At 54.7% G+C, this 51,174-nt stretch carries 43 protein-coding genes; 25 read left to right on the top strand and 18 right to left on the bottom strand.

Going from position 1 to position 51,174, the window contains the following annotated elements:
* Positions 1-117 precede the first annotated feature (117 nt).
* The 7 genes from Q371_RS15765 (at position 118) to Q371_RS15735 (ending at position 6,284) form a co-directional block, all read left to right on the top strand.
* Positions 118-1,113 carry a FecCD family ABC transporter permease gene (locus Q371_RS15765; protein ID WP_034341994.1) on the top strand — a complete coding sequence of 332 codons (996 nt, stop codon included), beginning with the start codon at positions 118-120 and terminating at the stop codon, positions 1,111-1,113.
* Positions 1,110-2,090 carry a FecCD family ABC transporter permease gene (locus Q371_RS15760; protein ID WP_034341993.1) on the top strand — a complete coding sequence of 327 codons (981 nt, stop codon included), beginning with the start codon at positions 1,110-1,112 and terminating at the stop codon, positions 2,088-2,090. The genes Q371_RS15765 and Q371_RS15760 overlap by 4 nt, the downstream gene beginning before the upstream one ends.
* Positions 2,091-2,102: 12 nt before the next feature.
* Positions 2,103-2,996, top strand: coding sequence for an ABC transporter substrate-binding protein (locus tag Q371_RS15755; protein WP_034341992.1), 894 nt, complete (start codon positions 2,103-2,105; stop codon positions 2,994-2,996).
* A 12-nt stretch (positions 2,997-3,008) separates the two neighbouring features.
* Positions 3,009-3,800, top strand: coding sequence for an ABC transporter ATP-binding protein (locus Q371_RS15750; RefSeq protein ID WP_034341991.1), 792 nt, complete (start codon positions 3,009-3,011; stop codon positions 3,798-3,800).
* A gap of 110 nt (positions 3,801-3,910) precedes the next feature.
* Positions 3,911-4,852 carry a CPBP family intramembrane glutamic endopeptidase gene (locus Q371_RS15745; protein WP_034341990.1) on the top strand — a complete coding sequence of 314 codons (942 nt, stop codon included), beginning with the start codon at positions 3,911-3,913 and terminating at the stop codon, positions 4,850-4,852.
* 87 nt (positions 4,853-4,939) lie between these two features.
* Complete coding sequence (locus Q371_RS15740; protein WP_034341989.1) at positions 4,940-5,710, top strand: carboxypeptidase-like regulatory domain-containing protein; 771 nt, start codon at positions 4,940-4,942, stop codon at positions 5,708-5,710.
* Between the two features lie 55 nt (positions 5,711-5,765).
* The gene (locus Q371_RS15735; protein WP_034341988.1) at positions 5,766-6,284 is read left to right on the top strand and encodes a DinB family protein; all 519 of its coding nucleotides are present in this window, start codon (positions 5,766-5,768) and stop codon (positions 6,282-6,284) included.
* Positions 6,285-6,462: 178 nt separating this feature from the next.
* Here the strand turns inward: Q371_RS15735 and Q371_RS15730 are convergent, their stop codons facing one another.
* The 6 genes from Q371_RS15730 to Q371_RS15705 form a co-directional block, all read right to left on the bottom strand.
* Positions 6,463-7,239, bottom strand: a complete 777-nt coding sequence (locus Q371_RS15730) for a siderophore-interacting protein (RefSeq protein WP_034341987.1) — start codon at positions 7,237-7,239, stop codon at positions 6,463-6,465.
* Positions 7,236-8,210 carry an ABC transporter substrate-binding protein gene (locus Q371_RS15725; RefSeq protein WP_157442748.1) on the bottom strand — a complete coding sequence of 325 codons (975 nt, stop codon included), beginning with the start codon at positions 8,208-8,210 and terminating at the stop codon, positions 7,236-7,238. The genes Q371_RS15730 and Q371_RS15725 overlap by 4 nt, the downstream gene beginning before the upstream one ends.
* A 177-nt stretch (positions 8,211-8,387) precedes the next feature.
* Positions 8,388-9,638, bottom strand: a complete 1,251-nt coding sequence (locus tag Q371_RS15720; protein ID WP_157442747.1) for a glycoside hydrolase family 32 protein — start codon at positions 9,636-9,638, stop codon at positions 8,388-8,390.
* Between the two features lie 112 nt (positions 9,639-9,750).
* On the bottom strand, positions 9,751-10,710 hold the full coding sequence (locus Q371_RS15715; RefSeq protein WP_084571469.1) for a carbohydrate ABC transporter permease: 960 nt from the start codon (positions 10,708-10,710) through the stop codon (positions 9,751-9,753).
* On the bottom strand, positions 10,710-11,843 hold the full coding sequence (locus tag Q371_RS15710; RefSeq protein WP_211253851.1) for a carbohydrate ABC transporter permease: 1,134 nt from the start codon (positions 11,841-11,843) through the stop codon (positions 10,710-10,712). The genes Q371_RS15715 and Q371_RS15710 overlap by 1 nt, the downstream gene beginning before the upstream one ends.
* A 66-nt stretch (positions 11,844-11,909) precedes the next feature.
* Positions 11,910-13,166: an ABC transporter substrate-binding protein gene (locus Q371_RS15705; RefSeq protein WP_034341984.1), complete on the bottom strand. Its 1,257-nt coding sequence runs from the start codon at positions 13,164-13,166 to the stop codon at positions 11,910-11,912.
* A 799-nt stretch (positions 13,167-13,965) separates the two neighbouring features.
* Here Q371_RS15705 and Q371_RS15700 point away from each other — a divergent pair.
* From Q371_RS15700 to Q371_RS15675, 6 genes are all read left to right on the top strand, one after another.
* Positions 13,966-14,853, top strand: coding sequence for an ABC transporter substrate-binding protein (locus Q371_RS15700; protein WP_034341983.1), 888 nt, complete (start codon positions 13,966-13,968; stop codon positions 14,851-14,853).
* An 8-nt stretch (positions 14,854-14,861) separates the two neighbouring features.
* Positions 14,862-16,058 (top strand): ATP-grasp domain-containing protein, encoded by a 1,197-nt coding sequence (locus Q371_RS15695; protein WP_051964567.1) that lies wholly within the window; start codon positions 14,862-14,864, stop codon positions 16,056-16,058.
* Complete coding sequence (locus tag Q371_RS15690) at positions 16,019-17,689, top strand: IucA/IucC family protein (RefSeq protein ID WP_034341982.1); 1,671 nt, start codon at positions 16,019-16,021, stop codon at positions 17,687-17,689. The genes Q371_RS15695 and Q371_RS15690 overlap by 40 nt, the downstream gene beginning before the upstream one ends.
* 282 nt (positions 17,690-17,971) lie before the next feature.
* Positions 17,972-19,102: an MFS transporter gene (locus Q371_RS15685; protein WP_051964565.1), complete on the top strand. Its 1,131-nt coding sequence runs from the start codon at positions 17,972-17,974 to the stop codon at positions 19,100-19,102.
* Positions 19,077-20,672: an IucA/IucC family protein gene (locus tag Q371_RS15680; protein WP_034341981.1), complete on the top strand. Its 1,596-nt coding sequence runs from the start codon at positions 19,077-19,079 to the stop codon at positions 20,670-20,672. Before Q371_RS15685 ends, Q371_RS15680 begins: the two co-directional genes overlap by 26 nt.
* On the top strand, positions 20,669-21,808 hold the full coding sequence (locus tag Q371_RS15675) for an alanine racemase (RefSeq protein ID WP_157442746.1): 1,140 nt from the start codon (positions 20,669-20,671) through the stop codon (positions 21,806-21,808). The genes Q371_RS15680 and Q371_RS15675 overlap by 4 nt, the downstream gene beginning before the upstream one ends.
* 3 nt (positions 21,809-21,811) lie before the next feature.
* Here the strand turns inward: Q371_RS15675 and Q371_RS15670 are convergent, their stop codons facing one another.
* On the bottom strand, positions 21,812-22,243 hold the full coding sequence (locus Q371_RS15670) for a MerR family transcriptional regulator (protein WP_034341980.1): 432 nt from the start codon (positions 22,241-22,243) through the stop codon (positions 21,812-21,814).
* A gap of 88 nt (positions 22,244-22,331) precedes the next feature.
* On the opposite strand from Q371_RS15670, the gene Q371_RS15665 reads away from it, so the two are divergent.
* Positions 22,332-23,192, top strand: a complete 861-nt coding sequence (locus Q371_RS15665; RefSeq protein ID WP_034341979.1) for an SDR family oxidoreductase — start codon at positions 22,332-22,334, stop codon at positions 23,190-23,192.
* Positions 23,193-23,215: 23 nt separating this feature from the next.
* Here Q371_RS15665 and Q371_RS15660 read toward each other — a convergent pair whose 3' ends face one another.
* Positions 23,216-25,444, bottom strand: coding sequence for an ATP-dependent helicase (locus Q371_RS15660; RefSeq protein WP_051964559.1), 2,229 nt, complete (start codon positions 25,442-25,444; stop codon positions 23,216-23,218).
* 181 nt (positions 25,445-25,625) lie between these two features.
* Here Q371_RS15660 and Q371_RS26505 point away from each other — a divergent pair, with 181 nt between their 5' ends.
* Entirely contained in the window at positions 25,626-26,123 is a 498-nt protein-coding gene (locus Q371_RS26505) for a hypothetical protein (protein WP_034341978.1), read from the top strand.
* Between the two features lie 146 nt (positions 26,124-26,269).
* Here Q371_RS26505 and Q371_RS15650 read toward each other — a convergent pair whose 3' ends face one another.
* From Q371_RS15650 to Q371_RS15640, 3 genes are all read right to left on the bottom strand, one after another.
* On the bottom strand, positions 26,270-27,316 hold the full coding sequence (locus Q371_RS15650; protein WP_034341977.1) for an LLM class flavin-dependent oxidoreductase: 1,047 nt from the start codon (positions 27,314-27,316) through the stop codon (positions 26,270-26,272).
* 81 nt (positions 27,317-27,397) lie between these two features.
* Positions 27,398-28,246: an isocitrate lyase/PEP mutase family protein gene (locus Q371_RS15645; protein WP_034341976.1), complete on the bottom strand. Its 849-nt coding sequence runs from the start codon at positions 28,244-28,246 to the stop codon at positions 27,398-27,400.
* Positions 28,247-28,341: 95 nt separating this feature from the next.
* Entirely contained in the window at positions 28,342-30,513 is a 2,172-nt protein-coding gene (locus Q371_RS15640) for a PAS domain-containing sensor histidine kinase (protein ID WP_084571466.1), read from the bottom strand.
* Between the two features lie 171 nt (positions 30,514-30,684).
* Between Q371_RS15640 and Q371_RS15635 the strand changes: the two genes are divergently transcribed.
* The 10 genes from Q371_RS15635 to Q371_RS15590 all read left to right on the top strand — a co-directional run bounded on the left by Q371_RS15635 (position 30,685) and on the right by Q371_RS15590 (position 40,765).
* Entirely contained in the window at positions 30,685-30,939 is a 255-nt protein-coding gene (locus Q371_RS15635; RefSeq protein WP_157442744.1) for a hypothetical protein, read from the top strand.
* Between the two features lie 170 nt (positions 30,940-31,109).
* Entirely contained in the window at positions 31,110-32,219 is a 1,110-nt protein-coding gene (locus Q371_RS15630) for a Gfo/Idh/MocA family protein (RefSeq protein ID WP_034341973.1), read from the top strand.
* Positions 32,220-32,239: 20 nt separating this feature from the next.
* Positions 32,240-32,995 (top strand): sugar phosphate isomerase/epimerase family protein, encoded by a 756-nt coding sequence (locus Q371_RS15625; protein ID WP_034341972.1) that lies wholly within the window; start codon positions 32,240-32,242, stop codon positions 32,993-32,995.
* A gap of 319 nt (positions 32,996-33,314) precedes the next feature.
* A complete protein-coding gene (locus Q371_RS27915) occupies positions 33,315-34,022 on the top strand; it encodes a hypothetical protein (RefSeq protein ID WP_245618360.1) in 708 nt (235 codons plus the stop codon).
* Positions 34,023-34,449: 427 nt separating this feature from the next.
* The gene (locus tag Q371_RS15615) at positions 34,450-35,307 is read left to right on the top strand and encodes an SMP-30/gluconolactonase/LRE family protein (RefSeq protein ID WP_051964558.1); all 858 of its coding nucleotides are present in this window, start codon (positions 34,450-34,452) and stop codon (positions 35,305-35,307) included.
* A gap of 38 nt (positions 35,308-35,345) precedes the next feature.
* Positions 35,346-36,245 (top strand): AraC family transcriptional regulator, encoded by a 900-nt coding sequence (locus Q371_RS15610; RefSeq protein WP_169743870.1) that lies wholly within the window; start codon positions 35,346-35,348, stop codon positions 36,243-36,245.
* A gap of 313 nt (positions 36,246-36,558) precedes the next feature.
* Positions 36,559-36,918 (top strand): transposase, encoded by a 360-nt coding sequence (locus Q371_RS25870; protein ID WP_051964556.1) that lies wholly within the window; start codon positions 36,559-36,561, stop codon positions 36,916-36,918.
* Positions 36,919-37,144: 226 nt separating this feature from the next.
* Positions 37,145-40,081, top strand: a complete 2,937-nt coding sequence (locus Q371_RS15600) for an AfsR/SARP family transcriptional regulator (RefSeq protein ID WP_034341971.1) — start codon at positions 37,145-37,147, stop codon at positions 40,079-40,081.
* A 64-nt stretch (positions 40,082-40,145) separates the two neighbouring features.
* Positions 40,146-40,433 (top strand): hypothetical protein, encoded by a 288-nt coding sequence (locus Q371_RS15595; protein WP_034341970.1) that lies wholly within the window; start codon positions 40,146-40,148, stop codon positions 40,431-40,433.
* Between the two features lie 20 nt (positions 40,434-40,453).
* Positions 40,454-40,765 (top strand): hypothetical protein, encoded by a 312-nt coding sequence (locus Q371_RS15590; RefSeq protein ID WP_034341969.1) that lies wholly within the window; start codon positions 40,454-40,456, stop codon positions 40,763-40,765.
* 46 nt (positions 40,766-40,811) lie between these two features.
* Here the strand turns inward: Q371_RS15590 and Q371_RS15585 are convergent, their stop codons facing one another.
* The 7 genes from Q371_RS15585 to Q371_RS15545 form a co-directional block, all read right to left on the bottom strand.
* Entirely contained in the window at positions 40,812-42,689 is a 1,878-nt protein-coding gene (locus Q371_RS15585; protein WP_051964555.1) for an alpha/beta fold hydrolase, read from the bottom strand.
* 406 nt (positions 42,690-43,095) lie between these two features.
* Positions 43,096-44,448 carry a replication initiator protein A gene (locus Q371_RS15580; protein ID WP_169743869.1) on the bottom strand — a complete coding sequence of 451 codons (1,353 nt, stop codon included), beginning with the start codon at positions 44,446-44,448 and terminating at the stop codon, positions 43,096-43,098.
* Positions 44,449-45,567: 1,119 nt separating this feature from the next.
* Positions 45,568-46,470 carry a ParB/RepB/Spo0J family partition protein gene (locus tag Q371_RS15570; protein WP_034341966.1) on the bottom strand — a complete coding sequence of 301 codons (903 nt, stop codon included), beginning with the start codon at positions 46,468-46,470 and terminating at the stop codon, positions 45,568-45,570.
* The gene (locus tag Q371_RS15565) at positions 46,463-47,464 is read right to left on the bottom strand and encodes an AAA family ATPase (RefSeq protein WP_084571465.1); all 1,002 of its coding nucleotides are present in this window, start codon (positions 47,462-47,464) and stop codon (positions 46,463-46,465) included. Before Q371_RS15565 ends, Q371_RS15570 begins: the two co-directional genes overlap by 8 nt.
* A 117-nt stretch (positions 47,465-47,581) precedes the next feature.
* The gene (locus tag Q371_RS15560) at positions 47,582-48,922 is read right to left on the bottom strand and encodes a replication initiator protein A (RefSeq protein WP_034341964.1); all 1,341 of its coding nucleotides are present in this window, start codon (positions 48,920-48,922) and stop codon (positions 47,582-47,584) included.
* Positions 48,923-49,816: 894 nt separating this feature from the next.
* Complete coding sequence (locus Q371_RS25865) at positions 49,817-50,707, bottom strand: 3'-5' exonuclease (protein WP_051964553.1); 891 nt, start codon at positions 50,705-50,707, stop codon at positions 49,817-49,819.
* Positions 50,708-50,861: 154 nt separating this feature from the next.
* Positions 50,862-51,174: transposase (locus Q371_RS15545; RefSeq protein WP_034341962.1), on the bottom strand; the 313-nt coding region annotated here is incomplete at its 5' end.

Below are 51,174 nucleotides of genomic sequence, written 5' to 3'. Positions count from 1 at the left end.
TTCTGCCTTCTGCCTTCTGCCTTCTGCCTTCTGCCTTCTGCCTTCTCCACCCTTGACACCTGCTCTGGTCGAGCCTTAAACTCTCTAAGTTGACCATTTCGGTCGGAATTGTCAGTTATGCCAGAGACCCCCAGATTCACCCTGATCCTGCTGCTCAGCCTGCTGCTTTTGGCTTTCAGCTTCGCCCTTTCCGTCAGCATTGGGGCTGCGCGCATTCCTTTGATGGAAGTGTGGTCTCTGGTGTTTCAACCCTCAGACGAACAAAACAGCCTGATCGTGCACACCCTGCGCCTGCCCAGAGCACTGGTCGGTGTGCTGGCTGGAATCGCACTGGCCCTGTCTGGAACGATTCTGCAATGCGTGACCCGCAACCCTCTGGCCAGTCCGGGACTGCTGGGCGTGAATGCCGGGGCTGCACTGGCTTTGCTTTTGATGGTGGTTTTCTTCCCTGCCCTGCCCGCCTTCCTGTATGTGCCTTTTGGCTTTCTGGGTGGACTTCTGGCGGCTTTGCTGGTGTTTGGACTGACCAGCAGTGTGGGGTTTTCACCTTTAAAGCTGGCTCTGGCAGGGGTGGCAGCCAGTGCCCTGTTCACTTCTGCCGCCAGCAGCTTGAAAATCCTGTTCGAGCAGCAAGCGCAAGGGGTGATGTTCAATCTGGCGGGCAGCATTGCTGGGCGCAACTGGGAACAATTCCACATGCTCTGGCCGTGGGTGCTGGTGGGTGGCATCCTGACCTTCATTTATGCCAACCGTCTGAATCTGCTGGCTCTTGGCGAAGAACTCGCCACTGGACTGGGCATCAAAACCCGTTTGAACCAGTTGATGCTGACCCTGCTGGCTGTTCTGCTGGCTGCCAGCGCAGTCAGTGTGTGCGGTCCGATCAGCTTTGTGGGACTGATGATTCCCCACATCACCCGCAAACTGGTGGGGGTGAACCACCTGATGGTGGTTCCGGTGGCAGCGGTCCTCGGGGCGACACTTGTGACCCTTGCAGATGTGGCTGCAAGGCTGATTGACTTCCCAGCAGAAACCCCGGTGGGCATCCTGATTTCCGCCATTGGTGCACCGTTTTTCATCTATCTGGCCCGCAGTGTCAAAAGGATGGCTTCATGACCGCCCGCACTTCTTTGTACCTGATTGGACTGACCCTCCTGATGGTGCTGCTCGGAGTGGTGGCCCTCGGACTCGGGACCGTTCCAGTTCCGGTGCTGGAGGTCTTTCACAGTTTCACCGGACAGGCCGAAGAGCTTTACAGCCGCATCGTGCTGGAACTGCGCCTCCCGAGGATCCTCACTGCTGCCCTGACCGGAGCGATGTTTGCGGCTTCTGGAACCCTGCTGCAAGGGGTGATCCGCAACCCTCTGGCTGCCCCGGACGTGATCGGGGTGAATGCAGGTGCAGCTCTGGCTGCTGTGCTGGTGTTGCTGGTGTTGCCTGCCTCACCTTCATGGCTTTTGCCGTGGGGGGCTTTTGCAGGGGCATGGGTCGGGTTTGCCCTCACTTACCTGCTGTCCCGCATGAATGGGCAGGTCAGCCCAAACCGCCTTGCTCTGGTGGGCATTGCGGTGGGTGCAGCTCTGGGCAGTGCAGAGCAACTGATTCTGGTGCGTGCCCCGGACGGGGTGGGGCAGGCCCTCACCTTCCTGAGTGGCACCATTTACGGGGCAGATTACATCCGTTTCTACCGCCTGCTGCCTTGGGCTGCTGTTCTGCTGCCCCTCGCTTTGCTCCTGAGCCGTTACGCCAACCTCCTGAACCTTGGCGATGACAATGCGATCAGTCTGGGTGTGCGTCTGGAACGGATGCGTCTGGTGCTGCTCACGGTGGCTGTGGGTCTCGCTGCTGCTGCCGTAACTGGAGCCGGTCTGCTCGGGTTTGTGGGTCTGGTGGCCCCCCACATGGCCCGCCTGATGGTGGGACCCCAACACCAGAACAGTTTGCCGGTCAGCATGCTGCTGGGTGCCCTGCTGGTGATTGGTGCAGACACCCTCGGGCGCAGCATTTTGCCCCCCATCGAGATTCCAGCAGGTCTGCTCACGACTTTGATCGGTGCCCCTTACTTCCTGTACCTGCTGAAGAAAAACCGCTGAGGAGATCTGAAAATGAAAAAACCCTTTGCCCTTGTCGCCCTGTCCCTGCTTTCCATTGCTCAGGCCCAGACCTGCTCTGGTCGTTTGATCCAGCATGCCATGGGTGAAACCTGCGTGCCCCAGAGTGTCAAACGTCTGGTGGTGCTGGACACCGGAGAACTGGACAGTGCTCTGGCCCTTGGCATCAAACCTGTGGGTGCGGTGCAAGCGGTGGGTGGCTTTCCTTCCTACCTGAAAGACCGCACAGACGGCATCGTTGCTGTGGGCACCATTGCCGAACCCAACCTGGAAAAAATCCTGGCCCTCAAGCCCGACCTGATCCTGAGCAGCAAACTTCGCCATGGGGCCATCTACAACCAGCTTTCCAGAATTGCCCCCACGGTGATGGCCGAAACCGTGGGGGTGGTCTGGAAAGACAACCTCAAACTGAATGCGCAGGCGCTCGGGAAAATGAAACAGTACCAGTTGCTGATGAACAAGTACAACCAGCGCATTTTGCAAATCCAGAGCCAGCTCAAAAAAGCACGGGTGCAAACCACCATCAGCATTGTGCGTTTTGTGCCCGGTCAGACCCGCATCATGCTGAAAGACAACTTCATCGGGACCATCCTGAGTGATGTGAAGTTGCCCCGTCCCAAAAGCCAGAACAAAGCTGGATTCATGGACGTGGCCACCCCGGAAAGCATTCCCCTGATGGACGGACAGTACCTTTTCTACAGTGCTTACGGCCCACAGGAAGCCACCTCCATGAAAGATTACCTGCAAAGCCCCCTCTGGAAAAACCTCTCTGCGGTGAAAAATGGCCGGGTCAGAGAAGTCAACGACGACCACTGGTTCCTGGGCATCGGCATTCTTGCTGCCAACAAGGTGCTTGATGACCTGAACCGCATCTTTGACAGCAAATAAAGGACACCTCCCTTGAGCGACCTCAGCACCAAAAACCTGCACCTGTCTTACGGCAACAAAGCCATCATCGAAGACCTCTCGGTGGACCTCCGTTCTGGGGGGGTCATCAGCCTGATTGGACCCAACGGCAGCGGAAAAAGCACCCTGCTCAAATCGCTGGCCCGCCTGTTGCCTCCGCAAAAAGGCAGTGTGCTGCTGGACGGCAAAGACATCCAGAAACTGCCCACCAAACAGGTCGCCCAGAAACTCGCCATCCTGCCCCAGAGCCCCACCGCGCCTGAAGGTCTGACCGTGGAAGAACTGGTGTGGTTTGGCAGGCACCCCCACCAGAAACTGCTCTCTGGTCGAAGCAAAGAAGATCAGGAACTGGTGCAGTGGGCCATCGCCCAGACCGGCATGACCATTTTTGCCAAGACCCCTCTGGAAAACCTCTCGGGGGGCCAGAGGCAACGGGCATGGATCGCCATGAGTCTGGCTCAAGGCACCCCTTTGCTGTTGCTGGATGAACCGACCACCTATCTGGACCTCAGCCACCAGTTGGAGGTGCTGCAATTGGTGGGTCGCTTGAACCGCGACCAGAGCAAAACCATCCTGATGGTGCTCCATGACCTGAATCAGGCGATCCGTTACAGCACGCAAATTGTGGTGGTCAAAGACGGCAAGGTGCACAGTCAGGGCGACCCTGCACAGATCATGACCCACCAGCTTCTGCACGAGGTGTTCGGCCTGAAAGCCCACATCATCGAGGACCCAGATACAGGGAAACCGCACATCATTCCTTACGGCATTTCACGGATGGTCTGAAGCGGTGGGTTTGAACAGGCAGGGACCCCATCCCAGAGCTGACATTTGTCACCTTTTGCACCTGACGTTCGGCCCTTAAAATGTGACCCAAGTCGCAGTAGGATGCAGGCATGAACACCCTGATCCGGCGCTCCCCTCTGGTGGCCTTCTTTGTGCTGGCCTTGCTGATCACCTGGGTTTTTCAAATTCCAGCCCTGATGCTGGCCCACCAGAGCAACCTGACTCTCGGCAACGAAGCGAACTTTCAGCATTTTGTGTCCCTGTTGCAACCTGCTGCACAGATGGATGGGATGCTGCCCTACCTGCTGTTCAGGCTGGGGGCAGGTCCCCTGATCGCTGCCCTGTGGGTCACTTTTGCCCTTGGTGGAGGGGAAGCCGTGCAAAACCTGATCCAGAGGAGTTTGCTCTGGCGGGTTTCTGCAAAGCATTACGCACTGGTGCTGCTGATTCCTCTGTGCATGGCTGGGCTCAGCTTGCTGTTGGGACTGCTTGGTGGCGTTCAAGGGCTCAAACCGCTTTTGCAATGGAGCAGCTTTCCCTTTTTCCTGCTGTACATGGTGGTGTTCACCGGTTTTGCCGAGGAGGTCGGCTGGAGGGGCTTTGCGCTGCCTTGCCTGCAACGCAGCATGTCTGCGGAAAAAGCCTCGTGGGTGCTGGGGGTCTGGTGGGCGGTGTGGCACTTTCCTTTCATGCTGTACTTCAACCGTGACATGCCCATCATGGCGAACCTGTCGTTGCTGGCCGCTCTGGTGATGACCACCATCGGATGGACCCATGTGAACACCTTCCTGTACAACACCACCCGCAGTGTCTTCTTGATCGCTCTGCTGCACGGTCTGGGAAACACCTTGCAGTCTTATCTGGTGCTGTCCACAGGCAACATGCTGGCCCAGACCGCTTACAGCCTGATCCCATGGGCCATCGCTGTGTTCCTGCTGAAAAAATACGGTTCAGAGAACCTGTCCAGCCGTCCCAGAGCCGTCCTGAACAAATGGGGCATTGAAGAGGATGGGAAGCCTCTGGTGAACACGCCAAAACACGTCCATGCCTGAAGGGCATCAACCATGCTCCAATCATGGGCCACCTTTTAAAGTGCATCCATCAAAGCAGGAACCCTGCTGCATGAAAAGGATGGACCCATGAAAAACACACACCTGTGGATTGGACTTGCCCTGTTTGCCCTGCCCCTGAACGCCCAGAGCACCAAAACCCCCACTGCACAGCAAAAAGCCAGCAAAGGCTTCGTGACCGGAAAAGTGGTGGATGCCTCTGGAAAACCGATCGCAGGCGCACAAATCATTGCCGACAACACCCTGTATTACAACACCAACGCCATCGGTTACACCAACGCCAAAGGGGAATACCGTCTGGATGTGCGGCAACCTCTGGGCACCTGGAACATCACCGCCAAATTGCTGCTCAAATATGAAGGTGAACGCATCGAAATTGACCTGATCCCTCAAAACGATCAGGTGGTGGCCGGAAACGTGGGAGGGGTGCGCAATTTTGTCTTCAAACCTGCCGACACCACCTACGGCAACCTCGGGATGGTGAACGTGCGGATGGCTCTGGGCTTCTACCCCGAGGTGGAGCGACTGAAAGTCACCCTGAAACCTGTCGGCACCCTTGCAAACGGCACCAAAGGCAAAACCATCGAGGCCAAACTGGTCAGCACCGGAGACGGGTACATCGTGAAAAACGTGATGTATGGCACCTACGATGTGACGGTTGCTCTGGACGGCAAGACTTTGTTTGTGAGAAAAGCGGTGAGTGGTGGGCCTTCTCCGGCTTACCAGAAAGCTTTCCGGGGCGGGTTCTGGAAGGATTTCTATTCCCTGAGACCTGTGATGTTTCTGGAGGTCAGCGACGACGACTGCCCGGACATCTTGCAGGAATGTCAGGGGAAATGAACCAGAGTGCTCTGGACTGGATGGACTTTCGAAAAATTGTTCCTTACAATAAACCATGAATCCAGAAATGTTTTACACGTACTTGACCAAAGCCCGCCGTCTGTTGTGGGACAGCCTGCGCAGCCTTTCCGATGAGGAGCTTTCCAGAGCCACCCTTCCAGGCGATGGTCCACGGTGCCTCAAGGATCTGGTGTTCCATGTGGCCATTGTGGAAGACGCTTGGTTCAGGCAGGACATGCTGAAACAAACCCCCGTTTACGATGCTCTGGGACCTGAAATCCGTTCTGCAGACCAGTACTGGCATCACGAACACCAGCCTCTGGAAGAACTTTTGTCTTACTGGGAGGCCGTGGAATCCGACACCTTGCAACGCTGGCCCGAGTTGATGTCCCTTGCAGACACCGAAACCCGCATCAAAACGTTTGACGACAGACCCGAAACCATGAGCGCAGAAGAAGTCCTCTGGCATGTCATGCAACACGAAGTGCGCCACACCGCCCAGATGGTGCAAATGATCCGTTTGCTGGGCCATCAACCTCCATCTCTGGATTATGCGTTCTTGATGGCCCGTTGAATTTTTGCTTCTGAGGCAAGGAGACGAGGAGGGGTTATGCTTTCAGATCCTTGCTCAGAAAAGTAAACCGTTTACAGTTCACAGCAAGCAGATGCTCTGCGTTGCCCGCTGTGAACTGTAAACTTTGAACTGTAAACTGATAAACCAACATGGCCCTGCAATCCTGCTGTCACATGCTTCAAAGGTCGTAACGAAGTTCGGTGCTGTAACGCGTTTCGTTCATGTCCTGCTTCCAGTACCCGAGCACGTAAGCCCGTTCAGGGGTCAGGCCTTTTTGCAGACCATGTTCACGGAGGGCTTTGACCAGCGTGGATTCTCCTGCAACCCAAAAGAAAGTGCCTTCTGGAAAGGAGGCCCTTTTGACCTGTTCGATCACATCTTGCTGGGTCTGGCCTTTGTTTTGCAAAAACCAGTGGATCTGCACATCCGCTCTGGTTTGAACAGGCTGGATTTCCTGCGCGTCTGGCACAAGCATGAAGACTTCGGCGCTGGATCCCTCTGGCAGGCTTTCCAGCGTGACCATCAGGGCAGGCAAGGTGCAGTGGTCTCCGGCCAAGAGGTAGTGGGGAGCAAGCTGAACGTAAGTGCTCCCTTTGCCCGGAGGGATGATGCCCACGGTTTCCCCCACCTTTGCCCCCTCTGCCCACTGTGAAGCGATGCCTTTGCCATGCAAGACCATGTCGATGTCAATTTCTTGCTGCTCTGGACGGTAATGCCTCAGGGTGTAGGTGCGCATGGTGGGACGCACACCTTCTTTCGGCCAGAGGGGTTTGCCCGTTTCATCCTGGGTGGGCCACTCTGGGGTGACCCCGCAGGGAGGAATCAGGAGTTTCAGGTGGGTGCCAGAGTGGAAGTTTTCCAGCTCTGGTCCGTGCAGGGTGATCCTGCGCATTCTGGGGGTGAGGTGCTGCACACCTTTCACTTGCACCACCCGGAGGTCCCACAGGCGCATCATTTCACCGATTTGAGGATGGCGTCACTGAGGTCCTGAACCATCTGGCGGTCGGTGTTGGGGCCAAGCCACGGGCTGTAAGCCGGGTAGATGTAATTCACCAGATGCCCTTTGGACTGCTTGAGCAGGTTCTGGCTCTCTTTGACGCTCTCGATGGTGTCTGAAACCCCGTTGGTGAAGGGCACATGGATGACCAGCGTATCCGCAGGCACTTTCACAAGGGTTTCTTTGGAAAGCGCGTACACGCCCACCAGTCCGCCATCGTCTTTGATGCCCTCTGGGAAGTTGTAGGTGAAGCCCAGAGCCCGCATCACGTTGGCCACGCGGTTTCCGGTGTACAGGTAGTCGGTGCCCGAGGCGAAGCTGCACACCACCATGAATTTGCTGTACTTCTTGAACACCCCGGCTTTTTGCAGTTGGTTTTTGGCGTCTTTGACTTTGCGGTTGTAGTCGTTCAGGAACTGTTTGGCTCGGGCTTCTTTGCCGCCCAGCTTGGAAAGCTCGGTCATCGCGGATTTCCAGCCGTCTGTACGGTCGGTGCTGAAAGACACGGTGGGGGCAATCTGGCTGAGTTTCTGGTAATCCCCGAGGCCCTGCCAGTACAGACGGATGATCAAATCGGGCTTGAGTGCCATCAGGGTTTCCATGTTGGGGGTCATCCAGTTGCCCACGTAGGTCACGTTGTTCATGTTGCCAAAACGGAAAAAGGTCTTGTCGAGGTTCTTGATGTTGACTTTGCCGTTTGCGCCCACATCAGAGGGCTGGATGCGTGGCGAACCCACCCCGATCACATTGAGTTTGAGGGCGAAAGCGATGTCCAGCATTTCTTCGCTGATCACCACCACCCGTTTGGGGTTTTTGGGAACCACGGTGGTGCCTTCGTCGTGTTTGAGGGTGACGGTGCTCTGGGCCAGAGCAGCACCAAAGAGCAGGGGCAGGGTGAGCAGAACGGATTTCAGGCTTTTGTGCAACATGGGGGTCCTCTGGAAAAAAGGGGGCCTTCCAGCATGAAAATGCTGGTTCAGGAGAGCAGGATTGTGGAGAACAAAACCATCCACCCCTCATACCTGAGTGGTGTGGTCGGATTTACGTTGCCACTATAGAAGATCAATCCCGAGCTGTCAACTCGGAATTACGTGTGGCCCTGAACATCACACATTTCGGTATTCGTACAGGGAGAATTGGGCCATTTCTTTGCCAGAGGGTTTTTCCAGCGACACAAAACTGCCTGCACCGACCTGTCCCACATCCACCACCATCACCTGCGTCCCTGAGAACACCTCGATCCAACGGCCATCCACAAAAAACCACACATCCCGACCTGCCAGAGGACCCCGATGCTGGTTGACCCGCACTTCTTGCTGCTGAAGGTCAAACTCCACAAGAACACCCGATTCTGCTGGAGAGGTGCAATGAAGGCGCACCCGAACCATGCCCCCATCTTCAGGAAGTTGCATCCGCAACAAATACGCCTGTTTGAGCAGCAAAAACACAGTGGGTTGATGGTGGATGGGGGCATTTTCATAGGAGGCGTAACGGTCCAGATACCCCGGATACACCGCAGGCAACACCTGCAAGGTCCCCTCCTGCACCTCCAGACGGGCAGGCAAAGAAAGCGTCAGATGCCCCTCCAGAGAGGCCATCCAGCCCTGAAGCATTTGCTGTCCACGCGAGGAAACCACCACAGGTTGCCTGAGGGGCTCCCCCACCTGCAACACCTGCGAGTGCTCCCACAAAAACCGACCCTCACGAAAAGAACCCAGCAAGGCATAGGTGGTGCGTGTCCCCGGCGAATGGTACAAGAGCACATGCACCCCATCCACTTCCAGCAAACAGGGATTGTAATGCAAATCTTGCGTGTCCTGCTCGGGCAAAACGTAGAGTTCTCCTGTGGACACCCAATGGTCCGGGGTGTGCATGCGGTACGCCACAAAAGCCACCCTCCCCGAGGGGAACACTGCCGTCATCAGGCAATAGATCTGGTCCCATTCGGTGTAAATGCAAGGCCCTGTGATCAGTGTGGGAGCAGGTGAGCGGGCCACCCACAAGAAACTGGGAGACGAAAGCAGGTTCCAATGCCCGTCAGGTTGCCGCACATGCAAAGAGACCACCGACCTCTGGTGCTGGATCGACACCCCGAGCACATGCGCCTGCCCCTCATGCTCGAAAGCTGCCCCAGACCAGAGCCTCTGGGGGGTGCGGGCCTCCATCCGGTCTGTTTTTTTGCGCCAACGGATCAGGTCAGGGCTGCCGTAAATCTCCCAGCCCATCTGGTCTGATGTCTGGTGAAAACACAGGTGCTCTCCCTGAATGCGGGCCACCAGAGGACGCGTGTCCAGAGGGTGTGAAAAAACCGCGTGGTATTTGGGTTCCGCCATGGACGCTGACCTCTCAGACTGCATGTTTCCCCTCCTGATGTTCTGTGTGGATTCTGCTCCTCCAGCCAGAATTCCCCTCTTGCCTGGAGGGGAGTTCTGCTTCAAGGAAAGGGAGAGGTCCCTTAAGGGATGCATTTCAACCTTTGACGCTGCCTGCCATCATGCCGCGCACAAAGTACCTCTGGAAGCCCAAAAACACCACCAGAGGAATCAGCATGCTGATGAAAGCTCCAGCCGTCAGCAGGTTCCACTGGGTCTGGTAGGTGCCCAGCATTTGCAAAATGCGCTGGGGCAAAACCATGTATTCCTGCTTTTCGCCCATGAAGACCAGAGGCACCAGCACACCGTTCCAGACCCACAAAAACTGAAAGATTGCAAAGGAAGCCAAGGCAGGCAAGGACAGCGGAAACACAATCTTGTTGAACACCGTGAAGTGCGAAGCCCCATCGATGAACGCCGACTCGAAGATGTCTCTGGGGAGGGTGGAAATGTAGTTGTAGAGCAGGTAAGTGGCCAGTGAAAGGCCGAATCCAGTGTTGGCCAACCACACCCCGAGGAAAGTCCCGTTCAGGCCCAGCACATTGTAATCTTTCAGCACGGGAATCAGGGCAATCTGGAAGGGCACCACCAGCAAAGCCACCACCACTGTGAACAGAAATTGGCTGGCTGGCAATCGCATCCAAGCAAAAGCGTAAGCGGCAATGGCTGCCAGAAAAATTGGAATGACCGTGGAGGGAATGGTCATGATGATGGTGTTCATCACCGACTTCAGAAGCTGAATGTCCCCTTCGTTGCGGTCCAGATTCACTTGCACCTGATCCAGACCCAACCCGAGCACAATGCGGTAATTGTCGAGGGTGAGGCGCACCTTCTCGGGGTTGAACAGCACCGTCCACCAACCCGAGCCGTTCACGTCGTCCGGTGGGCGAATGGAGGTGATGAGAAGCCCCAGTGTGGGCAAAGTCCACAGCAAAGCCAGCACGACCAGCACGGTGTAAATCAGCACAGACCCGAGCAAACGGTACTCTGGGCTTTTCTTGCGGGCCTTGACGCCCTTTTGCTGAATGGTGAATTTGGAAGGTCCAGAGGTGCCCATCAAAAACCTGCTTTCTGGTGGCTGCTGCGGAATTCACGCACGTTGTAATACACCACAGGGAGCACGGTCAGCAGCAGCACAATGGCAATGGCCGAGCCTTTGCCAAAATCTCCCGCTTCGAACATCTGGCGGTACTGCTCGTTGGCAATCACCTGCGTTCCGAAGTTTCCTCCGGTCATGCCCAGCACGATGTCGAAAATTTTCAGGGTGAAAATGATGATGGTGGTGGTCACCGCAATGATGGTTCCCCGAATGTAAGGGATGGTGACCTGAAAGAACGATTGGATTTCGTTTGCTCCATCAATGCGGGCCGCTTCCAGCAACTCTGAAGGCACCCCTTTGATGGCCGCCGAGAAAATCACCATGGCATAACCCGCCTGCATCCAGATCAGGATCACCACCAGAAACAGGGTGTTCCAGGGCTGCAAAATCAGCCACGGTTGCGGAACCTCTCCGACAGAAGTGAGGAGGGCATTCAGCAATCCAATCTGGGTCTCTCCTGGCTGAAAGTGGTACACGAAACGCCAGATCACTGCGCTGCCAATCATGCTGATGGCCATCGGCAAGAAAATCAGGGATTTGATGGTCACCTCAAACCACGGATGGGTGCGGTCTGCCAGAGTGGCAATCACCAGTCCAGCCACCACGCTGAGTCCAGAGCCCACCACCAGCCAGATCAGGTTGTTTTTGAAGCTCTCCAGCATTGGACCACTGGTGAAGGCATACAGGTAATTTTCCAGACCAATAAATGTCCCAGAGCCGTCAAAGAAACTCAGGTACAGGGTTCGGAAAGTGGGAATCAGCAGGTAGTAGGCCAGAATCAACAAAGCCGGGCCAGCAAAAATCCATGGGACGACCAGCCCTCGCCAGCGTTCCTGCAAACTTTCGGTGATCATGTTGGCGAGGTAAAAAAGCACCCAGATGCCCAGCACGCCCCACAGAATGGAGGTGAGGAAAATGGCCCACTCTGGTGCGTCACCCGCTTTGAGGAACACAAAAATCCGTCTGAAAAATTCCAGAGCAAGCACCATCAAGACCCCATACAACAAGAGGTTTTTCAGGTTGGCGGGTTCGCCTTTGCTCTGGGGGAAAGCCTGCTTTGTGGCTTTCCGTTTTTTGGGGGTTTGATGCATTGTGGTTCTCCTGTTGTGCGTCAGAAAAGGAACTGGTGGAGGGGGTACCCCCCACCAGTTCAGAGATCACTTGCCGTAAGCAGCGTCAATGTCTTTGAGGACTTGATCGAGGTTCTTGCCGGTGAAGTAATCGGTGGTGCCTTTCCAGAACGCAAGGTTCACCGCCGAGGGCATGGCGTCAGAGGCGTCGAAGCGGGCCGCTTTTGCAGAGAGGAGGATGCGAACAAAAGACTGCTCAAGCTGGGTTTTGTAAGCCTTGCGATTCTGGTCTTTGTGGGGGAACAGCGCTCCACCGTCTGCGGCCCAAGGGGCAGCGCTGGCTCCGGTGGCGAGGAACTCCATGAATTTCTTCACTTCAGGACGGTCTTTGCCTTTGAAGACCACATACTGGTCTCCGCCGACCTCCAAAGTGGTGGGGAGTTTCTCATCGATCATGGGCAGCATGAACACACCCACTTCTTTGTCGAGGTTGGCCTGCACGTCGTCTTGCAGGAATCCGGTGGCAAAAGAGCCTTGCAAATTCATCCAGCACTTGGCTGGGTTGGCATAAACCCCCTGAGAAGCATCGCGGAAGTTGGTGACCGCCACCGTGGTTTTGCCGCCGTACACGTAGCCGGGCGTGGTGACGATGTCATCGAGCACACCCCAAGCTTTGCGGACCTCTGGAGAATCAAATTTGACTTTGTTGGTGATCCACTTGTCGTACACGCTGGCTGGAGCGGTTCTCAGCAGGATGTTTTCCAACCAGTCGGTGGCCGCCCATCCGGTGGCTCCACCAGACTCGATGCCAATGCACCAAGGGGCGGTTTTGGTGGCAGCCATCTTTTTGGTGAGGGCTTGCAGCTCGGGCCAGGTTTTGGGCACTTTGTAACCTGCATTTTTGAAGGCGGTTTTGTTGTAGAACACCAGCCCTTTGACGTTGACCCGGTGGAAAATGCCGTAGGCTTTGCCGTCTTCTGCGGTGCCAAGGTCCAGCCATGCAGGGGAATAGTTGCGTTTCACGAGGGTCAGGGCACTGTTCCAGAGGGGCACCAGCACCCCTTTTTGTGCGAGGTCGTACATCACACCGGGCTGAGGAATGGCAGCGATGTCCGGGTAATTTCCGGCTTGAACGCGCACGTTGATCAGGGTGACAAAATCGGCGCTGCCGGTGTAGTTGACTTTGATGCCGGGGTTTTTGGCCTCAAACGCGTTGATGACTTTCTGAAAGGACTGCTGGTCCTGTCCGGTGAAGTTGCCGAAGACCGTAACGGTTTTCTGTTGGGCCAAGGCAAGGCTGGAGGTGAGGATCAAACTGATGGCAATGGCGGTCCGTTGAGGCATTTGGGGTGCCCTCCTTCTGATTTTTCGTAAGCGCTTTAGGTAAGGGTAAACCCTTTGCGTAATTCAGTCAAGACAAGAATTGCAAGCTTCTAAAATATCCTTTCTGAGAACAGTTTTTCTGCATTGGTCTTTTCAATCGAAAGTTTTGAAGCGTTTTTTTTGACTCGATTTAAAATTTTTTCAAAAACTTGTTTTGTTCGTTCAAAACGGAATATTTTTCTTGACTCGCCGAAAATTCACTCATCTGTAGCGATACCGAAAGCAAAAATCACTCGGACTGGATCAAGGCAAATCCCCAAAAGATGTGTGATTTCCAGAAAAGCAATCACAGGTTACATTTGGGACGCATGGCATGCACCGTAAATCCGGCTCGACGGCCAGGAAAAACCGCTTTCCATTCATGATTTCATCCAGATCAATCTTTTTGCCAGCAGAAAACCACTACAGAGCTGCCTTTGTCCATTTGACCTTGCACCTCATCACCACGGGAGGTTCTGGGAGTCGACTTCCATTCGCAAGACCCATCCATGCCAAAAAATCAATCATTATCGTAAACGCTTACGGTAACCCTGCTGGCCTGAGGCCCACAATCACTTTCCGGTTCTGCTGCCAGACAGGTCTTTTGGGGCTCTTCACGGGTTGTCATGCCCAAAACTCCACCGAAAAGCACGTTGCTCTCTTGGGGTGCCATTGGACCATTGATTTCAGGGGACTCCCGAGGGGTTGCCAAACTGAATTTGGAATGCTAGGCTCTTCAAAGCCGACTAATCTTGTCGGATTAATCAAGATAGGAGTCTTCATGAAACGCACCCTGATCACTCTGGTGCTTGCTGCTTCCACAGCGCAAGCCGTGACCGTCACGCACCTTGGCGGAACCACCGAACTGAAAAGCACCCCCAAGCGCATTGTCGCGCTGGAATACAACTATCAAGACGCCCTGCTGAAACTGGGCATCAAACCTGTGGGCGTGGCTGACCATGGTTACGGTCCCCTCCCCCACCTTGCCAAGGGCCTCAAAGGGGTCCCGAGCGTGGGATACCTGAGTGAACCCAACCTTGAATCCATCATGGCCCTCAAGCCAGACCTGATTCTCGCCGATGCCGAGCGCCACAAGGCCATTTATGCCCAGCTCTCCAAAATTGCCCCCACCATCCTGTACAACACCTATTACGGCAGCTATCAGGACCAGTTGGAGCAGTTTTCAGAGATTGCCAAAATCGTGGACAAAGAGGCTCTGGCCAAAAACGCCCTGCAGGAACACAAACGCATTTTTGACAAAGCCAAAATTCTGGCCAAACCCACCAGCTTTGTGACCGGAGTGATGACCCCCACCGATTTCTGGGTGCACACCGACAAGAGCTTTGTGGGCTCCTTGCTCAGCACCCTCGGACTGAAAACCCCGGTGCACAACAACCAGGACGGCACCCAGTACAAAATCACCCTTGAAAACCTGATTGCCTACAACCCTGAGACCCTGATCATCATGATCAACCCTGGCGACGAAGCCCTCCTGAACGAGTGGAAGAAAAACCCCCTGTTCCAGAGCTTGAAAGCCGTCAAGTACAAGCGGGTCTACACCTTCAGCCGTGAACTCTGGGCCAAAGGACGTGGCATTCAGGGCCTCAACCTGATTTTGCAGCAAGCCAGCACCAGTGGCCTCCTGACCCACAAACCCCAGCAACCCTGAGGTGACCCATGCCCCTGAAACTTGCCCTGATCGCTTACCTGCCCACCGACTCGGTGACCTTGGGGTTCTTGCCTGCCGCCCAGCAACTCGGGTGGCAGGTGACCCTCTACACCAACCTCCCAGAGCTGCACCACAAGGCCTATGGGCACCTGCCTTTTGAAGTGAACATCGTGCACGCCGAGGTGTTTCAGGTCCAGAGCTTGATTGCCACAGTCAGCCAGAATGGCACGCCTGATGTGGTGTTCACCAACTCCGATCACCTGCAAACCCAGACCGCCCTGCTGGCAGATTACTTTGACCTGCCGAGCAAACCCTGGAAAGCCGCTTACCGCTGCAAAAACAAACGGGAAATGCGGATACAGCTCGGGGAAACCCTGCACCACACCGTGCTGGAACCCCATCATGAGGTGCCCACCGACCATCCCTATCCGGTGGTCCTGAAACCCAGAGAAGGCGTGTCCAGCAAACACGCTTACTTCATTGAGGATGCCGCCACCCTGCTGGAACGCACCCGGCACATCTGGGCCGAAGACCCCATCCCTCTGGTCATCGAAGGGTATTTGCAGGGAGACCTGTACACACTGGAAACCCTCGGGGATGGAGAAAAAACCGTGGTGCTGGGCGGATTTAAAACCACCATCAGCCCACCTCCATATTTCATAGAACAGAGGCTGGACTGGCAACCTGACCTTCCAGAGCAGCTTGTGAAGGACGTGCTCGGGCAACTGGAAAAGCTGGGCGTGGGTTTTGGAAGTTGCCACACCGAATGCGTGTGGGATGGGAAAACTGCAACACTGATCGAGGTGAATTACCGCAACATCGGCGACCAGTGCGATCTGCTCTTGCAAGACCTCCTGAAATTTTCTCTGTTCGAGTGGGTGCTGAAAATCCACGCTGGGGCCAAACTGCCAGAGCTGAACCTGCCCAGAAAACATGCCACCGTGCACTACCTGTTCCCGGATCAGGATGGAACGGTGACATCCGCACCTGAAAACCAGACTTTCGTTTCAGACGGGGTGCAGGCCGAGGTGCAGGTGATCAGCAACGTGGGAGATGAAGTGGATGCCACCTCCAGCAACCCCAGCAGTCTGGGCCTGATCCGCCTGATCGGAGAGAGCCCAGAGCACATCCAGCAAGCCATTGACACCCTTGAAAGGACCCTGACATGGCACATCCAGCCCCTGCAACTGGCTCCGACCTCATGAAAGAGCACCCGCAGATGGGCCAGAGCCTGCTCACGGCCCTGCTGCGGGAAAATGTGGAACACCTTGATGCCTCACGTGAACTGCATCCCAGATGGGGATGGTGCGCCAGACACCAGCAGCACTGGATTCCCCTGCAAAAAGACGGCCTCTGGCACACCGTTCAAGCCACTACATCAGAAGTGTGGGATGAAGAGAAGCAAAAGTGGATTCCTGCTCTGGATTTCATCGAAACCCTGAATTTGCCTTTTTTTGCAGGCCTGCAAGCAGAACTTCAATCTGCCCTCGAATATGAAACTTACCGTGCAAAGCACCAGAAAACCCTGCTCAAACGCTCCAGTCCGAAAACTTTGCTGGATTTTGACCGTCTGGCCTCCCTGCTGAACCACCCAATTTATCCGTTGCCTGCCAGAACAGGCTTTTCCAGTTCAGACCTTGAAGCCTACTGCCCCGAGTCCAGCTCTGGATTTTTGCTGCGCTGGGTGGCTGTTCCCTGTGATCAGGTGACAGTGGTGGGAAAACAACCTGACTTCTTCCCCTCTTTTGCAGAGGTGGGCCTGAAGGACCGGACAGACCATGTGCTGTTTCCAGTGCATCCCCACACCCTGTCCTTTTTGGGTGAGCACCAGAGCATTCAGGTGGCTCCAGAGCCATTTTTAAAGGTCCATCCCACCCTGTCTTTGCGCACCCTGGTGATCGAAGGGCACGAACGGTTTCATTTGAAAGTGCCGCTGATGGTTCGAACCCTCGGGCAGCGCAATGTGCGGACCCTGCACCCAGATTCTTTTCAGGACGGTCACCGCATGCAAGAGGTGCTCGCAGCCCTGCTGGGCAATGACCTCCTGCTGACCGATGAAAGCCATTACGCCCATGCAGGATGTCCAGAGCTGGGTTACCTGCTGCGCACCTACCCTGAATTTCCTGCAAACAGTCCCGAAAAAAGTGTGGCTCTGGGCCTCGCAGGATTGCTGGCACCACATCCAGAGGGAAAAACCGTGCTGGAACACCTGAGCAAGGACCCTCTGAACCTTCTGAAAAACACCGTTCAGAAGCTGCTGGAACTGCACCTGACCTTGGCCTTGCAGCATGGCGTGGTGCTGGAGGCCCACCAGCAAAACACCACCTTGCTGATTCAGGGAGATCAGGTGCAAATCCTCCTGAGGGACAACGATTCCCCGAGAATCCTCTGGTCGTTTTTCAAAGCGCGCCATCCAGTGCTGGCAAGGCACCTGCAACCTCTGGGCGATGAGCGCATCGAAACCGACGATCCACACGTGCTGGCCGACATGTTCATCACCATCATCTTGCACCTGTGCGTGACCTCGGTGTTGCAGCAGGCTGCACAGAAAAACCTGCTGGACCTTTCTGAAGGGTTGAGATTTGTACGCGCCTGCATTCTGGAGGTGCTGCAGAAAAACCGGCTTTCACCTCTGGCAGAGGTCTTTGAGGCACGCATCTTAAATGCAGAAACCTATCCCTCCAAACGCATGCTCAGTGCAGGCACCCTGTATCCCAAAGACATGCTGGGGGCCACAGACATCAACAAGTGTTACCGACATGATGCGCCCAATTACTTGAAAGAGCGTTCAGCGGTCAGCGATCAGCCGTCAGCAAGAACTTCATCTGGCATTTGAATTTTGGTCTGAGCCAACCCTCAAACACCCAGAGTCAATGCAAAGTCGTTGTTCGCACGATGCACACAGGAAGATGTCAGCCAGAAGGAGCGTTTTCCTCCGATCCCGTGAGCCTGCAAAACCTAAATGGGGTTTACCGTTTGATCTTGCTGTCTTCGAAGGCCAAAGCTTCTGGAGCCTTTTCGCTGAAAGCTGAAGGCTGATCGCTGACCGCTTTTTCAGTGGACCTGCCAAACTTCAGGCTTTACACTTCCCCTCCTCACACACCCACGAAAGCACACCATGAACACAACCGTCACTGCGGTGGTGGTGGTCAGCCACTTTCTGGCGGCCTTCACCGCTCTGGGCCTGCCCCCTTACCTGACCGAAGCCCTTCATTCACTGGGAGACCCCGAAGGCCGATGGGCCGGAATCCTGTACATCCTGCCCACCACCTGCATTGCCCTGAGCGCTCCTTTCTGGGGCAGGGTTGCAGACCGCTTTGGACCCCGCAAAATGCTGATCCGTGCGCAACTCGGGCTGGCCCTCAGTTACTTTTTGACCAGCCAATCGAGCAGTGTGGGGATGCTGGCCGTCAGCCTGATTGTGCAGGGCTTGCTGGGAGGTACGTTTTCAGCGTCCAGTGCGTTTTTGGGTGCCCACTTGCAAGGCAAACCGCTCAGTGCAGCCCTCACCCTGATGCAAAGTTCTGCACGCATGGCCCTGCTGGTGGCCCCGGTCACGGTGGGCTTGCTGATCCAGCACCATTCGATTCTGGAACTGTACCGTTTCTTTTGCGTGCTGCCGCTGTTGTCGGCCTTTTTGACCCTCTGGCTTCCAGAGCAAAAGCCAAATCAGCAAACCACCAAACGCACCCGAGGTTCCCTGAGAGGGGCTGGACGGATGTTCTGGATGGAGCTGCTGTTTGTGCTGTCCACCATCCTGAGTTTCCCCTATTTCATTGAACAGGTGAAACCCCTGACCCAACTGGCGTGGGTGCCCGGCCTGCTCTTTGCCTTGCCTCACTTTGCATATCTGCTGGCCGTTCCGGTGCTGAACCGCATCTCTGGCTTGACCCCTCTGGCGGTGGGTTTTGTGCTGGTGGGCTTCACTTTGCTGGGACACATCTGGGCCACCGACTTGATGGTGCTTGGGGTCCTCAGGTTGCTGCTCGGGGTGGGGATGGCCATTTGCATCATGCGGATCAACGATCAGGCCGCCGAACTTGCCCGAGTGCACCCCTCTGGACAACTGTTCGGTGTGCTGGAAGCTTACGGAAAAGCCGGAGCGGTGCTGGCTGGAGTGCTTTCCAGCCTCTTGAGCCCGGACCCTTTGTGGACGTACTGGCTGGCCGGGACGGTGGCTCTGGCCAGCATCACCCTCACCTTGCTGCCCGAAAGGAGACACGATGACCACACACACCCTCAAACCTGAGCGGTTCATCTGGCACAACCTGCTGAACTGCTTCCTGCGCGAACTCCAGCCCAAGACCGAAATTCAGGGGCATCACCTGCTGGTTCCTTTTGAATGCACCCAGAAAACCCTGAAAGTGGGCCTGACCTCCAGAGATCCTTTGCACTTCTCCGATGAGGTGTGGCTGCAAGACGGCAAATTCTGGGTTCCCACGCACTGGGAACAGCTCGGGGAGGTGCTGGAACAGGAGTTGTCGCTGCGCACCGGAACCCCCAATCCAGAGTTCAAAGCCTTGCTTCAGGAAAGTGCCCGTTTCACCCTGCGCTTTCTGGAAGCCAGAACCACCCCTCCAGAGGACGGGTATTTGCGTTCAGAGCAAAGCCTGATGCTGGGACACCGTTTTCATCCGACCCCCAAAAGCCGCTCTGGGAATTTTGCCAGCTGGGAGAGGTACTCTCCAGAGCTGAAAACCCGTTTTGCCTTGCGTTATTTTGCTGTCCGGGAAGACTTTTTCGATTCCAACCGTGAAGACCTCTGCCGTTTTGAGCACGAAGAAATTCAGGCTCCAGAGGGGTACCGTTTGCTGCCTGCCCACCCCTGGCAGGCCAAACTTGCCGTGGCCCAACCTGCCATTGCAAAAGCATCACAAGACGGAATTTTGCTGGACCTCGGAGAAGGAGAAATTCTGTACAGCCCGACCTCCAGCATCCGCACCCTGTACCGTGAAGGGCATCCGTGGTTTTACAAGTTCAGCTTGCACGCCCGCATCACCAACTGCTTGCGCAAGAATGCCGACTACGAATTGACCTCTGCCACCCTACTGACTGAGCACTTTGAAGGGATTGAAAGGGAATTCCTCGGGCTATTCCCCTCTGCCAGAGTCCTGAAAGAGCCTGCCTACTGCACGGTCAAACTGGACACCCACAGCCGGGAGTACCTCGGGATGCTGCTCAGGGAAAATCCCCTCCTGAATCAAAAAGCAGGTGAGGAAACCGTGCTGTGCGCTGTCCTGTGCGATGAGGCCCACGAGCACCCCCAAAACCTTGCCCACCTGAGAAACGACCTCTTGCTGAAATGGTGGGAAAAATACGTGCAAGAAGTGGTTCCACCTGTGCTTTACCTGCTGTTTCAGCAGGGCATGGTGCTGGAGCCTCACCTTCAGAATGTGCTGATTGTGCTGAAAGACGGGATGCCCTCTGGGGTGGTGTTCCGGGATCTGGAAGGCACCAAACTTCTGCCGGGTCACCTCTCAGCAAAGCTGCAAGAGGCCCCAGAGCAAGTGCAAAACGCAGTCACCTACAGCCGTGAGCAGGGTTTCAAGCGGGTGGCTTACTGCCTGCTGGTCAACCACCTGCTGGAAGTCGGAAGGGCCATTTTGCTGAAAGCCCCTTTCCTGAAAAAGCAACTCTGGACTGCCTTGCGTGAAACCCTGCTCCAGCACCAGCAGCGTTTTGGTCCAGAGCCTGAACTGCAAGCCCTGCTGGACGGTGCAGACTGGCCTGCCAAGACCAATTTGCTGAACCGCTGGCAACGCCAGAGGGACCGCGAAGCCGGATATGTGGGCGTGCCCAGCCCCCTGAGGGACCTGTGATTCCAGAACAGGTGTTTAATCAACTGGACCGCCTTCCAGCCCATCCCACCTACCTTTACGATCTGGATGGTCTTGAGAAACATGTCCAGAAAGTGAAAACTGCCCTTGGGAAGGTGGAAGTGCTGTACGCAGCCAAAGCCAACCCGGACCCCAGAATCCTGCAAGCGGTGTTTCCTCATGTGGACGGCTTTGAAGTGGCTTCAGGAGGAGAACTCTCCCATGTGCACCAGCATTTCCCTCAGGCCAGCCTTGCTTTTGGAGGTCCAGCCAAATTGACCTCTGACCTGAAGCTGGCTCTGGAGAAAGGCATCCAGCGCATCCATGTGGAAAGCCCTGCTGAACTGCAAAAACTGGCCCTTCTGGCCCGAGAATTGCAGTGCACTGCCCATGTGCTGCTCAGGGCCAACCTGAACCTCAAAATCGAGGGGGTGCCTCTGGCGATGGGGGGTCGCCCTTCCCCTTTTGGCATGGATGAAACGCTGCTGGAAAGCTGTCTGCCCATCCTGAAACAGCACCCAGAGCTGCACTGTCACGGCATCCATGCCCATCTGGCCTCGGGCCTGAAAGATGCAGAAACCCACCTGCATTTGCTGTCAGGGGTGATGGACTGGTTCAGGGGGTTCATCAGTCAACACAGACTGGACTGGCAGGAACTCAATCTGGGCGGAGGGATGGGCGTGGATTACCAGACCCGTAAGCCTTACGACTGGCACACCCTCGGGGAGGGGCTTCATCAGGTGAAGGACCTGAAATTGCGCATCGAGCCCGGACGCAGCTTGGTGGCTTCATGTGGATATTACGCCACACCCATTCTGGACATCAAATCCAGCCACGGAGAAACTTTTGTGATCGTGCAGGGAGGGACCCACCATTTCCGCACCCCGGCAGCCCAGAACCACAGCCATCCGTTTCAGATCAAACCCATGCATGCTCCAGAAGTCCAGAACTGCACCGTGAATGTGGTGGGTCAACTGTGCACCCCAAAAGACCGGCTGAGCACTGCTGTGCAGGTTCAGGGTGCTGCGGTGGGAGACTGGGTGGTGTTTCCTCTGGCTGGAGGGTACGCATGGAACATCTCGCACACGGCTTTTCTGATGCATCCAGAGCCGAATTTCGTGTATTTGCAGAACCTTTGAGGGTCAGTCCAGGGTGCTGCGTCTGGCCTCCTGCAGCATCCCTGCACTCAGGGCCTTTTCAATCTCCTCGTAGTGGTGCAATTTCAGGTTGATCGCACGCAGGGCCTCTTGCAGCTTTGCCATCTGGGCCTGCACCTGCTCTTGATGTTCTTGCAGAATGGCTTTGCGCTGGGGTGCGCTTGCCTCTCCTTGCAACACCAGTTGCACATAACGCTGGATTTTTTCCAGAGGCATCCCGGTGCTGCGCAGGTGCATCAGGAATTTCAGCCAGCGGATTTGCTGTTCGGAGTACCTGCGGTGGTTGCTGGAGGGGATGCGCTCGGGCATCACCAGCCCCAGTTTTTCGTAGTACCTCAGGGTGTCTTCTGAGAGGCCAGAGGCTTCCACGGCTTCTCGCATGGTCAGCAGCACGGGGTTCAGGCTGGAGGAGGTCATGTTTGATGGTAAACCTGAAACCGCCCTCTTTTCCAGCGTTGGAATGGGGGCTTGACCTGGAGTGAACTCCAGATCCTAACATGGCAGCATGAAGACTGCACTGATCACCGGAACATCCACAGGCATCGGACAGGACACCGCCCTCACCCTCGCACGCGCAGGACTGCAAGTGATTGCCACCATGCGAGACACCTCCAAAGGGCAGGTTTTGCTGGAACAGGCCCAGTCCGAAGGGCTTGCATTAGAAGTGCAGCAACTGGACGTGCAAAACCCCGAGCAAATCGCTGCAGTGGTGGAGGGGATCATCGCCAGATTCGGTCATCTGGATGTGCTGGTCAACAATGCTGGCGCAGGTTATCTGGGCACCACCGAAGAAACCCCTGTGGAAGACCTCTTGCGGGTGATGGATGTCAACTTTGTGGGCGCTTACCGCCTCACCCGTCAGGTATTGCCCCACATGCGCGAGCGGGGTCAGGGGCACATCATCAGTGTCAGCAGCATTGGGGGCCTGATCGGTCAACCGTTCAACGATGCGTACTGTGCAGCCAAATTCGCTCTGGAAGGCATGATGGAAAGCCTCGCTGCCGTGATGCAGCATTACGGGGTGCGCGTGTCCCTGATTGAACCCGGTCCGGTCAACACCGCTTTCGTGACCAATGCAGGAGGCCAGATCACTGGAGGTGCCCTCACCCAACCAGAGCAAGACAGCCCTTACCGTCCTTTGCTGAATGCCTATCTCAGTGGATCTGCAGAGGTGTTCAGAACCCTCGGACAAACCGGAGCAGACGTGGCACAGGTGATTTTAGAGGCCATTCAGGCCGAAAAACCCCATTTGCGTTACCAGACCTCTGGCAACATCCAGCACCTGACTTCCCTGAAATACGTGGATCCCACAGGGGATTCGGTCTTGCAAATCACCTCTGGTCGTCTGGCCCCCAGAGAGTCTTAAACCCAGCACAACGGATGGGAAATTCAAGCCGGATCCTGTCCGTAAGCCAGCCAGCCTTGCAAATTCAATGGAACCCCCTGAAGGTGCTTTGCAGCCCCGAGCACCTTGATGCTGAGCACCATCAGGTGGTCCAGATCAAAATGGCGGTGGGCATGGTGGCGCAAGTACACCCCAAAGTGGTGGTTTTCCATGCCCTGCAAAAGCAAGTGCACCTGCTTTACAGTGAGAGGGGTGTCCTCGGGGGTGTCCAGAGCAGCTTTGATGTCCTGCACCTCCTCAAGCACCTGCATGGCATCTGTGTCTTCTGGATCTGGGCACAGAAACCGGCTGATTGGGGCAGCATCATCACGGTCCAGATGGTAGAGGTGAAGTTGCTCTCTGGCACGGGTGATCGCCACGTACAGCACCCGCCTTTCCTCTTCCAGCAGGTGTGAATGGTCCAGAGAACGCGCTGCTGGGAAGGTGCCTTCATTCAAGCCCGGCACGAAGACCACAGGCCATTCCAGACCTTTGGCCCGGTAAGGGGTGGTGATCAGCACCCGGTCTTCTGTGAGGCGGTTCAAGGTTTCCTCGCGGAAAGCCATGAATTCCATGTGCTGCAAGAATTCTGCAGCAGTGCCTTTGCCTTCGGCGTAACGGGTCAGATTACGCACTCCTAGCATGCGGGCCTCTGCCAGTTCAGGGTCTGCGGTGGTGTTTTGCAGGTGCTGGTCGTAATTGGTGTAGTACAGCAGGTGGTCCAGAATCCGCTGGGCGCTTTCTGCATTTTGCACCATTTTCAAAAGCTCTTCCAGCACAAAATGAAGCTGTTGCAAACCTGCCTGGAACCTCTGAAAATGGCTGCTCTGGCTGTCCTGCTGAAGCTGCGAAAGCAGTTCTTCTTCACGTCCCAGCAACCTGACAAACAGGGACTGCACGTACTGCCGGGTGATGAACCGCCTCGGGTTCATGGCGATGGACAGAAACTGGCTTTTCAGGTCACGGACCTCTGGAGGAGAAAGTTTCTCGCCAGAATGCAAACGGTCCAGAGTTTGCAAAACCTTCAGGTGGTTCAGGAGGACCAGAATTTCATCCCGTTTGTAGAAGTATTTTCCGCCCGGAATGCGGTAAGGGATTTTGCGCTCAATCAGTTCGGTTTCCAAAAAGGGGGTCAGGGCATAACTGCGCACCAGAATGGCATGATCTTGCCACTTCATGCCTTTTTGCAGGTTGTGTTCGATGGTGTCTGCGATGTCTCTGGCGCCTTCAAATTGCGAGTTCACGCCCACAATGCGGGTTTGCCCATCAAACCCCTGTGTGAGGCGCAACGGTTTGACCACCCGGTGCTCGTTCTGGGAAATCACGAAATTCGCCAGAGCAAGCTGTGAGGCTCTGGACCTGAAATTGTGCGTGATGAAATAGGTTTTCGCTTCGTACCGCTCCTGAAAATTCAGGATGAACTCTGGGCTGGAGCCACGCCAACTGTAAATGGTCTGGTCGTCGTCTCCAAAAGCCATGATGTTCTGGTGCCGGTTCAGCAACAGGTGCACCAACTCCGACTGTGCGAGGTTGAGGTCCTGAAACTCATCCACCATCAGGCAGTCGTACCACCCCCCCACCTCCTGCAAAAGCTCGGGGTGACGGGTGCACAATTCCCACGCCAGCACGGTCATGTCATCGAAGGTGATGAAGTGTTCCCGTTCACGAAGCTGCTCGAAAGAGCGGTACAGCTCCAGATAATGGGGCATCCCCTCTGGAGGTTGCGCCTGAGACGCCACTTTCAAACCTTCCTCTGGGAAATCCCAGACCAGAAGCTCTGCATACTGCAAGTGGGCTTTGCAGCGTCCCACGTAATTCCAGAAGTCTTCCGGGTCAAACGGGTCCAGAGGCATCCCTTTCAAACGGGCTTCACGCAGGATTTGCTGCAAAAGTCGAGGACGGGTGTTCTGGCCCTCTGCCTCCGATTTGAAAGCAGACAAAAAACCCATCTCTACAGCCTTTTTCAGGATGGCGAGACCCACACTGTGCAGGGTTTTCACCTGCACCCGTTCCAGCCCTTTCACCCCAGAGAGTTTTTGCTGGATGTCTTTGACACTTTCACGCGAAAAACTGGTGGCCAGAATGCGCTCTGGACGGAAAAAACCTTCTTGCACCAGACGGACCGTGCGGGCTTTCAGGCAGGTGGTTTTGCCTGCCCCTGCCACGGCATAAACCAGAGCAGCCCCCGTGTTGTGCTGGACGATTTTTTGTTGCTCGGGGGTGAGGTGGGTCATGGGGTCACAGTCGGGTCCTTCCAGAGAAGTTTGTAGACAGAATGATTTTGAATCATATGTATATAGCATAACAGATCCGGGGTAAACAGGATGCATCTCATCCTGTTTCCTGCCACAACAAGTTGACCTGTATGCTGAAAAACCTGATGCTTGAATCCAAATGGACATCAGAAGTGGGAAAATGGAAAAAACAACGGGCTCAAACCATCTTGACTCAAACACAGAATCCAGCATTGTTTCTGAGTTGAGCGTGCTCTTGAAGCAAACCCCCGTGGGCTCTGGCTTTCAACTTGAACCCTCTTCAAACCTATGCTTTTTGTTGGAAATCGCCATCCCACAGATCCTTTCTTGTCATCATTCAGAGTGGCAAGGAGAAACCTTGGATGGGATTTTCGTGGCCAGTGCCCAGAAACTGGATTTGGAAAGCGCTCAACTTTCCGGGACGTGCATTCTGATGCGTGATCAATCCTTGACCCCTTTTTCCCTTCGATTGGTTCTGGATTCATCTCACAGCAAACTCGCATCTTGGCAAATTCTTTTGGGCGAATCAGGTAGAGGACACCTTGGCATTTCTGGTCCATCCTGTCACTCCGACAAAGGGCAAATCCTGCAGTACACCCTGATGGCACGCATTTCTCACATTCAATGGGTGTATGCCATCCAATTGGATCAACATTGAGTACAGTGAAACATCACCATTTCCACACTGCGAGATCAAATCAAAATCTGTGGACCAAATTTCTTTCAGCGATCCGTGAATCCCTCTGAACAATATGCAAAAGGGCACGGGTCAACCGTGCTCTTTAAGATGGTTTTGATTTCGGTTCAGACCAGAGTTGCTTCAGTCGCAGGTTTCCAACCAATGGCAGGTGCGATGTGCCGGGCGATGGTTTCCAGCATGCGGGCGTTGTACTCCACCCCGAGTTGGTTGGGCACCGTGATCAGGAGGGTGTCGGCTTCCATCACTGCTGCGTCTTTGCGGAGTTCTTCAGCAATGCGGTCTGGCTCTCCGATGTAGTTGCGCCCAAAACGGGATTGCACACCGTCCAGCAGACCCACCTGATCGTTCCCCATGTTCTTGCCGAACAGCATGCGGTCGTAATCGCTGACCACCGGGAGAATGCTGCGCGACACCGACACCCGAGGGGTGCCTGCATGGCCTGCTCGGGTCCATGCGTCTTTGAAAAGCTGGATCTGTTCGGCTTGCAAATCACCAAAAGGCACGCCAGTGTCCTCAAGCAGCAAGGTAGAGCTCATCAGGTTGAGGCCCTGTTCTCCGGCCCAGCGTGCGGTGTCACGGGAACCTGCCCCCCACCAGATGCGGTCCTGCAAACCCGGAGATTGGGGTTGGATGGGCAGCATGGCAGCAGAGGGGCGACCTCCGGCATCTGCAGGGGCCATGCCTTTGCCCTGAATGGCGGTCAGGAAACGGGCGGTTTTTTCACGGGCATAATCCGAAAGGGATTGGCCTTCTGTGGGACCATATCCAAAGGCCTCGTAGCCACGGTAGGCGTGCTCGGGGGAACCGCGACTCAGCCCGAGTTGCAGCCTGCCTCCGCTGATCAGGTCGGTGATGGCGGCTTCTTCGGCCATGGCAAGGGGGTTTTCGTAGCGCATGTCGATCACGCCCGTGCCCAGTTCAATGCGGCTGGTGCGGGCAGCCATGGCAGCAAGCAAGGGAAATGGGGCTGTGAGTTGTTTGGCAAAGTGATGCACACGCAAGAAAGCGCCATCCAGCCCGATGTCCTCTGCTGCCACAGCCAGTTCAATGGTTTGCTGGAGGGATTCCAGAGCACTGCGGGTCACAGAACCGTTGCCCCTCTGGTGGTGTCCGAAGGTCAGAAAGCCGATTTTTTTGGGATGGACGCTCATGGCATGCTCCTTTTGCAACAGGGAAATGGAGATTGGCATGTGCAATCTCGCTATATAAATTATAGCACTATATTCTCAAAACTACAAACCGTTCTGGTTCGGAGCAAACATCAACTGGGCAAGGTCCAGACTGTTGGCCTCCTCCACAAAATGCACGGTGCCCTGCTCCTGCACCTCCAGAGCCGCCTTCGTGAACGCCACCAGAGCGGCCTTCACCAGACCCCCACCCAGACTGACCCGCCTGACACCCACCCGTTCAAGGTCTGCCAGAGACCATGCAAAACCCTTCATCCCTGCATTCACATTGACCGGCTTGGAAACCGACTGGCACACCAGTGCAATGTCTTCAAGGGCACGCAAACCCGGAGCAAAAAGCACATCTGCACCCGCTTTTTCGTAAGCCTGCAACCTGCGGATGGTGTCGTCCAGATCCTGAATGCCGTGCACAAAATTCTCTGCCCTTGCCACAAAAACAAAAGGGAAAGGCAACGCCCTCGCTGCTTCTGCTGCCGCAGCCACCCGTTCAACACTCAAGGCGAAGTCGTAAATGGGGCTCTCTGGGCACATGGAGGCATCTTCAATGGAGGCACCCACCACACCCCCTTCCAGAGCGGCACGGCGCAAAGTTTCGGCGGCATCCTCTGGGCGGTCTCCGTAACCGTTTTCCAGATCGGCAGAAACCGGAAGGTGGGTGGCTTCAACAATCTGACGGGCATTGAGGATGGCCTCTTCCCTGCCGAAAGCAGCTGTGCCATCCCTGACCCCCAGACTGTAAGCAAGTCCAGCGCTGGTGGTGGCCAGAGCCTTGAATCCCACAGCAGTGAGCAGGCGGGCGGTCCCTGCATCCCACGGATTGGGGGTCACAAAAAGGCCATTTTGTTCATGCAGGGCTTTGAATTGCTGGGCTTTTTTCAGTTGGATTTCGTTCATGCCCCACTGTAGGCACATTCCAAGAGGCTGAACAGCACCAATTTGAGCCAGAACAAGGGGCCACTTTGAGGTGCCCTGTGCTCTAGACCCTGTGCTCAATCTTCTTTGAGGGGCAACTCCACCACAGCCACTGTGCCTTTGCCCGGTTCACTTTCCAGCCACACCCTGCCTCCATGGCCGTCCACAATCCAGCGGGCGATCGGAAGCCCAAGACCCGTTCCGCCGGGATCTTCTCCACGGTGACGGGCTTTGTCCACCCGGTAAAACCGCTCAAAGACCCGTTCCAGATCCTCTTCGTGGATGCCAATTCCAGAGTCTTTCACACGGATCACCGCATGGTCTCCTTGTTGGCCCAGAGACAGTTCGATGTCTCCACCAGCAGGGGTGTACTTCAGGGCATTTTCCAGCAGAATGATTGCCAGTTGTTTCAGGCGGTCCATGTCTCCGACCAGAGCCAGTGGTTGCATTTCCCCCAACCTGAGCGTGTGGTGCACATTCAGGCGTTCGATGTCCCGGAAGGCTTCTTTCAGCACCTCATGCAATTCCAGTTCATCTTCGTGAAGGGCAGCCCCGCTGTCTCCTCGGGCAAGTTGCAGCATGTCGTGAACCAATCGGCCCAGACGGCTGGCTTCTTTTTGCACATCCCGGATGATCTCCTGTTTTTCATCCTCTGGGATGTTGGGGTAGCGCACCAGCAAATCCATGTTGCCCTGGACAGCCGTGAGTGGGTTGCGCAGTTCGTGGGCTGCATCGGCCACAAAGCGTTTCTGGGTTTGCATCAGTTCACGCAGGCGCTGTTCACTTTCTGCCAGAGCCGACTCGGCCATTTTGCGGTCATGGATGTCAATGCACGCCCCGATGAAACCCTGAAACGCTCCATCCGGGGTGTACCGACGGATGCCCCGGTTCACCACCCAGCGGTACTGACCGTCATGGCGCTTCATGCGGAATTCCAGCTCAAAGTCCTGTTGCTGTGCATAAGCCCCTTTGCAAACCACTTCGCAGTGCTGGAGGTCCTCTGGGTGCACCAGTTCAAACCAGCCGTACCCGAGGTCCTGTTCCAGAGAACGTCCGGTGTAATCCTGCCACACCTGATTCACAAAAGTGGTTTCCTGCTGGAGGCCACTCATCCAGATCATCACAGGTGCCCGGTCAGCAATGCGCTGAAAACGGTAGTCGCTCTCCATGAAAGCCTGCTCTGCCAGTTTGCGCTCGGTGATGTCCACTGCGCCTGTCAGCACAGTGAGCGGCTGTCCCTGTTCATCTCGGGTGAACACCGTCTGACGGCTGTACAGCCAGCGCCATGAACCGTCTTTGTGCTTCACCCGGTATTCGCGGTCCAGGGTTTCTCCGTCTTTGAGTTGCAACAACCTTTTCTGATGTTCGGTCAGCATTTGCAGCTCATCCGGGTGGGCCAGATGGCTCTGGGCTGCAAGGTCCATCTCCTGAATTTCCTGTTGATTGTACCCGAGCGTTTCAGTGATGTGGCGGTTGACGAAAAGCACCTGTCGTTCCTTGAGGTGCTGAAGGTACATCACCGTGGGCATGGTGTCCGAGATGCGCTGCAAAAAATGCTGGCTTTCCCGGAATTGCGTCTCTGACCGTTTCATTTCGGTGATGTCCTGCACGGTGCAACCCACCCCGAGCAGTTTGCCGTCCAGATCCCGCACCGGGTAGTAATTGCACAGCCAGATGTATTTGCTGAAGTCGTCCTCAAAAGACCGGCTGTGCACTTCCCGGTTCAGAATGGCTTCTCCGGTTTCCAGCACCCGCCGGAAATACCCTTCCACCCGCTCTGCGCCTTGCGGATACAGATCAGAAATGGTTTTGCCCAGATGGGCTTCCAGAGGTGTGGCATTGATTTCGGCCAGTGCGGGGTTGATGGCCTGAAAACGCAAATCGGTGTCCAGCAAAGCCACCCCAATGGGCACATGCTGCAAAAGACCTTGCAAAGTGGACAGGGCCACCGATGGGGTGGGTTTTTCACTGGGAGCAGCTTGCAACACCAGCAACCTGTGGGACACCCCTTCAAGATCCATATGGGTGACTTTGACGTTGTAACACACCCCATTGGAGGACTGCACCACACTGCCTTCTGAAACCCCCTCTGGGGAATCATGGTCTGGAAACACATCCTGCCAGTGTCCATTGCAGGCTTCCAGCGTTCCGTGTGGCCCCAGAAGCGCACAGGGAGAAGGAAACGCGTCCAGCAAAGCTCTGGCCACCGGGTTCAGGGCGGGTGAAGTCTCAACAGGACGGGACATCATCCGCTCAGTTTAAATCATGAGACAGGTCACAAATTGTAAGCGAAAAGCAAAGTGCTCACTGTGCACAATCCCACACCCCAGCAAGCCAGATTTGATGTCCTAGACATGTAAAAGATCCAGTAACCAATGCAACAGATCTGGTGCTGTCCATTGGGTTAAACCCGGAGGAACATGACCGACCCACCCTCTATGGGCACCAATGAAGTCAATCGATTTGAAAGCATGGTGGCCCGCAAATTGGCCAAACACATTCTGGAAGATGACACACACGGCGTGGAACAGGCCGCCAGAGAAGTCACCCACCTGCTCACCGAACTGTACCGTCGCCTCTCACAGCACTGTCCAGACGCGAATGTGCATCAGGTGTTGCGGGACATGATTGCTGGCTTTGAAGAGCATGCTCCCGGAGGCAACGCCCGGTTTTGATGCTGGAGCATCCCAAGACCAAATCAGGCAAAGGCTTTCAGGGGTTTTTTGTTGTGCAGAAAGGATTTGAAGAAGTGGAAAACTGGGCATGAGCATTTGTCTACTTTCACTGTTGAATCCTTTCGACAAAACCTGCAGACTGTGAAAAACCCCAACCCAAGGAGCCACACATGCACAAAACCCCCGTGGGCGTCATTGGCTGTGGAGCCATCAGCAGCATTTACCTGCAAAACCTGACCTCCATGTTTGGCATCACCGAAGTGGTGGCGGTCAGTGACCTGTCTCTGGAAGCCGCAAAACGCAAAGCCGCAGAACACCACATCCCCAGAGCCTGCACCCCTGAGGCTTTGCTGGCAGATCCTGACATCGAAATGGTGCTGAATCTGACTTCTCCTGCCGTGCATGCAGCCATCAACCTGCAAATCCTGCAAGCTGGAAAACACGTTTACACCGAAAAACCCTTTGCACTCACCCGAAAGGATGCCGATCAGGTGCTTGCTCTGGCCCAGGAAAAGGGACTGCGTGTAGGCTGTGCCCCCGACACCTTTTTTGGTGCCGGGCTGCAAACCTGTCGCAAAATCATTGAGGATGGCTGGATTGGCACCCCTTATGCGGCCCACGGTCAGGTGCTGATGGGCAATGCTTTTGATGGGCTGCACCCGAATTTCAACAGTTTCTTCCAGTGCGGCTGGGATCCCCTTTTTGACATGGCCCCCTACTTTTTCTCTGGATTGGTGCATTTGCTGGGACCCGTGCAGAGGGTCAGTGGAATGGTGGGACAGACCCGGCAAACCCTGAAAGTGGAAAACCCCCATTCTGCCCACTTTCAGCGCACAGTGCCCATCGAAGCCCCACAACATGCCACCGCCACCCTTGAGTTTGAGCAAGGCACCATTGCCAGTGTGCAGGTGGCCAAAGAAAGCTTCGGTTACCGCCCGAGGATGGAAATTTACGGCACCGAGGGGGTGCTGGTGGTTCCTGATCCGAACATGTTTTCTGGTCCCATCCAGCTTCTTCAACCCGATGGTCGGACACATGACCTCCCTTTCTCGCATGGTTTCACTGAAAACAGTCGAGGGGTGGGCCTTGCAGACATGGCCGTTGCCCTGCGCTCTGGACGACAGCATCGGGCCAGTGGGGAATTTGCCCGGCATGTGCTGGACATCACCCTCGGCATCTTCGAATCGGCCAGAGAGGGAAAACAGGTCCGCCTCTCCCCTTTTCACCTGCGTCCCTCTCCGCTTTCTCTGGGTCTGAAACATGGCCGCTTGGACGATTGAAACCACACAAAGGAGTCCCCATGAAACGTTTTCCTGTTGCTTTGCAGCCCTACACCATCCGCGACCACCTCAGCAAAGACTTTCTGGGCTCCCTGACCCGTGTGGCTGAAATCGGCTACCAGAGCCTTGAACTGGGTCCTCCACCAGAGGGCATTTCACTGGCAGAGATGAAAGCCCATCTGGACCACCTCGGGCTGAAAACCATGGGGGCACATGCTGGACTGGAACAACTCCAGCACGATCTGGACAGCATCACCGATTACCTGCAAGAGATGCATGCCCGGTATGTGACCCTGTCTTGCCGTTTCGAGAGCAAAGCACATGTGCTGGAGATGGCAGAGGTTTTCAACCAGATTGGGCAGCGGTGCCATGAGCGCGGGGTGCAATTCCTGTACCACAACCACGACTGGGAATTCGTGAAATTTGATGGGGTGTATGCTCTGGACCTGTTGCTGGAACACACCGACCCTGCACTGGTGCAAATGGAACTGGATGTGTACTGGGTGGCCAGAGGGGGTGAAAACCCACAGGCTTTTCTGGCCAAACTGCAAGACCGCTGTCCGGTGCTTCACCTCAAAGACATGGAAGCTGGTGACGAGCAGTTCTTTGCTGAAGTCGGAGAAGGCATTCTGGACATCCCGGCCATCTTGCAGGTCGCAGAACAGGTGGGCGTCAAGCATCTGGTGGTGGAGCAGGATTTGAGCCGACGCGATCCCATGGATTCCATTGCGATCAGCCTGCAGAACCTGCAACAGCTCGGGGTGGTTGAAGGGTAGTTTGGAGCCTTTTGGGTCTACCACTGGGCCTACCCTAGAGCCCTCTGTTGAACCCAGCAAGCGATGGTGGTTCTTTCAGCATGGATCATGGTGTCAATAAAGGTTTTCCCTTAGAAAAGCCAAGTACGTTTGACCATCGATTCCAAACCACCAATGGTTATAATTGTTACAGTTCCATCCCAATCCATCTCCACGTTTTGTTGTGCCCTTCAAAACATGCAAGGATCCTCACGACAGACGTCTGCTCCTGATGCAAGCTTTTCTGTTTGCGTGTCTTCTGACGGTTTGTTGTTCCAGCTTTCCCGAAAGGAGGAGAAACATGCTGTTTTTCAAACGCACCAAACCCAAAGATGAGTCCAGTGCTTCCCAGGACGACCCTGTGGCCCCCCAAATGGAGCGGCCTCATCGCAACGATTCCTTGCGCACCCTCATGCATATTTCTGAACCGGCGGGCATTCCCTTGACCACTCCGCTGCCTCCACCTGCACCCTCAGAGCCTGCATCCGCAGGACTCAAACGCACTGTGCTGGACACTTCAAACCACCAAATTTCTGCCGCACCCACACCTCTAGAGCCAGTGCAACCCACAAGCACATTGACACCTCCTCCAGCTTTGAGCACCACTCCTGAAACCAATCCCACACATTCAGAAAGAGAGGTCTCCAGCATGTCCAACATCCGAGAAACCATCCAGACCGCCCTCAGTGACATTGATGGTGCCAGTGCCGCAGCACTCGTGGATTACAACAGCGGCATGATGCTCGGCTCAGGGGGGAGTGGCGTCAACCTCGAACTCGCTGCAGCAGGCAACACCGACGTGGTCAAAGCCAAAATGCGCACCATGAAGTCCCTTGGCATCTCAGGTGGCATCGAAGACATCCTGATCACCCTGGACAGCCAGTACCACATCATCTATCTGGTGCCCGGACAGACCCTCTTTTTGTACCTCGTGCTGCAAAAAGACCGTGCCAACCTTGCTCTGGCCCGCTACAAGCTCAAAGCCCTCGGCACAGAACTCAAAGTCTGATCCCCAAAATCTGATCTCCATCTGGGACCACAAGCCCAAGCAAACACCTGCAAAATTTCCCTGAGCACGATCCTGAATGGTTCACCAAACCCCTCCTGTTGAATGCCTGCCTTTCCATTTAAGGCAGGCATTTTGGGGTTGACTGCTGGACATGCTGCAGGCACCTGAGACGTTCTGCAAAGAAAACAGGCGTTTGAAGCATGGACAGTCCAGAGTCAGCCTTTTAGAATGGCAGTCATGAAAGACCTGTGCTGAAGAAAGCATTGACAGGCTTTCATCGGCTTTCCTTTGATTTGCATCACAAACCCTGCTGATTCAGCAACCTCTGGCTTCCAGAGGAGGGTTTGTGCAGCAAAAATCCTTCTCTGGCAGACCCTGTGCATTTCACAGGTTTGGCTGTCGTGTTTCGGTGTTTTCAGGAGTGAACATGAAAAAATGGATGTGGTGTGTGTCTGCGGTGCTGTCGTTCTCGGGTCTGTCTCAGGCTGCCAGTTTGAGCATTGCGGGTTTTCAGAATCCCGAATCGGTGCTGTACGACGCCCAGCAGGACGTGTATCTGGTTTCCAACATCAACGGTGATTCTTTTGCCCGTGACAACAATGGTTTTGTGGCTGTGGTGTCTCCAGAGGGCAAAATCCTGAACGACCACTGGATTGCAGGCAACACCAACGGCGTGATTTTGCATGCCCCCAAAGGCATGGCTTTTGCTGGCAATGTGCTTTACGTTGCCGATCTGGACGCAGTGCGTCTTTTTGACCGCAAAACCGGAGCGCACCTGCGCGATGTGAACATCAAGAGCACTTTCCTCAATGATGTGGCCACAGATGCAAAAGGCAACGTGTACGTGTCAGACACAGGCATCCTGCCAGATTTCAGTCCCTCTGGAACCGCCGCCATTTACCAGATCTCAGGCAAAGATCAGGTCAAGGTTTTGGCTCAGGGTCCAGAGTTGGGTTTGCCCAATGGGCTTCTGGTTCAACCCGATGGGCGTTTGCTGGTGGCCCCCATGGGCGCAGTCTCCCTGTACGAACTGAAAAACGGGGTTCCTGTTCCATGGGTCAACCTGACCGCTGCAGGCATGGATGGACTGGTTCAGGTGGGCAAAGATGTGCTGGTGTCGGTGTGGAACACCCAGTCTGTCTTCAAAGTGAACCCCAAAGGTGAGGCTTCTGTGGTGGCCAGCAACATCTCATCGCCAGCAGACCTCGGTTGGGACAGCAAAAGAAACCGGCTTCTGGTCCCGGTGCTGATGGAAAACCGCATCCTGTTTCAAGATCTGGATTGATCTGGCGGCTTTGCCAGAGGGTGGTTAAAATGAACCCCATGACCCATGTGGATGTGTTGACCGACTGGGTGCGCACCCTCGAAAACCACGGCATGTTGCTGTCCCGCAGCAGCATGAATGCCCCTTGGGGAATGCAGATTCCAGCCAGTCCCACACTGGTGTTGCACCTGATCCAGCAAGGCGAATGCTGGGTCAGGATGCACGGTCTCCCAGACCTGCACCTTCAGGAAGGTGACCTTCTGCTGGTCACAAGGGGCAGCACGCACCAGTTGTCTGATCTGCCAGACCGTCCAGTGGTGTCTCTGGAAGAATTTGCTTTGCGTCCTCCTCCAGAGCCTGATCTGCCCGTTTGCACACTGGTGTGCAGCCAGTTTCAGCCCGACGTGCAATTGGGCAGGCATCTGGTGAAAGGCCTCCCTGAAGTGGTATTTCTGTCTGCTTCTGAAAGAAAGGATCATCCTTCTCTGGATCTGGCTGTACAACTGTTTCTGCTGGAAAGTGCCCAAGGGGGCTCTGGAAGCGACGTGTTGATCCGTCACTTGCTGGACGCTGTTTTGATTTACCTGCTTCGTCACCTGATGCAGCAGGCCCAGCAACCCGGATGGTGGATGGGGGCCAGCGATCCACAGATGTCCAGAGCCCTCCTCAGCATGCATGGTCAGCCCAATCACGCCTGGACGGTGGAAGGGCTTGCAGAGGTGGCAGGTCTGTCCAGAGCGGCTTTTGCACGCCGTTTTGCAGAGACGGTGGGAGAACCGCCACTGGCCTACCTGACCCTCTGGCGCATGCATCTGGCTGCCCGGTTGCTGCACCGCAAAGACATCACGGTGTATCAGGTGGCCCATCAGGTGGGTTACACCTCTGAAGCGTCTTTCAGTCGGGCATTCAAAAGACAACATGGGGTGGCCCCGCAGCAGTACCGCAACCAGCAGGCCTGAAGTGATCCTTTGAACCCCTTGTTTTGTGAGCCGGTCCATGGAATAAGCGCAAAATCGCTGTCGGGCAATGCAAACACAGAGAGCCGTCAGCCAGAAGGAAAGTTTTCTTGCTGCCTTTTGAACGGAAAGTCTGAGTGGTTTTCCGTTTGTGTCTTTTTGTTTTGCTGTTTGCAGAAGCTTCAAGGTGGGTTTTTTGCTGAAAGCTGAACGCTTTTTCAAGTGACCTGCCAACAGTCAGACTTTGCGTTGACCCTACCCTGCGTCAGACTTTTGTTGGAAAAACAGGGGTAAACTGGTGCAAGCTGGAGGTTGGATGTCTGCACCTGAAATTTACTGGCTGACCGATGATCAATGGGACACCATTTTGCTGGCCGTACCCAGAGTGGCCGTCCGGGACCGCCGGGTGTTTGAAGCCATCTTGCATGTGCTGAGCACCGCCATGCCGTGGCATGACCTTCCCGAAGACTTTGGGATCACCTACCGCACCGCATGGAACAGGTACCAGAAATGGCAGCAAGAAGGCCTGTTGGACCCAGTCTTACAGGTGTTCCTCAGGAGTTGTACCCCTACGGAACAGCGGCTCTGGACCCTGCGTTTGCAGGAAGGGGCACGCCAGAGGGCCATCAAACACGGCACACGCAAACGTCCCCTGTTGATGTCCGCAGAAAACTGAACAACAAAACCACATCTGAGACATTGAATTCCCGAGGAATAACGTTATTCCTCGGGTTCGTTTTGGGTTTCCGTCCTGTTGAAACCATCCAGAAATGCAGGTTGTCATGGAGGCTAAAGGATTTCCCTGATGCCTTTCTGCAAACCGAATGATCATGCTGATGGGATAAAATCGCCACACTTTGCTTGAACCCTCAAGACACCCCATTGATGTGAAAGGGACCCCCATGACCGGTAGACCGTCCGATCACCTGATTCCGCGCCCCCTGCGCTTTGAACTGGCCCGACCCCACCTGATTCACCGGCTCAGCGAAACCCTGCACATGACGGTGGTGGCCCTGCTTGCCCCCTCGGGTTACGGGAAATCCACCTTGCTGGCCCAGTATGCCCGGTCCACCTCCAGACCGGTGATCTGGATCAGTTGCAAAGAAGACCAGTTGGACCCCACCTCACTCAGCCAGAGCTTGCTGGAGATGGCATGCAGCCATGCTGGAGCAGAACCTTCTGTGCGGTTTGAGGTCCATCAACCCGCCACCCCCACTGCACGAAGACTGGCCTCGACGCTTTCCGAACTCAACCTCAACTGCGACTTCGTGTTCGACGAAGTGGACCTGATGGGCGAAGAAACCCTGTCGTGGTTGCATGCTTTCATCAACCACCTTGGAGAGGGCCACCGGGTTTTGCTCTGTGCTTACGGCCCCGAGAAGCTGCGTCTGGCAAGGCAACTTGCCGACGGAACAGCTCTGGTGCTGGACACCCGCGATCTGGCTTTTCATCCAGAGGAAACCGCTTCTTTTTTGCTTTTGAGGGGTCTCAAAGGCACCCAGCAGCAGGTGCACCACTCTCTGGAGGGATGGCCTGCAGGGATCGCTCTGTATGCAGCAGGAGCCACCCGCCATTATCACCCGAGCGATCTGGTGAAAGAAGCCGTAGGCAAATTGCCTGCACCCATCCGACAGCACCTTTGCGAAATGGCAGTGGTGCGCCTCTGGAGCGAAGATCTGGTCTGGCAACTGAACATTTCCTTGCCCCCCGACTGGCTGGAACAGGTTCTGCATGCTGGCTTGCCCCTCACCCCCATGGGCAACCAGCAGTACAAGCCCCACCAGTTGCTGCTGGAACACCTGACCCGTGAATTGCAACGCCGTCCAGAGCGCTTGCAACACCTCAGTGAGCAGGCAGCTGTTTTGCTGGAAAAGCAAGGGGAAACCCAGCAGGCTTACCACGCTTACCTGCAAGCCCAGCAGTTCTCCGAAGCCCTGCGCTTGCTGGGCACCCTCCTGCCTCAACTGGTTCAGCAACGGGACTTCCGCAGGTTGCGTGAATTGCTGGAAAAACTGCCTGACCCTGAACGCACCCCCTCCCTGACCACCTTGCTGGCCCACAGCCTGATCCAGACCGGAGCGATCAAACAGGGGGGTCAGATGCTGGAAACCCAGAGGCAGACGGGAACCCTCAGTCCTGAAGGATACGCCCACCTCGCTTCTGCCACAGGCAGACAAGGGGACCCTGAGCAGCAACTTCTGCTGGCCCTTGAAGGCAAAGAACACCTGCAAGAAGGAACCATGTGCCCTCCCCTGTCTTGGCAAGTGGCCTCTGCCCTGCTGGCCCTTGGTCGTTATCAGGATGCCGAACCTGAAGTGCAGGCCCTGCTGGAACATGCAGAGAAACTGGGCAACCCGCAAGAACTCGGGCAGGCCCTGACCATGCAGCAATACCTGCTGTTTGCCCAGCAACGTTACAGCGAACAACAAAAAGTCTTGGTCCGGGCTGTGCATCTGTTCGATGGTCTGGGTCTGCCCAACCAGACCATTCCCTTACGCCTGATGCTCGCAGAGATGGAAGGCCTCTCCGGGCATTTTGATGCTGCACACGCCCACCTGCAAACCATCCGCAGGCTTGCCCTTGAAGAAGACAGTGTGTATTTGCCGCAAATCACCGAATGTCAGGCCACCCTCGCAGACTGGGCCGGCCAGCCCGAGACCGCCCTCAATTTGCTGGAAGAAGCCCTGAAGCAAGCCGAGAGCATCGATCTGCGGTTGTTCTGTGCGCAGATCCAGTACCGCATGTGTGATGTTCTGCTGCGCCAGAAAGACTTTCCCAGATTCCAGAGAACCCTGCAAGAGGTACATCAGCTCGGGGCAGCAGTGCCCCTGTACACCCATTACCAGACCTTCTTTGATGCAGTGCTCGCCCTGCAAAACCAGCAAGACCAGCAGGCCCACACCTTGCTGCAGCAGGTTCTGGAACAACCCCCAGAGCGGCAGTACCACACCCGCGCTCTGGCTTTGCTGCTGGAAACCGAAAGGCGTCTCAAACTGGACAGCACCCACACCCAACACCTGTTGGACCGGGCTGTGCAGGAACAGGGTTCTGCTCAGGTGCTGCAACTGGACGCCCACCTGCTGCAAACCACCAAACCTGCCACCCCTGCAGTTCCCACTGCCCAGACCCTGCCCACCCTGAATCTGTGCACCCTTGGGGGATTCTCGGCCCAGAGGTCCGGTCAGGGTGTACGGATCTCCCTTTCACGCAGCATCGAGGTGTTGCTGTGGTTGACCATCCATGGCCCCTCCACCCGAGACAGCATTGTGGATGCCCTGTGGGAAGGCTCTGGTGAAGAAAAAAACTACGATTACTTCCGGGTGGCGGTGCGCCGTTTGCGCTCCGATTTGCAGCAGGCTTTCCCCGAGGTGGACAACCCCGTACCATTTGAGGGCAACGTTTACCGGCTCTCCAGTCAGTTTGCAGTGCACATCGACCTTCAGGTGCTCCAGCAAGCCACCCTCCACCCCACCCCAGAGCACCTTCAGGAAGCCCTTGACCTGTACCGTGGAGACTTCATGCCGGATCTGGAGGCAGAGTGGATCAACGTCCTGAGGGAAGAACAACGGGAGAAAACCATCCACATTGCCTTGCAACTGGCCTCCCTCAAGCAACAACAACCTCTGGAAGCGATGTCTGTGTACAAACGCATCCTGAAAATCGACCCGTACCATCAGGGGGCTTATCTCGGGGTGCTGGAAGCCTCCCATCAGATTGGTGGCCTGCCTGCCGTGCAGCAGGCTTTTGAACACTACCGCAACGTGATGGAACAGGAGCTTTTCGAGGATCTGGACCCGAATGTGGTCCGGTGGGTGCAGAACATGGGTGTGAAAGCCTGAGAACCCGAAACATTCCCAGATCATTCCCACCCCTTCAGGCAAACTGTGAAGCACGGAGGAACACATGAAAAAGCTGCTTGGAATCTCACTGGCTTTTGCCCTGATGCTCGTTGCCCTGCCTGCCCAGCACACCCTTTCTGAAACCACCACCGCTGGTGCCGCAGACGAACTCAAACCCTGGCCTCCCCATGGAGACTGGCCCAATGGCATCGCCACAGATTCCCCACTGGCTTCCGAGCAGCGCTGGCCTCCCCACTGGCCCTGGCCCACCAAGCCTTCCAACACACAACCCGAATTGCAGGCCCAACTGGACTGGCCTCCCCACTGGCCCTGGCCCGATCAGGATGCCTGAGAAAGCACAGGTGATCCCCTTTGTCATCCAGCAGAGCCACCCATCCTGAACTGTGGACCCATTACCTTTCGGCCCTCAATCAGCAACTGGGCACCATCCGCCCCTACATCGAAAACCATCCCTACACCTCCAGCTGGAGTGAGCACATCAAAGAGCAGTCGCTGGCCCATCTGCATGCCATTGAACAGGGATACCATCAACAAGAGTACCCTCTGGTGCACCTCGCAGCCCTCAGTGACCTGAGCCATTTGATGAACCAGAGCGCAGGGACTGTGGTCCGGGCCAGCCTTGAAGCCCTCGGGCACTGGGTGCAAGACGCCAGCCAGAAATGAAAAAGGACCCCACACAAATGCAGTGGGGTCCTTTTTGAAGTGAGGGTTATTTGTTCAGTTGGGTCTGGGTTCTGCCATTTCCCACAGGCAGGGCGCTTTCTTTCAGAATCTTGCGAATTTCTTTGAGGATGTCTGCTGCCTGATCAGGCTGGGTGTACACGCTCAAAGGATAGGCCAGGTTCTGTTTGCCCACACTGCTGGGAACAGGGCTGTTTTCATCGTAATTCTGACCCACTTCGAAGGTCTGGTTTTCTGCAGGCACCAGTTCCGTCTCGAAGTCCAGAGGAGACACCAGAGCAGGCAAAGGTTTGGCCTCACACACATTGAAGTTTTTGGCTGGCAGGGTGCCCTCCAGGAAGTAATTCAGCACTGGAAGGTCCACACACTCGGTTCCGTAAGGGAACAGGCCGTGGGTGGCATCGTTGTCCACAAACACCATGCGTGCATTCGGCAAGGATTTGAATCCACTCAGTGCACCTTCACGGGCCGTGGGGGGATCGTACTCACTTTGCAACATCATGATGGGAGGCATCTTCTGCGCACTGGGTGTGGTGGGCATGGTGGGGCGTTTGTGCCCATAGAAGAAGCAGTCTGCTGTGGCATCTCCGCCAATCAGGGGGTAATCCACCGCTTCTTTGCTGGATGCATCCACATACTTCTGATAGCTGTTGTACATGGGGGCATTGTCTCCACAGCGCACGGCAGTGAACACTGCACTGGAAGAATCAAACTCTGAGCTGTACGGCTTTTTCGCCTGGTAATCCAAATAAGATGAGGTCAGGTCATAAGCGGCCTGCATGGCCATGGCGTTCAGAATGGGATCTTTCAGGAAACTCTGGCTTCCAATGGCCTCCAGAATTTCAGAACCTTCCAGACCCTGCTTGATGAGGCCATGAACGCCCAGAGCGGCGACCAATCCCACAGGAATCTGCACAATGCCATCACCAGAATACATGCTGCTGATCATGCCAGTGCTGTTGAGGGCATTTTTCAGACCTGCAGGAAGGGCTTTGTACTTGGCATAGGCCTCTTCCTTGGTGGTGCCCAGACCATAGACATCATTGTGACGGGCAGCATAACCCAGAACCACGTCTCTGAAGTGGCGCTCAAAGCTCATGGGTTGCATGCTGAAGGTCTCTTCCAGAGCACGGTCAAGGGCCGTGTTGCTGTCCAGCAAAATTTTGCCTGCCCGCTCGGGGAACAGCTTGGTGTACCAAGAGCCCAACCAGGTGCCATAAGAGTAACCGATGTAATTGAGCTTCTGGTCTTTCATGAGTCCACGGATCAGGTCCATGTCTCTGGCGGTGTAATCGGTGTTGATGTAGGCATTGGTTGGTGCTTTGGTGCAAGCACTGGCCAGAATTTTGGCATTGCGTTCCATTCCTGCAAGGTTGCCTGCAGAACGGTCTTCTGAGGGATAAGCAGTGAAGCTCAGTACTTCATTGGTCCCACAGGTGGTGTGGAAACTGGAGCCTGTTCCACGGGGTGAGAACCCCACCATGTCATAAACATCCGACATTTTTTTCAGTTTGCCCCCAACATTGGTGTTGGGGTTGCCATTGGACCACAGGTAACCAAACAGGGCACCCAGGTAGAGACCGTCTCCTCCAGGTCCACCCGGGTTGAAGAAGATGGCCCCTTTGCGTTCGGCAGGTTTCCCTGCTTTGTAGCGCAACACCGCTACAGTTCCACTCCCTGCAGCAGGGTTGTTGTAATCCAGAGGCACCTTGACATCGGCACACTCTGCCCTTCCTTTGGATCCTGTGACCAGCACAGGATAAGGAACCACCGTAGGATCACATGAATACCAGGTCAAATTCTGGTTCTTGTAGGGCAACAAAGGATCCGGGGTGGGTGTGGTGGCGCAAGACACCAGAGCCATCAGGGGAAGAGAGAGTGCACTGTACTTCACCAGTTTTTTCATGAAGACTTCTCCTTGGTGTTTTCCCAAAAAAATGAGATTGTGGTTGTGAAAACCGCAAACATCTTACATCAAATGGATACAAAATACATAAGTATTGTAATCGGAATGTAATAAAAAGATGAAGATGTATTGGCCTCACCTCTCCGTTTTGACATCCAACCCAGAGATCTGAATGCCACATGCTTTTTTAAGTCATGGGTTGTCCTGAAAAATCTTGACACCCATTGCAAATCCACCCTCAACCATTACAGCAACATTCAAGTCGATCCCAGACCTGTCAAAGAAAAAACTGCTGATTCATCCACTCGAATGGTCTCTTGGCCAGATCCCATCAACAATTCAAAAGCCGTTCCACAAACAAGTTTCCCAAGGAATAACGTTATTCCTTGAATGGAACTGGCGCTTTTCAACTGCTCAGCAAAGTGCGGATGTCAAAATCATTGAGGCTGTAAGCCACTTTGGGAAACACCTCATCCGCATTGATGGTGCCGTCCATGACCATGCTGTGCAAAATGTCTTTTTCAATCAGAGAGAGCCTGTAACGGAATTCAGCGGTTTTCACCAGACGCTGGGCTTTCTGGTCCAAACTCAACTGCTCAAAAGAATCGTCTGGAGCAACCTCCAGAGCCACAGGCTTTGCAACAGGTTTCTCTTTTTCAGGGCCGTCGATGCTCTGGACCAGTTCAGCGCTCTGTGCCAATTGCGCCTGATACCGCTCTGGATGCTCAATGATGTCAATGAGCAAACCGGTTTTGCTGCGTGGCTTATAGCCTGTAGAAAGCAAAACATCGAGTTGCACCAGAGCGGTGTGGATGCGCTCTGGAAAATTTTGCACCAGTTCCAGGGCTTTCGTGCGGGCCACCCTTTTTTCATGGAGCAGTTGCAAGAGATCTGGGTCTGGAATGCGTTCATAACCCGTTTCAAAAACGTAGGAAACCTGCTGGTTGTCGGCACGTCCAGAGTATTGAACCTCACGCAAATAACCGACCCGCACCAAATCTTCGTGGCTGCGTTCCAGACTGCGCCGGATGCGGTAAGCATCATCGGTGACCGCCAGTTTGAGGATTCTGGCCCAGTCAAACAGGTTGAAATGCAGTTCATTGACCTGCCTGAGGGGATCCAGAGCATCCCGACGGTTGGCCTCCAGAGTGCGGTACAGGGCCCGACTGTTGGGTTGATCCAACTGACTGAGCACACGACCACTGGTTGGGAAGATGTACCCAGCACGAATGCTGTTGACGATCTCCTCTGGGAGGGTGATCTCCAGTTGGCTGGCAGCAGTGAGGTTTTCCAGTTCACTCTGGGTCTGGGCCATCCGGACAATGTGCTGGAAGGTCACCGACATCCATTTTTTGCTGGTGTGGTCGCGCCATGCACTTTTGATTTCATACTGGGAGCTGTAAAGCCGTTCCAGAGAACGTTGCAAAGCAGCATAACCTTTGCCAGAAGGGTCAATGTTGGCTTCTTTGAGCAGTTCATAGGCACTGCAACTGACTTTGCTGTCTTCGCTGCCCTGTTTCATATACAGGGACAAAATGGCCGCATACACATCACTGTCCAATCCATGTGGTACACCAAGATCAGGCTTTCCAGAGCAGGAAATCTTAAATTCTTGCTCTCCACTGATGCCGTGGTACGACCATGAACTGTAACCCTCTGGAATTTGTCGCTGGATGGCGATCAGGTTTTGCCTTGCCACATTGAGCTCATGGTAGCGCCTGATCTGGGCCTCTTCGCCCTGCCTTTTCTTTCCAGCCATGTCCACCATTCTATGTTCCGTCCAGAGAAATAAACAGTATCGGGAAACCTGTGGTTTTTGTACAGATCCTCCCAAAATGAAATGTTATTTTCGTATTCTATATATTATAATACACTTAAAACATAACAAAAACCCTGTTGATGTCCTCATGTTCTTCAGAAAAGCAACAAAACTGTAAAATCCCGTGCACATCGCAGGGTTTGTGATTTTTGACTTTTGATGCACAAGGGTATCGGGAAACCTGTGGTTTTCTCAAAAACACATTTACTGGACGCTATTCAGGCAATTCATGTTTGAAGAAATGACACGGGAAACCTGTGGTTTTCTGGAAGGTATCGGGAAACCTGTGGTTTTTCCGACACGGGAAACCTGTGGTTTTTACCCATTTTCATCGGTCCAGAGCCTTAAAAAAGCCTGCAAATCGAGGTATCGGGAAACCTGTGGTTTTTACCCCCAAAAGCATCGGGAAACCTGTGGTTTTTGAACAGGATGGACACGGGAAACCTGTGGTTTTTGCCCCCAAAAGTATCGGGAAACCTGTGGTAAAGACAGACCCCCACCCACGGGAAACCTGTGGTTTTTTGGAAAAAAAGCACGGGAAACCTGTGGTTTTTACCCCCAAAAGTATCGGGAAACCTGTGGTTTTACCGGTAAAATAGCTGTCCTGCACACATGCCCTGATGATGATTTTTTATCAATCAATTATTTATTTAAAAAACATCTATAAAAAGAATCATCAATCAGGGCGAACTTGCAAAAAATGGGACCCCTTCAAAAAAGGCCGCCTTTCGAGGAACCGAATCATTTTTCGTTACAATTTTGTTGTTGGGGGGTCCAACCGAAATCCCCTTCATTTTGAACATTCACATCAAACCGCATGATCCAGAGACCTCCATGGAAGCCACCAATGCCCCCAGAATTCTCTAAAATCAATTCTGAGGCACCTTCACAAGCCAATACGCACACTTCCTAGGGTAAAGTGCATCAGGGGGCTTTAATGGCGTTTTTAGAGCGCGATGCTGTTGATGGGTGTGATGTGCAAAACAAGCAACACCATCAAAAAAAGCGACCCAGAGGTCGCCTTGACTGAAAATTTCATTTCACACAGCAAAAACAAGCTTATCCTTGAAGCAACTCCTGAATTTCTTGCCACTTGGCTTCGACCAGAGCTTTCTTTTCCGGGCTGAGTTTCTGGAACTTGCGGGCTTCCTTGCCCCGCAGCATCATGGACAGCCCGGAGGAGGTTTTCTCTGGTTTCTGCTTGTCAAGCAAAACCCTGACCTGGGTTTTGAGTTCTTGCAAGCTCCATTGGTGCTCCAGAGCTTCGGTCAGCAATTTGCTGCGTTCCCGGTCGTTTTTCACTTGCTGGAGGATTCTGGCTTTGGTGTATTCCAGTTTTCCCTGCTGCAGGACGGTTCTCAGATCCTCAGGAAGTTGCAGCAAAGGCAAGCGGTTTTTCACGAAGCTCAGGAAGGTCAGGCCCGGATGCAAAGCTTTCAGGACCTCCTCGACTTTCTCCCGATCTTGCAAGGCCGTCTCGCTGCCATCTCGGCCAATGGCCCCGAGCCAGCGCACCAGTTCTGGTTCTGCCTGCTTGAAGGTCAAAGACAGAATGCCCACCACAGCCACCGTCTGGGTGTAAGGATCGAGGTCCTCCCTCTGGGCATTTTCGATCATCTGAAGCAAGGCCAGTTGCTCTGGGCTTTGCTGGGGCAGCACCACTGCTGGGATGGTTTCCTTTCCGGCCAGCAGAGATGCCCGGTAACGCCGTTCGCCAGTGACAATCCAGTGGCCCCCCTCTGGGCGAGGTTGCACCTGAATGGGATTTTGCACCCCCACTTTGCGGATGCTGTCGGCAAGGCTTTGCAGGGTCAGGGGATCGAAAAAACGCCGCACCTGCTCTGGATCGGGATGGATGTCCGAGAGGTTCAAGTTTTGCACCACGCGGGTGTCTTCCTGCTCCAGAGAGACATTCAGCAAGCGGGCCAGACTGGAAGCGCCTCCCACCGGTTTTTTACTCATTGACGTTCACCTGCACATTCAGGCTGGCCAGCAACTCCTCGGTGACCCCAATCACTTCACGGGCTGCCTCGCTGTCAGGACGGTGCTGCAAGATGCTCTTGCGGTTTTGCCATGCATCCTCGAAAAGGGTTCTTTCCCCAATGGGCTGTGAAACCGGGCCGTATTTTTGCAACACAGGCGCGATTTCCTGATAGTACCCTTCGTCGGTGGAATGCACGTTGCGCACAAAACGGGTGGTCACAAAAAGAGCAATCCGGTAATTGGGGTTGCTCTTTTTGCAGATGTTGAGCACCTTGAACACCCTCGGAAGCCCACCCATGGTTTTTTCTTTGGGGGGAGTGGGCACGATCATGGCATCCCCAGAGAGCAGGCAGCTCATGGTCACCTGACCCACCGAAGGGGGGCAGTCGATCAGCACAAAATCATACTGATCCCGTACGGTTTTTAGTGCACTGGAAAGCAAATTCTGTCCGTTGATCACTGTGGGAATGCTCAGTTCCAGTCCGCTGATTTCCAGCTGGCTGGGCACCAGATGGAGGCGTTCGGTGATTTTCATGGGTTCTGGGAAGGACAGTTCTTCGCTCTCCCAGATGTGGTTGATGGTGCGGTCCAGCGGAATCTGGGCTGGGTTCAGGCCAAACATCTCTGTCAGGTTGGCTTGACTGTCAGCGTCGATCAGGAGCACCCGAAAGTTGAAAAGCTCGGCCAGAGCGTATCCGATGTCGCGGGTGGTGGTGGATTTGCCCACCCCTCCAGCGTGGTTGAACACCGGAAGCACATGGCAGCGGTTGATGTTCAGTTCAATGCCCACCCCGAGCGCTTCGGCATATTTGAGCACACTGCGGATGGTGGGGTTTTCGCTGTTTTCCAGGTCCAGCACGCTCTGTTTCGAACGCACCCCAATGCGCTTGGACACGGTGAGCAGGGTGATGTCCCTTCTGGACCGGATGTCGGCCAGTTGTCGCATCACAGCTTGCATGGAATTTTCAGTCATGAAAGCATGATGTCAGGTTTAAACCTGACTTTCAAGGGACAAAACAGGCATGGTGTTTTTTATCGCCCCAGACACGCATCTGTTTTACTGCTCTGAGAGACGACGTGTCTCACACCCTCACTTCCCTGTCAGGCGCAGCAAATCTGCTTTGAGTTGACCTACAAAGCCCATCCGGTTTTTGTTCATCACCGCCTGAGCCAGTTGATCCTGAAGGTTCTGGGGGTCCAGTTTCCCTGCCTTCATCAGGTCGGTGAGCACATCCATCTCCACCAGATTCAGATCGGATTTCAGCAGCATGCGGATCGCCCGGATTTTTTCCTCCAGAGAAAACTCAGGCAGATCAAGGGTGGCCTGCACCACTTTGGCTTTGGAATTTGATTTCTCAGACACTGGCTTTTCATCGGGGGCATGGTTTGGGTAACGTTCTGGTTGTTCGATGATGCTGGCCAGCAAGCCTCCAGGAGAGCGCATGGGATAACCACTGGCTTTCAGACGGTCAAACACCTCCAGAGCATCCGCAAGTTGGGCTGGATGGGTTTTCAGGAAACCTCTGGCACTGCCTGCAGTGAGGCCACGCGCCATCAGGGCTTGCAGCAAATTCTGGCTTTCAGGGGTGAGCACCTCGGGTTCTTCCTGAGGGAAGGCGTAGCAAATCACCTGTTTCTGTCCTCTGCCCCGGTATTCAGCGTTTTTCAGGTAACCAGTGTTCAGGAGTTCCTTGTGTGGGCTTTCCAGAGACCGCCGGATCAGCTTGGGATCGGTGTCGCTGAAGTGCAGCATGGCCCCCCAAGCCACCACGTTGATCTCCAACTGGTGCTCCCTAACCTCCAGAGTGACCGGATCCCGGCGCATGGCCTCAAGCGTGCGGTACAGGGCTGTGGCAGAAGGCTGTTTGAGCTCTTTGAGCACCTGATCATTGAGGGGGTTCAGGTATCCATCGTTGATGCTTTTGACCACTTCGGTAGGCAGGGTGATTTCAATCAAACTGGCACTGTCCAGGTGGTGTTCGGCGTTTTTGGTGTAAGCCAGCGTGTTCAGGTGCCGGAAGTGCACGGTCATCCAGCGCTGGTCCCGGTGGTCCCGCCATGCCCTGTCAACGGTGTAGGTGGCCGCAAACAGCCTGCTGAGGCTCTGCCTGAGCACCTGATAGGCCCTGGAGTTTCCAGGCATGCCAGAGGCCATCAGAAGCTCTCTGGGGGTCACAATCACCTTGCCATCTCCGGGCGATCCAGCAGAAACGAAACTCTTGAGGATCCCGAGGTACACCTCGGTGTCCACCCCATGGGGCACCACTTCGCTGCTCTTGCACACCACCTTCACAGGCTGGTCGTCCAGCAGGTAGGTGGTTTCCCAGCTTTTGAAGTCACTGCTGACCTGCCTCTGGGCACTGATCAGACCCAGGCGGGAGATGTTCAGCTCATCGAGGGTGTGGCTGGGTTTTTCAGGAAGCTTTGCCATTGAAGAAGATTTTATAAGAACAAAAGATAAAAAGATAAATACTTAAGAAGATCTTCTTCTAGGGCCGGCGACCGTTGTGTGCTAGACGGCTTTTTTTGAGGAAATGGTACAGGTTAGTCGTGACTTTTGACCCAAAATGGTACAGGTTAGTCGTGACTTTTGGCCAAAAAAGGTACAGGTTAGTCGTGTGCTGCGTCTGTTCCACGGTCAAAAAGGTACAGGTGGTCGTGTCAAAAGGTACAGGTTAGTCGTGACCCAAAAAATCAAAATGGTACAGGTTAGTCGTGACTTTTGACCCAAAATGGTACAGGTTAGTCGTGACCCAACTTGTACCTTTTCTGGGACAATGTTTTTTTGATTTTGGTACAGGTTGGTCGTGTGTTTGGTGCTGGAAAATGATCCTTCGTTGACTTTTTTGCAAAATGCTGTTCGAAACGTTGTTTTTCTTGATTTGATCGCTGGTTTTCTGCTTCCTTTCTGAGCTGCTCAAAGACCAAATTTGACTCCAAAAGGTACAGGTTAGTCGTGACCTTATGTATATGTGATCTCGCCATGGTCTTTTTCTCATTCAGGTAGTTTGTCAAAGAAAAGCAAGCTCCTGTGCTCAGAAACTTAGATCTGGAGGATGTTTTTTAAATTTTCTGGTGTTCAGCCCCTTTTTTCCTTGGATGGTGTGACTTCTGGCTTCAATTCGATGCATGTCCAGAGAAAAGCCCTCGTTCTCTGGCATGGATTTTCAAAAAGGTACAGGTTAGTCGTGACCTTTGTGCTCCCATTTTCTTGATCCATTTCAGGAGCAGAGACCCAGTCCCAGTTTTTCTTTGTGGGGTTTTTGTGGGTTCGGAATAACGTTATTCCTTGAAAATTCATCGTTCAGGATGATGGTTTTTCAAATCAGATTTGGCGGTGGCTGTCTGCATATTTGAACAACCACAATGCCAGTTCATGGGTGGCCTGAGCATCCCCGAGACTGCTGTGTGCCCTGTAAGGCAAGGCCTGTTCTCCCAGAGCTGAGGCCACCTTCTGTCGTGCTTTCTGCAAAGACAGGTATTGGAAATCCTGCCCATGCCTTTTTTTCTGGTGTGCCTCTCCAAACAGGGCAGAGCTGACCACCATCAGACAATGCCATGCAGAAGCAGGAAACAAGCCCTCTGGATGCTCAAAGCCAGAGCGTCTGGCACTGCGAATCAGGGTGCTTCGATCAAAATCTGCGTTGAAGGCGAAAATGGTTTTGCCTTGAAGAACGGCTTGCAACTCTGGCATGACTTCTGCGAAGTTGGGCTGTTCTTGAAGTGAGGCTTCTGAGATGCCATGCACCCGAAATGCCTCATCTGAGATGGCTGTTTGCGGTTTGACAAGTTGGTCAAGCAGCACATCTCCTGTGCCAGAGACCACACCGATGCTGATGGCTTCACCCATCAGGTCGGTGGTTTCGGTGTCCAGGGTGACCCACTGGGCAGGAGGAATGCTGGACCATTGCAGGAGGTCATGCAAGGCTCTGCTGCACCATTCAAGACGCTCATTTTCGGTCATGTGCTGGTCTTGCAAGTGCTGGCGTTCCTGTTCGGCCTTCCAGATGTGCATTTCCTGATCGGAGGGTTTGCGTTTTGGGATGGCATCGCTTTTCCAGAAAAGCTCTGTCCTCTGGCGGTTTTTGCCTCCATGGCTGAGGGTGGCCACTGGTGCACCAGCGGTTTGTAGTCCCTCTCGGGACAATTGAAGACGGGTGACCATGCCTTCTGGCACCTGATTGATGTGACGGTAGTGGGGGAGGGGCCTTTTCATGCCCTTTTCTAACACCTTGTGCTCCAGAAGGCAGTTGCAAAAGTTTCAGGATTGCAGGGTTTGAACCTGTTTTGGTGTTGCAATGCATCTATAACCAGAGTCAGGAGGACTGCATGAAAGAATTGCCAGAGACCTACAAGAACTTTGTGCATGATCACGAAAGAGGTTGTGCAAGGGGCTCCAATTTTGGACACGCATAATAAGCGCAGACCCGAGACTCCAATTCCTTCGCCGAAAGCAAGCCCTGAGCAGGTATCACCGCCCGTTTGCCATGTAGCCATTTCGGTTCGATGGGATTCAGCCAGGGGCTTCTTTTCGGCAGCAAACCACTCAAAATCCGCACTCCACCTGATGCTTTTGCCTCACGGTTGTACTGCTTGATCCAGAAGATGACCTGTTTGCTGATATGCCAACTGGCGTTGTCCCACACCAGCAACAAAGCCTTTTTACCCTGCTTGCCCAGTTCC

It is taken from the genome of Deinococcus misasensis DSM 22328 (assembly GCF_000745915.1).
Classification (GTDB): Bacteria; Deinococcota; Deinococci; order Deinococcales; family Deinococcaceae; genus Deinococcus_C; species Deinococcus_C misasensis.
Note: the sequence above shows the minus strand (reverse complement) of the source record. Positions and strands in the feature narration are given on the sequence as shown.

Coding starts and splice junctions, on each gene's coding strand:
- Q371_RS15650 (WP_034341977.1), bottom strand. CDS start 27,316: ATGAGCGTCCATCCCAAAAAAATCGGCTTTCTGACCTTCGGACACCAC.
- Q371_RS15625 (WP_034341972.1), top strand. CDS start 32,240: ATGAAACGTTTTCCTGTTGCTTTGCAGCCCTACACCATCCGCGACCAC.
- Q371_RS15705 (WP_034341984.1), bottom strand. CDS start 13,166: ATGCCTCAACGGACCGCCATTGCCATCAGTTTGATCCTCACCTCCAGC.
- Q371_RS15760 (WP_034341993.1), top strand. CDS start 1,110: ATGACCGCCCGCACTTCTTTGTACCTGATTGGACTGACCCTCCTGATG.
- Q371_RS15580 (WP_169743869.1), bottom strand. CDS start 44,448: ATGGCTGGAAAGAAAAGGCAGGGCGAAGAGGCCCAGATCAGGCGCTAC.
- Q371_RS15745 (WP_034341990.1), top strand. CDS start 3,911: ATGAACACCCTGATCCGGCGCTCCCCTCTGGTGGCCTTCTTTGTGCTG.
- Q371_RS15630 (WP_034341973.1), top strand. CDS start 31,110: ATGCACAAAACCCCCGTGGGCGTCATTGGCTGTGGAGCCATCAGCAGC.
- Q371_RS15570 (WP_034341966.1), bottom strand. CDS start 46,470: ATGAGTAAAAAACCGGTGGGAGGCGCTTCCAGTCTGGCCCGCTTGCTG.
- Q371_RS15765 (WP_034341994.1), top strand. CDS start 118: ATGCCAGAGACCCCCAGATTCACCCTGATCCTGCTGCTCAGCCTGCTG.
- Q371_RS15710 (WP_211253851.1), bottom strand. CDS start 11,843: ATGCATCAAACCCCCAAAAAACGGAAAGCCACAAAGCAGGCTTTCCCC.
- Q371_RS15670 (WP_034341980.1), bottom strand. CDS start 22,243: ATGACCTCCTCCAGCCTGAACCCCGTGCTGCTGACCATGCGAGAAGCC.
- Q371_RS15680 (WP_034341981.1), top strand. CDS start 19,077: ATGACCACACACACCCTCAAACCTGAGCGGTTCATCTGGCACAACCTG.
- Q371_RS15730 (WP_034341987.1), bottom strand. CDS start 7,239: ATGATGCGCCTGTGGGACCTCCGGGTGGTGCAAGTGAAAGGTGTGCAG.
- Q371_RS15715 (WP_084571469.1), bottom strand. CDS start 10,710: ATGGGCACCTCTGGACCTTCCAAATTCACCATTCAGCAAAAGGGCGTC.
- Q371_RS15640 (WP_084571466.1), bottom strand. CDS start 30,513: ATGATGTCCCGTCCTGTTGAGACTTCACCCGCCCTGAACCCGGTGGCC.
- Q371_RS15565 (WP_084571465.1), bottom strand. CDS start 47,464: ATGACTGAAAATTCCATGCAAGCTGTGATGCGACAACTGGCCGACATC.
- Q371_RS15665 (WP_034341979.1), top strand. CDS start 22,332: ATGAAGACTGCACTGATCACCGGAACATCCACAGGCATCGGACAGGAC.
- Q371_RS15725 (WP_157442748.1), bottom strand. CDS start 8,210: ATGTTGCACAAAAGCCTGAAATCCGTTCTGCTCACCCTGCCCCTGCTC.
- Q371_RS15635 (WP_157442744.1), top strand. CDS start 30,685: ATGACCGACCCACCCTCTATGGGCACCAATGAAGTCAATCGATTTGAA.
- Q371_RS25865 (WP_051964553.1), bottom strand. CDS start 50,707: ATGAAAAGGCCCCTCCCCCACTACCGTCACATCAATCAGGTGCCAGAA.
- Q371_RS15740 (WP_034341989.1), top strand. CDS start 4,940: ATGAAAAACACACACCTGTGGATTGGACTTGCCCTGTTTGCCCTGCCC.
- Q371_RS15735 (WP_034341988.1), top strand. CDS start 5,766: ATGAATCCAGAAATGTTTTACACGTACTTGACCAAAGCCCGCCGTCTG.
- Q371_RS15595 (WP_034341970.1), top strand. CDS start 40,146: ATGAAAAAGCTGCTTGGAATCTCACTGGCTTTTGCCCTGATGCTCGTT.
- Q371_RS15685 (WP_051964565.1), top strand. CDS start 17,972: ATGAACACAACCGTCACTGCGGTGGTGGTGGTCAGCCACTTTCTGGCG.
- Q371_RS15700 (WP_034341983.1), top strand. CDS start 13,966: ATGAAACGCACCCTGATCACTCTGGTGCTTGCTGCTTCCACAGCGCAA.
- Q371_RS15610 (WP_169743870.1), top strand. CDS start 35,346: ATGACCCATGTGGATGTGTTGACCGACTGGGTGCGCACCCTCGAAAAC.
- Q371_RS15720 (WP_157442747.1), bottom strand. CDS start 9,638: ATGCAGTCTGAGAGGTCAGCGTCCATGGCGGAACCCAAATACCACGCG.
- Q371_RS15645 (WP_034341976.1), bottom strand. CDS start 28,246: ATGAACGAAATCCAACTGAAAAAAGCCCAGCAATTCAAAGCCCTGCAT.
- Q371_RS26505 (WP_034341978.1), top strand. CDS start 25,626: ATGGAAAAAACAACGGGCTCAAACCATCTTGACTCAAACACAGAATCC.
- Q371_RS15695 (WP_051964567.1), top strand. CDS start 14,862: ATGCCCCTGAAACTTGCCCTGATCGCTTACCTGCCCACCGACTCGGTG.
- Q371_RS15585 (WP_051964555.1), bottom strand. CDS start 42,689: ATGAAAAAACTGGTGAAGTACAGTGCACTCTCTCTTCCCCTGATGGCT.
- Q371_RS15690 (WP_034341982.1), top strand. CDS start 16,019: ATGGCACATCCAGCCCCTGCAACTGGCTCCGACCTCATGAAAGAGCAC.
- Q371_RS25870 (WP_051964556.1), top strand. CDS start 36,559: ATGTCTGCACCTGAAATTTACTGGCTGACCGATGATCAATGGGACACC.
- Q371_RS15755 (WP_034341992.1), top strand. CDS start 2,103: ATGAAAAAACCCTTTGCCCTTGTCGCCCTGTCCCTGCTTTCCATTGCT.
- Q371_RS15615 (WP_051964558.1), top strand. CDS start 34,450: ATGAAAAAATGGATGTGGTGTGTGTCTGCGGTGCTGTCGTTCTCGGGT.
- Q371_RS15660 (WP_051964559.1), bottom strand. CDS start 25,444: ATGACCCACCTCACCCCCGAGCAACAAAAAATCGTCCAGCACAACACG.
- Q371_RS15560 (WP_034341964.1), bottom strand. CDS start 48,922: ATGGCAAAGCTTCCTGAAAAACCCAGCCACACCCTCGATGAGCTGAAC.
- Q371_RS15600 (WP_034341971.1), top strand. CDS start 37,145: ATGACCGGTAGACCGTCCGATCACCTGATTCCGCGCCCCCTGCGCTTT.
- Q371_RS27915 (WP_245618360.1), top strand. CDS start 33,315: ATGCTGTTTTTCAAACGCACCAAACCCAAAGATGAGTCCAGTGCTTCC.